The sequence below is a fragment of the Corynebacterium sp. MSK218 genome (assembly GCF_030232655.1).
Lineage (GTDB): Bacteria > Actinomycetota > Actinomycetes > Mycobacteriales > Mycobacteriaceae > Corynebacterium.
The window spans coordinates 98,186-152,755 of the sequence record NZ_JASPGN010000009.1 but is presented as its reverse complement, the minus strand read 5'-3'; the positions used below and the strand labels follow the sequence as shown (position 1 = coordinate 152,755).

Sequence of the window (54,570 nt, the reverse complement as noted above, 5' to 3'; positions counted from 1 at the left end):
GTGAAGAAACTGATTCCTATCGGCCAGGTGTTGGCATGCGCAAAGAAGTCGAAGGACGAGACGGCACCTGCCGCATCGACGGATGTACTGAACCAGCCCACCACACCCAGCTTGACCACCGGCACAACTATGCCGATGGTGGTGCCACTCATCCCAGTAACCTGGCGTGTTTGTGCCAGAAGCATCACAACATGAAAACTGATGGCACTCTTTACTACCTTCTGGACCCCAATAGCGGGGATATTATCTGGCTATTTCAAGACGGCACCTGGTGTATGACCGAGCCAGAAGGTCCATTAGCGCCTAAGCAGAAACGCTGGGCCCAAACCGTTGGCCAACACATCACCACCACCCGCACACGCATAAGAGAAGAAGCCCAAAGACTCAAACAAGCCCTCGACGACTACCACCAACAACAAGAAGAAACCCAAGCAGCAGGAACCGAAGCAACAGAAGCCGCAGCCCAAAGCGGCGAAAACGCCGACACCACCGACGACATCCCCTTCTAAACTCCCAGCCGTCGAATAAAACGACGAAGACACCCCGAGAATCCATTCAATAACTCAGGACACGGAAAAAGACTCGTCGTCCCACACGACGACACAAAGATTTTGAGTATTAGCTCTATGGAGCAAAGCGCAAAATGAGCGCGTCGTTTGAAACGACGAAGGGGAGAGGATGCACGATTCTGGAGGGAGATAGAAAGGAGCCTCCCTAACGGCCAAAAGTCGGCGCAAATTCTTGGGCGGAACTTTTGAGAGTTAGGGAGGTTAGACTGCCGGAGTATGCCCGGCGGGGTGTTAGGCAGAGATGCCTACGTGCTGCTTCTCGTCGTCATTCATGATGCTGGAGACACCGTTTTCGGCAGCGTTCCACGTGGCCTGGTCCTGAATCCCAGCGCGCTTGGCCACAATGGTGGCGCACAGGGATTGCCCGGTGACGTTGACGGCGGTGCGGCCCATATCGATGATGGGCTCGATGGCGAGCAGAAGGCCAACGCCGGCCAGCGGAAGGCCCAGGGTGGAAAGGGTCAGCGTGAGCATCACGGTCGCACCGGTGGTGCCAGCGGTAGCGGCGGAGCCAATGACGGAAACGAAAATGATGAGAAGGTACTGGGTCAGGGAAAGGTCAATGCCGTAGAACTGAGCAATGAAGATTGCCGCGATGGCCGGGTAGACGGAGGCACAGCCATCCATTTTGGTCGTCGCACCCAGCGGGATGGCGAAGGAGGCGTACTCGCGCGGCACGCCCATAGCCTTCTCAGTGAAGCGTTCGGTGACGGGCATAACGCCCATGGAGGAACGGGTGACAAAGCCGAGGGAGAACACCGGCCATACACGTTTGTAGAAGCCCATGACTGGGATGCGGTTATAGATGAGTACCGCTGGGTAGACGACGACGATAACGAGGGCGAGGCCTACGTACATTGCCAGGACAAACTTGCCCAGGGAGCTCATGGCATCCCAGCCGTAGGTGGTCACGGCCTTACCGATGAGGGCCGCGGTGCCGATCGGGGCGAGGCGAATGATCCACCACAGGACCACCTGGATGACCTTGAGGAAGGATTCGGTAAAGCGGAGGAAAGGATCGGCCGCCTTGCCAGCCTTTACAGCGGCGATACCCAGCGCCAGGGAAATGACGAGGAGCTGGAGTGCGCCAAAGCTGAGGGAAACAGAGTCGTCGCTAAAGGACGCGGTGAGTCCGAAGAAGTTGGAGGGGACAAGTTGCTGGAGGAATGCGGTCCAGGAACCGACGTGGGAAGGATCGGCGGCAGTGGAGGCGTCGACAGTCGTGCCCACACCCGGCTTCATCACGAGTGCTACCAGGATGCCGGCGAGAACCGAGAAGAAAGCCGTGATGGCAAACCAGACGAGGGTGGAGATGGCGAGCGAAGCAGCGTTTGCGACCTTGCGCAGGTTCGCCACGGAGGTAACCACGGCGGCGAAGATAAGGGGCGGGACCATGACCTTAAGTAGCTGGACGTAGGCGCCGCCGATGCCGGAGAGGGTATCGGAGAGCCAGGAGGACTCCATACCGGAAGCAATGAATCCGAGGACAAGGCCAATGATGAGGCCGGCGATGACTTGAGCGCCAAAGCCGGTGGCCCATGAGGGCAGAGTGCGGGAGGAAGTATCAGACACGAGAAATTCCTTCTAGACAGTGTTGTATAGAAAAGACCAATTGGTTCGCACATTGCGAACAGATCGGTTCGCTAGAGATATCAACACAGTACGCTGGATGTAAATTCCCACGCAACTTAAGGAATGCGCTTAGTCCAGGCTTCGGTGAGGAATTTGGTGTCGACGAGGTGGTGGGCGTCGGCAAGCGTGGCGTCGGAAAGCTCGGCCTCAACGGCACCATAACGGGTGGCAAACTCCCGCGCCATAGTGTCAATAATCTTCTCGCGCGGCACGCCGGTCTGTCGGCGCAGTGGATCGACGCGCTTCTTTGCGCTGGCCAGGCCCTTGGATGAGACCTTGACCTTGCCGATGCGCAAGACCTCCAGCATCTTGTCTGCATCAATGTCGTAGCTCATTGTGGTGTGGTGCAGCACCGCACCTTGGCGCCGCTTCTGGGCCGCGCCACCAATCTTGCCGCCGTCCGACGTGATGTCATTGATAGGGACATACCACGCATTCACGTCAAGCTTGCTCAGTGCGGCGAGCACCCACTGGTCGAGGTACTCATAGCTGGCCTCGTAAGAATAGCCGGCTACGAGGGACTCCGGCGCGTACAGGGAATATGTCACGCAGTTGCCGCCTTCCATAAACATGGCGCCACCGCCGGAGATGCGGCGCACGGGGATGATGCCGTGCTTGTCGACGCCCTCCTGATCCAGCTCATTGGCATAGGACTGGTACGAACCGAACACGACTGCTTTGTCTTCCCACTCCCAGAAGCGGAGCGTGGGTCCCCGTTTTCCTTCAGCAACTTCATTGAGAAGGACTTCGTCGAGAGCGACATTGACCGGAGTGGGAAGAACGCCGGGTCGCAAGATCTCCCATGAATGGTCGGTGAAATCGGTGCCATCGGACAACGCTCTCTTGACTGTCGTTGCGAGGTGCTGGGTGTCAAAGCCATGGAGAGCCACGGGCGCGTCGATGCGTTCCAAGGCGGCGTCGAGGCGGGATTGGATGTCGGCGGTGCTCGAGGCGGTGGTGAGGCCGACGAGGGCTGGGCTAAGGGCGTCGTAGGCTTCTTCGGGTTCAAGGAAGAAGTCGCCAGAGATTGTGGCGTTGGTAATGGCGTTAGCGGAATCTACGTCGATATCGACGACGAGGAGTTTGCCGCCGGGGACCTTGAGTTCAAAGTGTCTATGTGTGCTCATGATGTTCAGGGTACCTAGAGGGGTAGAAGTGTTCGTTTCCTGGTAGACCATTACGGGTAATTTCTGAGATTTAGGGGTACCGGTCGGGGATTGGAATTTCCTGTGGAGGGGGTAGGGGTTTGCGTGGAAAGTTGGTGTCATCGCCAGTGGGATAGAGGTGCAGGTTGCCTGACTGTCATGCGGGATAGCGATTGTCTGTCGCTTCGCTTTGATCAAAGGGGGTGCGCAAAACGGTCCACTATGGTGCATAAATGATTGCGTTATTCAATCGTTATAGGTTATGTGACCTGCGACAAAGGCGTGAAAACTCATCAAATTGGGTCACCGAGGTGGCGAGTTGTTGATTTGTCCGTATCGTGGAGTCCAGAGCAAACGAAAAAGCAAATCGCCACCCCCTACATCCTTAATATCGGGGGTGGCGCTCGACTGGAAAAGTTTGCCACCGATAGATAGACCAATTGTAGAAAGGTTTAAAGAACAATGGGTAAGAACATCAAGGATCTTTTCGACGCAACCGCATACGACAAGGCCGGCGAGAAGCTCGGCTCCGTCAAGGAGGTCTTCGTTGATGAGCAGACCGGCCAGCCGACCTTCGTTGAGGTCAACCACGGCCTGTTCGGCATGAACTCCAGCCTGGTTCCGCTCCGTGGCCACGACTTCAACGGTGATGAGCTCAAGCTGGCTTTCTCCAAGGACCGTATTGAGGATGCTCCGGACTTCGACTCCGATAAGCCGCTGACCCCGGAGGCTCAGTCCGATATCTTTAAGCACTACAACTTGGAGAACGCTCAGGACGTCACCACCTACCGCGACGAGCGTACTGGTACCACCACCGGCGCTGGTGTTGCCGGTGCAGGTGCTGGTGTTGCAGGCGCTGGCGTTGCCGGTGCTGGCGCAGGTGCACACGCTAAGGACGAGACCGTTACCACTGACCGCGTTGAGACCGACCGCGCCGCTGCTACCGACACCACCGCAGGTGCTACCGCTGGCCACAACATCACCAACAACGACGGTGAGCTCATCCGTTCCGAGGAGCGCCTCGATGTAAACAAGGAGCGCGTTGCTACCGGTGAGGCACGTCTGCGCAAGTACGTCGTGACCGACACCGAGACCGTTGAGGTTCCGGTCGAGCGCGAAGAGGTTCGCGTCGAGCGTACCCCGATCTCTGAGGCTGACGCCGCTAACTTCACCGGCACCATCGGTGACAACACCACCGAAGAGGCTTCCGTCACCCTGCACGAGGAGCGCGTCAACGTCGAGAAGAAGACCGTCCCAGTGGAGAAGGTCAACCTGTCCAAGGAGACCATCCAGGACACTGAGACCCACACCGAGGAGCTGCGCAAGGAGCAGATTGATACCGACGGTATCACTGACACCCGCAAGTAAATCGGGATAAAGAAAAGGGCTTGAAGCTAGATGGCTTCAGGCCCTTTTTGTGATTATCGAGGGCGTCTAGCAAATCGGGGTAGAAGGAAGTAGATTTGAGGGTATGTCTCGATTTAGTCCGCTGAACTGGCCAGTCGTGCGCCAGATCCGCAACAAGGATGCCTTCGGTCGCGACGTGTCGACGCAGTCGGCACAAAGCGAGGATCTTCGCGGCCGCACTGTCGACGCAGACCGTGTGGTGCAATCGGTGTGCCCTTACTGCGCGGTGGGCTGCTCCCAGCGTGTCTACGTTAAGGATGATCGCGTCATCCAGATTGAGGGCGACCCAGATTCCCCGATTTCCCGTGGCCGTTTGTGCCCGAAGGGTTCTGCTTCCGAGCAGCTGATTAACTCTTCTTCGCGCGTCACCACGATTAAGTACCGTGCCCCTTATGCCACCGAGTGGCAAGAGCTCGATGAAGAGACCGCGATGAACATGATTGCGGATCGCTTTGTGGAATCGCGAAAGAGGCATTGGGAGGACGTCGATAAGCAGGGGCGTCCCCTTAACCGCACCATGGGCATCGCCGGACTGGGTGGTGCGACGCTGGACAATGAGGAGAATTACCTCATTAAGAAGTTGTTTACGGCAACCGGCGCGATTCAGGTCGAAAACCAGGCGCGCATATGACACTCCGCCACCGTTCCTAGTCTAGGAACGTCGTTTGGCCGCGGCGGCGCAACCCAACCGCTGCAGGATATGGCGAATGCGGACTGCATCGTCATTGAGGGTTCTAACATGGCTGAGTGCCACCCCGTGGGTTTCCAGTGGGTGGTTGAAGCCAAGAAACGTGGTGCACGCATTATCCACGTGGATCCGCGCTACACGCGCACGTCTGCGTTTGCGAACCGCCACATCGGCATTCGCGGTGGAACGGACGTGGTGCTGCTTGGTGCAATCATCAAGTATGTGCTGGATAATGACCTGTATTTCCACGATTACGTGGTGAATTACACTAATGCGGCGTCCATTATTTCCTCCGATTTCCAGGACACGGAAGACCTGGAGGGGTTGTTCTCTGGCTATGACTCGGAGACCGGCAAGTATGTCACGGATTCGTGGCAGTACGTGCAAAAACCTGAGGGTTCCTCGTGGAATGTTGAGAAGGACCCGACCCTTCAGGACCCGAACTCCGTCTTCCAGATTCTCAAGCGCCATTACTCGCGCTATACCCCGGAGATGGTGGAGGAAACCTGTGGTATTTCGCAGGAGGACTTCTACTACCTGGCTAACTCCATTGCGGAGAATTCCACGCCGGAGCGCACGACCTGTTTTGCTTATGCACTGGGCTTTACCCAGCACACTTTGGGCGCTCAGTTCATCCGCACGGCGGCAATTTTGCAGCTGCTCATGGGAAACGTCGGCCGTCCGGGGTCGGGCATTATGGCACTGCGTGGACACGCCTCGATTCAGGGATCGACGGATATTCCCACGCTGTTCAACTCGTTGCCGGGCTACCTTCCCATGCCGCACGTGGACCAAGCGAACTGGAGCGAGTACCTCGATTCCTTCCGCAAGGACGACCAGAAGGGTTTCTGGCAGATAGGTGAAAACTATGCCGTGTCTTTGATGAAGTCCTACTGGGGTGACGCCGCCACCGAGGAGAACGAGTGGGGCTTTAATTTCATGCCGCGCTTGTCCGGTGCGCATTCGACGTACGAGACGCTTCTTGCCATGCTGCGCAAGGAGGTGGAAGGCTACATCGTCTTCGGCCAGAACCCTGCGGTAGCACAGTCCAACGGCGGTATGCAGCGTCGCGGACTAGCCTCCTTGAAGTGGCTGGTCGTGCGGGATTTCCAGGAGATTGAGACCGCATCCTTCTGGAAGGACTCCCCAGAAATCAAGAATGGCGAGCTCAAGACCGAAGAGATTGGCACTGAGGTCTTCCTCATGCCGGCAGCTACCCACGTAGAGAAGTCCGGCACCTTTACCCAGACTCAGCGCATGGTGCAGTGGCGCTTCCAGGCGACTCCACCGCCGGGCCAAGCACGCAGTGAGGCGTGGTTCTTCTATCACTTGGGTAAGAAGATTAGGGAGCGCCTCGCGGACTCCACTGACCCGCGCGATCTGCCGGTGAAGGCCGTGACGTGGGATTACACGGAGGATGAGCACGGCGACCCGAGCTCGGATGAGATCCTGCGTGAGATCAACGGCTACTACCTCGATGGGCCGAAGAAGGGCCAGCTCTTGCCGGCCTTCACAGAGATGCGTGCCGATGGCTCGACGTCTGGCGGATGCTGGATTTACACCGGCGTGTACAAGGACGGCATCAACCATGCCGCGAAGAAGGTGCCGGGCTCCGAGCAGAACGAGGTTGCACTCGACTGGGGCTGGGTCTGGCCGGCTAATCGCCGTATCCTGTACAACCGTGCCTCCGCGAAGCCGGATGGTTCCCCATGGTCGGAGCGCAAGAAGTACGTGTGGTGGGATGAAGCCCAAGGCAAGTGGGTCGGTGACGACGTACCGGACTTCCCAGCCACGAAGCGCCCAGACTATGTCGCGCCCGTGGATGCAGTGGGCCCGGATGCTCTTAACGGTGATGATCCGTTCATCATGCAGGCAGATGGATTGGGCTGGCTCTTCGCCCCGAAGGGATTGTCCGATGGTCCGCTGCCGACTCACTACGAGCCGCAGGAATCCCCGGTCACCAATGCGCTGTACAAACAGCAGCAATCGCCAACACGCCTGACCATTAGGCGTAAGGACAACCTCTCACGCCCGGAGCCAGGGGAGTATGGCGCAGACGTGTTCCCGTTTGTGTTCTCCACGTACCGTTTGACGGAGATGTACACCTCGGGTGCAATGTCGCGCCGCCTGCCGTTCTTGGCGGAGCTGCAGCCAGGTCTGTTCTGCGAAGTGGATAAGGACTTGGCAGAAAAGCGTGGCCTGGTCAACGGCGAGTGGGCCACCATCGTGTCGCCGCGTGGCGTCATCGAAGCGCAGGTGCTGGTGACTGACCGCATGGAGATGCTCACCATTAATGGTGAGGAGTTCCACCAGATTGGTCTGCCGTATCACTACGGAGAATCGGAGACTACCGATGTGGCTGGTGACGGCGCCAATGATCTGTTGGGCCTGACCCTGGAACCGAACGTGTTCATTCAGAACTCCAAGGTGGGTGCCTGCGATATTCAGCCGGGACGGCGCCCGCGTGGAGAAGCACGCGTCAAGCTGTTGCGGGAGTACCAAGAGCGGGCCAACCTGACGGTGGATTCGGGCAACCAGATACTCGACGTCGGTGATGAATTCACCACCGAAGGACAGGCAGCCGAGGACAACACCGGTAATGATTCCACCGCAGGCAACGTGGCGGATTACGAAGGCAAGGAAGGATAGGCACCGTGGCTAATGCATTAACGGAAAAAGCCGACCAGCACGGCTACGAGTCCTACCAGCGCATGGCCTTCTTTACCGATACCTCCATTTGTATTGGATGTAAGGCCTGCGAGGTGGCGTGTAAAGAGTGGAATCGCAACCCAGTGGAGGGCTATGCGATGACCGGTAACTCTTATGACAACACCGGTTCCTTAGGCGCAAACACGTGGCGACACGTGGCGTTTGTTGAGCAGAACAACGATCGCATTGAACAGGCACGTGAGGAAGGCCGCCAACTCATCTCGCTGGGGATGCCGACGAGTAAAGCACCGACGACGCCACCGGATACCGACGACTTCCGCTGGCTCATGTCGTCCGATGTGTGCAAGCACTGCACCAACGCGGGCTGCCTCGATGTCTGCCCGACGGGAGCGTTGTTCCGTTCGGAGTTCGGAACCGTCGTGGTGCAGGATGACGTGTGCAATGGCTGCGGTACCTGTGTGGCCGGCTGCCCCTTCGGCGTGATTGAGCGCCGCGATGATGGAGGCGTCACGCTCAAAGCAGATAAGACAGCCGCGGTGGACTATGAGGTACCTGATCACGCGGGCGTGAATGTGTTGGCCAAGCTCAAGCAGCTCAAACCGCAGGGTCCGGACCATGTGCCGGGACAGTCCATGCCTATTAAGAATCTTGGCGTCGCCCAAAAATGCACCATGTGTTACGACCGCCTCAAGATTGGTGAGCAGCCCGCCTGCGCGAAGACGTGCCCTACGGATTCCATCCAGTTCGGCCCCTATGAGGAGATGCTTTCCGCAGCGCAGGAACGCGTTCGCGTGTTGCATGAGCAAGGGCTTACTGAGGCACGTCTGTATGGAGCGAATAGTGAGGATGGCGTCGGCGGTACCGGTTCCATTTTCCTGTTGCTTGACTCGCCGGAGGTTTATGGTCTGCCGCCGGATCCTCGCGTGCCCACGGCAGACTTGCCGCAGATGTACAAGACCGCGGTGAAAGCCATCGGAGGAATGGCGCTCGCCGTAGCAGGAGCATTCGCGTTGGGAGGCCGCAAATGAGCGAATTCGACGAGTACCGCCCGCCGCAAGAGCCGCGTCGCTTTCGTGGCAAGAAGAGCGGTAAGAAGCGCAAGCGAGTAGGTGCTGGCGCCCAGGACGGCTCCAAAGAACAGCGCATGGCGGAGGACTTCGAGTTCACTTCCTATTACGGCAAACCCGTGGTCAAGGCTCCGCCGTGGGAGTGGCCGATTGGCGGCTACCTTTTCCTTGGTGGCCTCGCGGGCGGTTCGGCCCTGTTAGCTGCAGGTGCGCAGGCGACTGGTAATAGGGAATTGCAACGTTCGACGAGGCTGACGGCCTTCTCGGCAGCGTCGGTAGGCTCGGTGTTCCTGATTCTGGACTTGGGCCGCCCCGAGCGATTGCTCAACATGTTCCGCGTATTCAAGGTGACCTCACCGATGTCTATCGGCTCGTGGATCCTGGGCAGCTTTGCCTCGGCCGCTGCACTCCCGGCGGTTGTGGAAGCCGATGAGCTAGTTGGGGGAGTGCTTCCCACTCGGCTTCGGGGCCTCCTCGACAAGGCAGCTGGTCCTGCAGGCGCGGTGGCCGGAGTACTTGGTGGCCCGCTGGCCGGATATACCGCCGTCTTGCTGGCGAATACGTCGAACCCAACGTGGAACGATGCGAAGAAGCACCTGCCGTACGTGTTCGTATCCTCGGCATCGGCAGCCGCTTCGGGCGCTGCCATGGTGTTCACCCCGGTAGAGAGTGCTGCGCCCGCACGCGCACTTGGTATGGCCGCTGCTGCCAGTGACCTGGTGGCTACGCGAGTTATGGAAGACAACATGGAGCCCGAGCCCAAGCGCCCGCTGCATGAGGGGATTCCAGGAAAGCTCATGGAGGCCTCCGAGGCATTCATTGCAGCTGGCGGCGTGGGAGCCGCAGTAGCAGCACTGACGAAATCGCGGGCGGTATCGGTAGCTTCGGGCCTGGCCCTGATGGCAGGCTCAGCCTGCACGCGCTTCGGCGTGCTTAATGCCGGCCATGAGGCTGTCAAGGATCCGTCGACGACCATCGGGCCGCAGAAGCGCCGCGCGGAGGCACGCCGCAGGGCAGAGGGCCTAAAGCGCTCGACGGTGACTAGCGGATAGTAATCCCGGAGCCCTCAACGGTCCGGCCGATAACCGGGTAGCCAGGAACCTCGCCGATAACGAGGAGGCCGCCCGAGGTCTGGGCGTCGGCGAGGAAAACCAAGTCCTCCTCGCTTAGATCAGTGTCGAGGTGGGGGCGTACCCAGTCCAGGTTGCGGCGCGAGCCGCCGGGGATAAATCCTTCTGCCAAGGCTTCCTTCGCGCCCTCAATGGCGGGAACGGCGGAAAACTCCAGCTCCGCTCCGATTCCGGAGGCGCGGCACATCTTGTACAGGTGGCCCAAGAGGCCGAAACCGGTGACGTCGGTGGCGGCACGCGCTCCAGCCGCCACCGCGGCAGCGGCCGCCTCACGGTTGAGCGTGGTCATGGAGTCCACCGCGGCCTGCGAGACTTCGCCGGTGGCTTTGTGCTTGTTGTTGAGGATACCCACGCCTATTGGCTTGGTCAGGGTGATGGGAAGGCCGGCCTCGGCGGCGTCGTTGCGCAAAATCTTGTCTGGGTGGACGATGCCCGTGGCTGCCAAACCATAGGTGGGTTCCGGTGCGGTGATGGAGTGACCACCGGTGATGGAGATACCAGCTTGAGATGCCACGTCCATGCCGCCGCGCAGGACCTCGCGCAAGATGTCGAGACCAAGCACCTCGCGCGGCCAACCCACGAGGTTGATGGCGGTAATGGGGGTGCCGCCCATGGCGTAGACGTCGGAAAGCGCATTGGCAGCAGCCACGCGGCCCCAGTCGTAGGGGTCGTTGAGCATCGGTGTGAAGAAATCCGCGGTGGAGATGACCGCCAGGCCGTTGGGGATACGCACGGCGGAGGCATCGTCGCCGTCGTCAAGCCCGACCAGCACGTTGGGGTCTGCGGTGCCCACGAGTCCCTCCACGGCAGACTCGAGTTCGCCCGGGGGAATCTTGCATGCACAGCCGCCACCGGCGGCAAAGGACGTTAGTTTAATGTCAGCCATAAGTACTACTTTAGCCACGTGTAAGGTGAGCAGACGGAGGCGTACGTGTCCTGGTGGGCGCCCCGGTCTTCAAAACCGGTGAGGCCGAGCATCTCGGTCTGGCAGGTTCGATTCCTGTCCGTCTCCGCCATCCGTGCTGCTAGGAGGACCTATGACGACAGACCCCCGCCGCTTCATCCCGAAGATGGATGTGATCCTCCACTATCCGGCAGTGCAGGAAGCCCAAGAGCGCGTGGCACCGCATAGGGTTCGAGCGGTTATTGACGCCGTGCTTGACGACGTCCGCTCCGCCTCCCTCGCGCCCTCCCAGATCGAAGAGGAGCTGGCTGCGCGGCTAGAGGATGTACAGCCCTTTTCTTTGCGCCCGGTTATTAATGCCACGGGCGTTATCGTCCACACGAACCTGGGCCGCGCGCCGTTGCCGCCGGCAGCGGTGGATGCACTCGTGGCGGCGGCGTCCTATACGGACGTGGAGATGGACCTGGACAGTGGGCTGCGCTCCAGAGACAGGGGACGTGCAGCTACTGAGGCTGTACTAGCCGCGTGCCCTGGTGCGGAGGATGCGCTTGTGGTGAACAACGGTGCTTCCGCGTTACTGTTGGCCACGGCGGCGCTGGCGCCCGGCAAGGAAGTTATCATCTCCCGCGGGGAGCTCATTGAGATTGGCGCGGGCTTCCGACTGCCGGAGCTTATCGAATCCACGGCTACGCGTCTGCACGAGGTAGGAGCGACGAACCGTACACACCTTGCAGATTATGAACGCGCCCTGGGGGAGAACACGGGCGCGATTCTCAAAGTGCATCCTTCGAACTTCCTCATTAGTGGCTTTACCTCTTCTGTGTCTGTGGAGCAGCTGCGTCAATTGACGGATCTGCCACTGATTGTGGATATCGGTTCGGGATTGCTCACGCCAGATGAAGTGCTGCCGGAAGAACCGTCTGCCAGCGAGGCCCTGCGCGATGGCGCCGACGTGGTGCTGTTCTCTGGGGACAAGTTGCTCGGCGGTCCGCAGGCAGGCGTGCTCGTGGGCACGAAGGAAGCCATTGCTGCCTGCAAGAAACACCCGCTGGCACGGGCGGTGCGCATTGACAAGCTACGCCTTAATGCTGTGGAGGCGGCTATCTCGACCTCGGCCAACGCGGTGCACGAGGCGCTGCATATCTCTGCTTCTCGCCACAAGGAACGCACTGAGAAGATTGCCTCCGCGGTCGGGGCAGATGTCATCGAACACGACGGACGCGTGGGCGGCGGCGGTGCCCCAGAGGTGCCGCTGCCTGGGTGGGCCGTGGCGTTGCCGGAGGACTTAGCACGTCCGCTGCGTCTGGGGGCCACACCTGTGGTGGCACGCGTGAGCCAAGGGCACTGCCTCGTGGACGTGAGGTGTGTGCCAGAGAGCCAGGATGCTGAGCTTATCGTGGCGATTCAGGCGGTGATGTAGGTGTTTGTCGTTGCTACCGCGGGCCACGTGGATCACGGCAAGTCTAGTTTGGTCAAAGCGCTGACCGGTATGGAGCCGGATCGGTGGGACGAGGAACAGCGTCGCGGGCTCACTATTGATTTAGGATTTGTGTGGACCAGGCTGGATTCTGGCGCGGACGTGGCCTTTGTGGATGTGCCGGGCCACGAGAAATTCCTGGGCAACATGCTAGCTGGGGTGGGGCCGGCCCCCGTGGTGCTGTTCGTCGTCGCTGCCGACGAAGGCTGGCAGGCGCAGTCTACCGACCATCGCGATGCGCTGCGCGCGCTCGGTGTGCAGCATGGCATGGTGGCGCTGACCCGTGCCGATAAGGCGGATGAGACGCGCCGAGCAGAGGTTGTAGCACAGGTCCGGGCAGAGCTGGCTGGCACACGGCTAGCTGATGCCCCCGTGATTGAGGTCTCGGCGAAGACAGGGGAGGGCGTCGATAAGCTACGTGCGTCTTTGGATGCACTCCTTGCAGGCACGCCAGTGCCGGATAAGGATGCCCGGGTGCGGCTGTGGGTAGACCGTGCGTTTAGCGTCAAAGGCGCGGGCACCGTAGTGACGGGAACGCTGGCGGCGGGCACGATAGCGGTGGGCGATGAGCTCATGCTGCGGGACCGAAAGGTCGCGGTCCGAGGACTGCAGAGTGAGAATGCTTCTGCGTCCTCGGTGGGGCCGGTCTCCCGCGTGGCGGTGAACCTCCGCGGGGTAGATGCGGAGGAGATTCACCGTGGCGATGCGCTGCTCAGTCCTGGCGCATGGCGCGTACTTGAGACAGTGGATGTGCGGCGCACGTTTGGTACTGATATGGCGGAGCTGCCTCGAAACCTTGTGGTCCACACTGGCACTGCTGGGGTAGGTGCGCAGCTGCGCCCGCTGGGAGGCGACTTCGCTCGTCTGACTCTTGAAAAGTCGCTGCCGCTTACTCTGCTCGATAGGTTTGTGGTGCGCAGCCCTGGCGGGCGGCACGTGGTGGCCGGAGTAGAGGTCGTGGACGTGCACCCCGTTTCGCTTTCTCGGCGCGGGGACGCGAAGAAACGGGCAGAGCAGTTGGCGCAGGTGATTCCGCAGGATCCGGCTGACTGGCTAAAGCGTAGCGGCTACGACCGCGTGGATAACCTCATCCGCGACGGATTTTCTGTATCGGAACGGCCATCAGGAATCATTGAGTTTCGGGATTGGTGGATTTCTGCTGGCCAGGTGTCTCTCTGGAAGCGGGAGTTGCTGCGCGCGGTGACGGAACATGCAGCGGCGAACCCGCTTGCACCGGGGCTTTCGAGGCCAGCTGCCATGGATGCTTTGCAGCTCACTGAGCCCGCACTTCTGGGACTAGCGGTGGCTGCGGCTAAGGTGGAATCGGTCGACGGCGTGCTCCGCCTGCCTGGTCAGGGCGTGGATTTGGGGCCAGCAGAAAGAGGCGTTGCCGAGCTCGAGCGCCGCTTGCGCGATCAGCCTTTTGCAGCACCGGAGGCTGAGGACCTTAAGGACCTAGGTCTGGGTGTCAAAGAGCTTGCTGCAGCTGAGCGTGCTGGGCGTCTGCTCCGACTGCAGGGAGGAGTGGTGCTGCTGCCTTCCGCGCCCCGTGAGGCACAGGCCGTGATCTCCAAGCTGGAGCAGCCCTTTACGCTTTCGGCTGCGCGCAAAGCCCTTGAGACGACGCGCCGGGTTGCCATCCCGCTGTTGGAACACCTCGATTCGATCGGTGTGACTCGCCTGGTGGACGGGCAGAGGGCGGTGCTCTAGGTGCTGGTGGGTGGCTTCACGCGGGGGAGCAATGGTGCGGTGCTAGGAGCAAAGGAACCAAAGTAGGGGAACCATTTGTGGGGAAGTTTCGGAGAAAGCCCAGGTCGAAGCGTAAGGATAAGTGCATAAGGTACTTGTTAGAAGGTGCCTTTGGTCTGCCACGGCCATGAGGGGATGTGTCCAGAATTGAGTGTGCGGTTTAGGTTTAGGGATCGGTACGATTTAACGAGAGGGAACGTTGAGCATTCGAGTCAATCAACAATGGAGGATTACTTTTCGCTGGACCGAAGCGGGCCCGGCGGATGTGGCAATAGAGGATTATCACTAAGGAGCGGCATGAGTACCAAGTTGTATCCACCTATTCATCCTGGAGAAGTACTCAACGAAGACTTCATTAAGGCATTTGGGATTACCCAACATAAGTTGGCTATGGCCATTGGAGTCCCACCGCGCAGGATTAACGAGATTGTCCACGGCAAGCGCGGAATTACGGCAGACACCGCGCTGCGTTTAGGAAGGTATTTCGGGGTAGAACCGCAGTTCTGGGTGAACTTGCAGGGACGATACGAGCTCGAACTAGCAGAGGATTCAATCGCTGAAGAAGTCAGCAGTATTGAGCCGTTCGAAGTGGCCTGAGTGCGAGATTCAGTAACGCGAACGGTTCGACTGCACGCGGCCGCCGGAGTGTGAGAACCCCGCACTGGCAAAGGGACCAAAGTAGGGGAACCATTTGTGGGGAGGTTTCGGAGAAAGCCCAGGTCGAAGCGTAAGGGTAAGTGCATAAGGTACTTGTTAAAAGGTGCCTTTGCCCCCTTGGTGGTAGGCGAGCGGCGGCGGGGGCTAAGAGTTCGGGGAGATGAAGGTGCGCGGGCCGGTGGGCAGCGGGGACGCAAGAGGGTCAGCCGGGGCGGTGACCTCCCAGTCGGCGGTGAGGTCGAGAGCAGGCGGAATGGCCGGACGATCGGGGGAAAGCGGTAGCGGGGGAATCGCAGGGGAAAAGAGTGCGCTGGTATCGAGGGGCAGGTCGATGGCCAAGCGGCCGGCAGCGGCATACGCGCGGGCGGCGAGAGTTATGTCGGAAGAGGCGGCAGCCGCGAAGGCGGCGGCGAGGGCGGGAGCGTCGCTTAGAGATGTGCACGGGCCTAAGACGAGGTCACCGTGGGTAGCGAGCACGGTGTCGTCGAGGAGGACAAGGGAAACGATGAGCTGTTGGGTGCCCATCTCGCGGAGTTGGTGGGCGGTGAGCTGGCCGGCGGAGACGTCGATAAGCGCGCCGTGCCCGCCGGTGACCAAGGCGGTGCCTTCCGGCTGGTTGTTTGCGGGAATCATCCAGGGATCGAGGCCGAGGGCGACTGCCACGTCGACAGCACCGTCGATAATCTCGACAGTCGCATGCGTCGACGGAGTCAGGCCGGCCGAACGCAGACGAGCCAGTGAGGGATACTCCGCGGACTCCTCGCCATCGAGCGCTCCCAAGAAGCCAAAAGGCGAGCGGATGCGCCAACCGCGGGTGGTGGGGTCGGGGATGAGGGAGACGTCGACAAGCACAGGCTCCGATGCCAACCCCGGGATGCTCAACGCGGTGCCGAGGCTGACGTGGTCGAGGACCGCCACGTGCTCAACACCGAAGTAAGAGGGGGCCAGCGGATACAGCGCCATGGTTGTGCGAAGTCACCTCGTGTTGTTGGGAGAATGGTGGACTTTTTCAATCTTACGCAGAGGGGAGAATCACCTCTGTGGCGGCGTCCACGGACGATGACTCAGAAGCGCTATAGTTTCCCACTATGGAACTAGCCACCGTCGCTTTCGCATTCGGTCTCGTGCTTTTTTCTGGCTTGTCGACGTCCATCGGGGGCGCGTTGGCCGTCGGAAAGCGAGAGCCAGGACCGGGGTTTATGGCGACCGCCTTGGGGCTGTCAGCGGGAGTGATGCTCTACGTGTCCTTTATGGAGATTCTCCCGGAAGGCATTGCCAAACTGGGGGAGGCCTACGGCACTGAAAAGGCTGCCACATGGGCGGGGATTATTGCGTTCTTTGTTGGCATTGCTGTCATCGCCATCATTGACCGCGCCGTGCCGGAGGAAATCAACCCGCACGAGCCGGCGACAACGGAAGAGGAAGCACGCCGCAGGAGACTCATGAAGACGGGAGTCTTTACCGCCTTCGCGCTGGCGCTGCATAACTTCCCTGAGGGGTTTGCCACGTTCCTCTCTGGGCTTGAGGCACCCGAAATTGCGATTCCGATTGCTGTGGCGATTGCTATTCACAATATTCCGGAGGGCATTGCTGTGGCGGTGCCTCTGCGCGCGGCGACGGGTTCGCGAAAGAAAGCCTTCTGGTGGGCCACCATCTCGGGTCTCGCGGAGCCTGTCGGTGCGCTCATTGGCTTTGCTATTCTTATGCCCTTTATTGGGCCGGTGACGATGGGCTTTAGCTTCGCCGCCATCGCCGGCATCATGGTCTTCATCTCCCTCGATGAGCTCTTGCCCACCGCGGAGGAGACCGGCAAGCATCACTTCGCCATTTACGGGCTCATCGCCGGTATGGCCATCATGGCGGTGTCGCTGTTGCTGTTTATGTAGGCGTTACTTCACGCGCTCCGCGGTGGCCTTGACCGCCATGATGACGGTGGCCACGACGGTGCCCAGAATGAGGCCGAAGACCATGGACATGCCGGTATCTGCCAGCCACGTCAGTGCGCCATTGCTGATGTTTTCGGTGACGCTGTGGATGAAGCCGTAGGGCTGCTCCGCACCGAACTCATGCAAGCCCTTAATGACGATGTGGCCACCGACCCACAGCATCGCGGCGGTACCGATGACGCCGATGATGTCGAGGACCACGGGCATGCCCTTGACCAGGGCGGTGCCGAGCGCGGACTCGCCGTTGTTGCGCTCCAGTAGGCCCATGCCGATGTCATCCATCTTCACCAGCACGGCGACCGCGCCATAGACGCCGAGGGTCAGGATGATGCCGACGATGATGAGGGAGGCGAGACGCATCCAGAAAGGCTGGTCAATGACCTCGTTGAGGGAGATGACCATGATTTCCGCAGAGAGAATTAGGTCGGTCGTAATAGCGGAGCGCACCAGGGAATCTTCGGCGTCTGCGCCTTCTTCCCGGACGGGTTTCTTTTCCTCCTCACCGCGGTGGAAGAGGAAGTGGATAATCTTTTCCGCGCCCTCGAAGCAGAGGTACGTACCGCCGCACATGAGAATCGGGGTGAGGGCCCACGGAGCAATCCAGGAGAGGATCAGCGCGATGGGCAAAATGATGATGAGCTTGTTGATGAGCGAGCCCTTGGTGATGCGCCAAATCATGGGCAGCTCGCGCTGCGGTTTTACGCCATCAACGAATTGTGGGGTCACAGCAGCATCGTCGACGACCACACCAACGGATTTCATGGATGTCTTGCCTGCCAGCGCTGCCACGTCATCAACGCTGGAGGCAGCGGAGCGGGCGATGAGGGCGATGTCGTCAAGCAGGGCGAACAGGCCACCGGCCATGGTTTACATCCTTTTGAGGTAGGGAGAAAAGTGCTTTCCCTAGGTTACTCGGCCGGTACGAGTTCCACATTTTCAGCCCACGTGAGCTCCATGCCCAACGTGCGCAGCCAGTTCATGGCGTCATCGCCATAGCGCGTAATACCTTCGACGGCCGTGAGGGTACGCTCCATGGCGCGCTCAGCCTCCTCAGCGCTAATGAGGCCTGTGGAGGTGGCGGCGGCGAGCTCGTCGATATCAAGCACGTCGACCGGTTCGCCGGAGGTGGAGACCAGGTCAACATACAGATCGCGCGTGGTCCACACGTCGCCGTCAATATCAATATCGGCGACATCAAAGTAGAAGTCTTGCTCCACTTCAACGCCTTCGCGGAAGTGGAAGATGCTGGCACGCAGGCCGAGCTCCGGCAGGAGCCACGATTCGAGGTAGCCAAAGCGCGGGTGGTTAGCGCCGCGGGCCATGTAGAGGCCGAAGTCGGTGACGCGGTAGGTGTCTACCTCCCGCAAAAATCCCTTGGGGTCAACGTTAGTGTTGTCCGCCGTATTAAAGGTCTCCTGCTTGACTGGATGAAGATCAGTACTCATTAGTTCACCTCGAGGAAGGCCGCGGTGGGTGGGAAAGAACATGAGGAGTCAGCAGTGTTGACCGAACCAGACAGGATAGCTACGACCGTGCCCTTACCAGTGCTGGCGCGGCCAGAAACCGTGGTGGGACCATCGGCGTTGATGCCGTTGTTGAACAGTGGGGTGGTGCCAAACTGGAGGGTATCCAGGTTGAACCACTGAACGTTCATCGAGCCCTGCTGCTCGGCGGCAGTTGGGGTTCCCAAGGCAGTGAAGAGGAAGACGGTTTCGCCTTCCCCGGCGCCAGGCGCCGGGATATCGGTAGGGCCGGGCACAGCGATGGCCGAACCGACGGAATCGCCCTGCCCGCCGATGCACTGCGCGGAGACCGTAGGCCAGTAGAACTGACGGAAGGCGGGGTTGTTGCCCTCCGGCATGGCCACGCCACCTTCACCGTCTTCACCTGCAGTGAAATTAAGTGCGGTGAGGATGACGCTACGGGCATCCTGGGGGAGCCATGGCTGTGCAGCGAAAGCGCGAACGCGTTCCTGAGTCTCCGGGGTGGGGCGGCCGAGGCCGTCCAGTGGGCTGCTGCTGTGGGCGACAGCGGCCAAGGAGGAGAGATCGGGTGCGTCAGCATGCGCGGGAGTGACGCTGAGCAGGCCCAGCATCACGGCAGCAGTGATTCCGGCAAGGCCGCGGTGGGCGGCGCTGCCGGTGGAGTGCTGTTCGTCGAGAGCCATAGATTTCCTTGTGCATCGAGACGGCACGCGCAAATAACATTAGTCACACGAGCCACAACAGTATCTGCTGACACAATATTCACTTTTTCGGCGTAGTCAACTCGAAACGAGCTCTACTGTGAGGTATGTCGGCACTCAATATGAATTCGTTACACAAGGGGCGCAATGGTGCATCGATGTAGGGGAGCGAGTATATTTGAGGGCCGTTCACACTGCTAACGCATCATGCTTGAAGGAGCACCCCACACGTGAGTAATACTGAGTTCCGTAACGTAGCCATCGTCGCACACGTTGACCACGGTAAAACCACCCTCGTCAACGGCATGCTGGAGCAGTCCGGCGCTTTCGGCGACCATGGCGAACACTCGGATCGTGTCATGGACTCCAACGATCAGGAGCGCGAGCGCGGCATCACCATTCTGGCCAAGAACACTGCTATTCACCGCAAGGGCTTGGGCAAGGATGGCGGAGATCTCATCATCAACGTCATCGATACCCCGGGCCACGCCGACTTCGGTGGCGAGGTTGAGCGCGGTATCTCCATGGTGGACGGCGTCGTGCTGCTCGTCGACGCCTCCGAAGGCCCCCTCCCGCAGACCCGCTTCGTCCTCACCAAGGCACTTGAGGCGAAGCTGCCGGTGATCATCTGCGTCAACAAGACCGACCGCCCTGATGCCCGCATCGATGAGGTTGTCAGTGAGGCTCAGGATCTTCTGTTGGAGATCGCCGCCGGCCTCGAAGATGAGGAAGCCGCTGCGGCCGCTGAGGAGCTGCTGGACCTGCCGGTGCTCTATGCCTCCGGCCGCGAGGGCAAGGCCTCCACCGAGAACCCGGGCGACGGCAACGTTCCGAATGCCGAGGACCTCCAGGCGCTTTTTGACGTCATCTACGACGTCCTCCCCGAGCCCTCCGCCTCCGTCGACGGCCCGCTGCAGGCCCATGTGACCAACCTGGACTCCGATGACTTCCTGGGCCGTATTGCTCTGCTGCGCATCTACTCCGGAACCATCAAGAAGGGCCAGCAGGTGGCCTGGATTCACTACGATGATGAAGGTGAGATGCATACCAAGACCGTCAAGGTGGCAGAGCTTTTGCGCACCGTCGGCTTCCAGCGCCAGCCCGATACCGAGGCTATCGCCGGTGACATCGTTGCGATCTCCGGTATTTCCGACATCATGATTGGTGACACCATCGCCGACGTGGAGGACCCGAAGCCGCTGCCGCGCATCAAGGTTGATGAGCCGGCCATCTCCATGACCATTGGCGTTAACACTTCTCCTATGGCTGGTCAGGGCGGCGGCGACAAGCTCACTGCCCGCATGGTCAAGGCCCGTCTGGACCAGGAGCTCATCGGTAACGTGTCCATCAAGGTGCTGCCGACCGACCGCCCGGATGCCTGGGAGGTTCAGGGCCGCGGCGAGATGGCTCTGTCCGTGCTTATTGAGAACATGCGTCGCGAAGGTTTCGAGTTGACCGTCGGCAAGCCGCAGGTGGTCACCCAGGTTATCGATGGCAAGACCATGGAGCCCTACGAGATGCTCACCATCGATTCCCCCTCCGAGCACCAGGGTGCTATCACCCAGCTGCTGGCTGGCCGCAAGGGCCAGATGCAGTCCATGGACGTGCGCGAGGGCGACTGGGTCCGCATGGTCTTCCGCATCCCTGCCCGTGGCCTGATTGGTTTCCGCACGCAGTTCCTGACCGAGACCCGCGGTGCCGGTATCGCTAACTCCATCTCCGATGGCCTAGACGTCTGGGCTGGCGAAATCAAGGCCCGCCCAACCGGCTCGCTCGTGGCTGACCGCTCCGGCCAGATCACTGCCTACGCTCTGCAGCAGCTGGCTGACCGCGGCGATTTCTTCGTCGAGCCGGGCATGGAGGCCTACGAAGGCATGGTCGTTGGTGCTAACAACCGTGATGAAGATATGGACATCAACATCACAAAGGAAAAGAAGCTCACCAACATGCGCTCCGCCACCGCGGATGCCACCGTCACTTTGGCCAAGGCGAAGACCCTGTCTCTCGATGAGGCGCTTGAGTTCTGTGGCAATGACGAGTGCGTCGAGGTTGGCCCGAAGGTGCTGCGCGTGCGCAAGGTCGAACTCTCCGCGACCGACCGCAAGCGTGCCGCTGCTCGCGCGAAGCAGCTCAACAAGTAAAGCGTTGAAGGTGTGGTGGCGTGGTCCGTTTCTCCCGATTGCTGGCTGCGTGTGTGCTGGTCAGTGGGTTGAGTGCTTGCCAGGCTAATCCTGGACCACCGCCCGTCGTGGAGGCGGACGAGCAGAGTGCGTCGCCCACCGAGTCAACTACGGAAAGCCCCACTCCAGAGGAGGATCCGGAGGAGGATGTGCTGCCTGAGCGCAGCACCGTGGCCATCGGCGTAGACCCACTGCGCGGCGGCCTTAATCCGCACCTCATCGCACATAACTCGGAGTTGGTGAGCCAGATTGCGGAGCTCGTCCTTCCCTCCGCCTTCCACGGCGATGAGATGGATACGGACGTGCTGGAATCGGCAGAGGAGATCGATGCCTCAGGTAACGTCGCCATGCGCGTGCGCTACACCATTGCCGGGCCTGCACAGTGGTCGGACGGCACGCCTATCAGCGGCTCAGATTTCCACTACCTGTGGTCACAGATTACCCGCACACCTGGGGTAAATTCGGCGTCGGGGTATCAGGCGATATCGGCAGTGAGGACGTCGGGAAGCGGCCGCGTTGTAACGGTGGACTTTAAGCAGCGCGTCGAAGACTGGCACAAGCTTTTCGCCCATTTGCTGCCCTCACATTTGCTGGAGGACAAGGAGTTTGCCTCCGTTCTCTCGGAGGGCATTCCGGCGTCGGCTGGGCGCTACATGGTGGCCGGCATGGACCGCAGCCGCGGCGTCATCACGCTGAATCGCAATGACCGCTTCTGGGGTGAGGACCCTGCGACCATTGACGTCATCCAGCTCCGCGCCCTTCGGGATACCACCCAGGCTGTGAATATGCTGCGCTCGCACCAGATTGGGTTTGCGGACTTTACTCCGCAGCAGACCAGTCTGGAGAGCCTGAGCCTGCTCAACAACGTTAACACCGGGGTAGTGACGCGCCCACGCCAGTTGCGCGTGCAGATGTCCACTCTCGAGGAGGCTTTGCCGGAAGAAGCCCAACGCCGCGCTCTGGCGTCTTTGCTCGACACCGAGCAGATCGCGCGTCTGGCCACCGGCCGCTCCTCCAACTTAGAGCCCGGCCACAATCCCTTTAGCGACCCCGTCGAGCTCTTTCCGTTACGCGAGCGCGCTGGCCGCAAGCCACTGCGCATCGCCGTCGATCCGCTCAACCCCACTGCGCTGGCGGCAGCCAACACTATCGCGGATGTGTTGCAGTCGAAGGCCATCGACGTTGAGATTGTCTCCGAACGCCTCAGTACCATTACCACGGAGCTGCTTCCCGCCGGCAAGGTGGACGTGGTCCTGGCCTGGGACGAGAATGGCAAGGATTCGTTGAGCATGGCGGACTATTTCACCTGTGCGACGTCGGGCAGCCCTGCAGGTGAGCTCAGCGGCTTCTGTCCTGAACAGGCAGAGGAGACCGCGGCGGACATTCTCGATGGTTCCCTTGACCCCATGGCTGCCCAGGAGCGGGTGAAGCAGCTTAATGCGGAGCACGTGCTCTTTGTCCCTCTGCTGAATGAGGTGCGAATTCACGCCTTGGGCAAAGGTATCGTGGGGCCCGGACAAAGCATCGAGGACTGGGATTCAGGCCTCGTCAGCGCACCGCAGTGGAGGATAGATGATGACTAAAGATCTCACCGGCTACCGCGTCGTAGCCGTGCATGCACACCCGGATGACGAGGTGCTCTTCACCGGCGGCACCCTAGCGGATATGGCTGCCCGCGGCGCCGACGTCACCGTCATTACCGCGACATTGGGCGAGGAAGGCGAGGTCATCGGCGAGCCCTACCAGTCGCTGGCGGAAAGCGATCGCCTCGGCGGCTTCCGCGCTTGGGAGCTGAAACGTGCTCTTGACGCTTTGGGCGTTCGCGGCATCCAGCTCGGCGGGTTCGGACACTTCCGCGATTCTGGCATGGCGGGTTCACCCGCACACGAGAACCCGCAGGCGCTGGTCAACCGCGTCGATGAGGCCGCATCCCTGCTCAAGGCTCACCTGGAGCGTTTGCAGCCGCATGCCGTGCTTACCTATGGCCCCGATGGCGGCTATGGCCACCCGGACCACATTGCGGTGCACCGCGCGGTTCATGCGGCCGCGGCGCCCGAGCAGCGCATCTGGTGGGCCATTTTCGAGCGCGCTGCCCACTACCGCGCGCTGGAGTCCATCACCCCGCCGGAGGGCTGGAGCCTGCCGGATAAGGCCTACCTGGATAACTTCACCACCGAAGGTTTCGACGTGGCCTATGCGCTTGCCGACGTCCCCCTCGCCTCCAAACGCGCCGCCATGCTTGCCCACGCCACACAAATCTGGCTGGCTGATGGCTCGCTCACCCCCGTCAATCCGCAGGCCGCCCAGGCTGGACTCAGTAACCCCGCTGAAGTACCCGCTGCCTACGCGCTGTCCAACCTGCTCACCATGCCGCTGCTGCGCCACGAGTATTACCAACTAGGTCAGGGGACTGCACAGGATACGTTGCTGGGGGAGAAGTGAACGAGCGCGCCATCCGCACAGATTTCTCTCGCGGCGAGCAAATAGGTGGCCTCGTGTGGCTGGTGTTGGGAGCACTATGCTCGCTGACCCTCGAGGTGGTGTACCTCACCGCACGCGTGCCGTGGTTCGACGGAACCAGCGTTTCTTTCCCCATCACTATCCTCATCGCCTTCTGGTTCAATGGGGTGCTCACGCGCACAGCGCGGCTATGGAGTGAGAATCCCTACATCGCGGGGTTGCCGGGATTCGCTTGGGCGGGCGGATTCTTCGCATTCCTGCTGGGAGGAGCCATCGGTGATGGTTCCTTGCTGGCCAATAATATTCTTAGCCTGCTCCTGTTGACAGCGGGAATCGCGGGTAGCGTTTGGCCATTTTTTAAGCCGGAGTAGCATACTGTTATTCGTAGAAAACCCGTGACACACAGGAGTTTGAACCCCTTATGACTTACACCATCGCGCAGCCTTGCGTCGACGTGATGGACCGCGGCTGCGTTGAAGAGTGCCCGGTCGACTGCATCTACGAGGGCAAGCGCATGCTCTACATCCACCCGGACGAGTGCGTGGACTGTGGCGCCTGCGAGCCTGCTTGCCCGGTCGAAGCCATTTTCTACGAGGACGATGTTCCGGATGAGTGGCTTGATTACAACGACGCCAACGCTGCCTTCTTCGATGATCTTGGTTCCCCGGGCGGCGCGGCTGCGCTGGGACCGCAGGACTTCGACGTCCCGATGATTGCCGCACTCCCGCCCCAGAACCAGGAGTAGACCATGAGCCGCACGCCGCTCGGAGATGCTCTTCCGGATTTCCCCTGGAACTCCTTGGCTGATGCCAAGAAGAAGGCCCAGGCCCACCCGGATGGAATCGTGGACCTCTCTGTAGGCAACCCAGTTGATCCGGTCGCACCCGGTGTGCAGCTAGCTCTTTCTTCTGTAGCGGAAGCTCCTGGCTACCCACAGACGCAGGGCACCCCGGAGCTGCGGGAGGCCATAGCGAAGGCTTTGGAACGCCGCTACCACATGCAGGTGGACGCGGTTCTGCCGGTCATCGGCACCAAGGAAGCCATCGCCTGGCTGCCCACCTTGCTGGGCATGCGCGGCCAGACCGTCGCCTTCCCTACGGTGGCATACCCCACCTACGAGGTCGGTGCCCTTCTGGCTGGCGCCAAGCCCCTTCGTGCGGACGAGGACTTCCAGGACGCCTCGCTCGTGTTCATCAATTCGCCGTCGAATCCGACGGGCCGGGTGTTGGGCGTCGAGAAGCTGCGCGAAATCGTCGCTTGGGCGCGCGCGAAAAATGCCATCGTGGCCTCCGACGAGTGCTACATGAGCCTCGGCTGGGATGACGCGAACCCGCCCGTATCCATCCTGGACCCGCGCGTGACCGACGGTGACAATACCGGGCTCATCGCTATGCATTCGCTGTCCAAGACCGCGAACATGGCGTCCTACCGCGCCGGTTTCTTTGCCGGCGATCCCGAACTCATCGCCGAGCTGCTGGAGCTGCGCAAGCACGCAGGGCTCATCGTTCCGGGCCCCATCCAGGCCGCCATGGTCGCCGCGCTTGACGACGACCCCTCCGAAGCCCTCCAACGCCAGCGCTACGCCACCCGCCGCGCCAAGCTTATGCGCGCGCTGACCGACGCCGGTTTCACCATCGAGCATTCGGAGGCCGGCATGTACCTGTGGGCTACGCGTGGTGAGAATTGCCGGGCGACCGTCGATTGGCTGGCAGAACGTGGCATCCTCGTCGCCCCCGGTGATTTTTATGGTCCCGCCGGCGAACAGTACGTGCGCATTGGCTTGAACGGCACTGATGAGCGCATCGCCGCAGCTGTGGCCCGCTTGGCTGCGTAAATGGCCTTTCGCCCACCAGCGCGCGAAGGTATTAGCCCGCGCAAGGTGATGCTTACTGGCATCGTGCCTGCTTCTCCTACCTACTGGGCAGGGGAGGCGGGCGATTCCGCGTTTTCGTCCGGGACCCGCTTGGAGCCAGGCACTCTACTTCCTGGGCCCACGTTGGCGTGGTATCACCCTTCTATCCCGCGTGAAGAACCCATTCCTTTTGACTACCGGGTGGTATATGAGGACGGGGACCTGATAGTCGTCGATAAGCCGCACTTCTTACCCACGACGTCAAATGGGCGCATCGTGCGTGAAACCCTGCAGACCCGCCTGCGCGTCGATTTCGGGGAGGACGAGATTGTGCCGCTGCACCGTCTGGATAGGCTGACTGCGGGGCTAGTGTTGTGCTCGCGAAATCCCCGCACACGGTCTAGCTACCAGCGTCTTTTTCAGGAGCGCGCGGTGCTGAAGCACTATCAAGCTCGAGTGGCCACTCCCTTTTCTTTTGACGGTACGGTCCGCCTAGGCATGCGGCGTGTGCGCGGTGAGCGTCAAGTGCGCGTGGATCCTTCGGGGACTCTCACGGAGACTCGCGTGCGTGCGCAGGGCACGCTTGTCGACGTCTGGCCCCTCACCGGCCATACCCACCAAATTCGCGTGGTGCTCAATCACCTGGGCCATCCGATTCTGGGCGATGATACCTATCCCGTCGACCGCAGGCTGGCGCTTTACGATTTTTCTTCACCGCTGCAGCTTGCGCACGTCGCGATGAGCTTTCCTGACCCCATCAGTGGCCGTGAGCGTGTGTTTCAGCGTGCGTACGGCGCGCGTTTTTAGTTTGGGCTAGGCGAGGGACTAAACTCGTACGAAGTTTTATTCATCAATATTGAGCATTCTGCATGAAGGGTGGGTCCATGGCGGACTTGAGCTTTGCTCGCTTTGCCTCGAACCTTGGCCAGTTCATCAAGTTCGGACTGGTAGGCGGTTCGGGCACGCTGGTCAACATTGCGACCTCCATCGTGGCCGCGAAGTGCGGCCTGGCATGGTTTGGTGCCACCCCGCATGATGCGATGTTCAACCTCTTTGGCACCCAGTTCCACGTGCGCTGGTTCATGCTCTTTTCCACCATCGCCTTCCTCGTGGCCAATACGTGGAACTACCAGCTCAACCGCATGTGGACCTTCAAGTCCGTGAACAAGGTGTCGTGGTTGCGCGGATTCTTGCCATTCCTCATCACCGGATTTGGCGCCTATTTGGTAACTCTCGCGGTGCAGTACTTGCTCATGAATCCGACCTCGCCGCTGCAGCTTCCGCCTCATATCTTCGATGACACCACCGGCTTCCGCACGATGTACTACTGGGCGAATGCCATTTCCATCGTGGTGGCCATGCCCATCAATTTTGTGTTCAACAAGCTGTGGACTTTCCGCTCCAAGCCTAAACAGCCAGTAGTAGTCCACGAGACTGAGCCCGCATAAGCCTCGTTGCCGCTTCTCGATACGGCTTCACCGCCTCGCGGCCTTTCTGCTGCCTCGCCACCCTTCACCCCTTCTGCTTTTAAGCCTCGCCACCCTTCACGCTCACAGGCGTTCGGATGCGGGGACTTTGTGCTACTCCCGTGAGCGCGAAGGTCGGGGCCTCCACCCATCTCTCCCTTCACGCTCACGGGAAACACTCATTCTGCGAGGATCTTGCATTCGGTGAGCGCCAAGGGCAGGTAGTACAAGAAGAGCAGCCACCACCAGAACAGCAGCCACCACCAGAACAGCAGCCGACACCCTTCGCGCTCACCGGAATGAGAAAACAGCAACACCCGCCGTCCGCGGTGAGCGCGAAGGGCGGGCCGGAAAATGTAAGCGGCTAGTCCTCGAGCTCGGCGTCGAGGCGAGCCTGGTCGCGACGATGCTGGCGACGTCGGATGAAAGGCGTCAGGATTACCACCGTGATGACACCAGCTCCAGCGCCAATGAGGTAGGCAGCGGGCTCAGGTGCATAGGCGTTAAACGCAATACCGGTGAACATAACTGCGAGCGGGATGAGGTACAGGACCATGGCGAGCCAATTGCGGCCAACGAACGGGATGGCGACGCGGCGGCGCAGCCACACCGTGCTGATGATATTTCCGATAACTGAAGGCACGAGGGCAAGGAGGCAAAGCAAACTCATCTTACCTGGGAGCACCCACGCGAGAATCGCAGCGACGACGAGCTCGAGGAACTGGATTAGGGGTGCCGCAATGGTGCAGGTTTTGTAGAAAGTCTCGCGCTCGTATTCGTCGTGTGAGACACGTTCGATTTCTCGAAGAGAGTAGTTGGCAATTGCATTAATCATGTTGATCATCTCCAAAAATTTCCTCGACGGTTTTTCCAAGTTCACGGCAGATGTCTAGGGCAAGATGCACTGAAGGGGAATAGTTGCCGCGTTCAATGTTCGCGATGGTCTGGCGGGAGACGCCTGCTCTTTCGGCGAGTTCAGCCTGTGATAGCTCGAGCCAGCGTCGCCATTTGCGGACCATGTTGGGGTTGTCGGGCATCGAACCTCCTATACGGTATGTCGCGCTTACATGACTTAGTGTAAAGAATAATTGACACTAAGGCAACCGTTGTAGGCATAAATGCCACATCCAATAGGGCTGAGTCACGCACGAGGGCAGTTGTGGCTTTCGGCCTTTGAGCAGCTCAAGCGTCGCTTTAATGAGGTCGAGCGCATCATCGAGATGGTAGCGGATATCGTCGGCAGTAAAGCGCAAAACTGTGTAACCATGAGCGACAGCCGCATTTTGTTTCGACCGATCAGCCTGAAAAACCTCACTGCTTTTGTGGTACTGCCAGCCATCAACTTCGATGATGAGTTTGTCAATGAGAAAATCAAAGCGATACCCCGCGATGAGCACATTGTGTTCCGGGTAAATTCCTTTCGCCCGCAAACTCCGGCTGAGCTCGCGCTCCGACCGGCTATCCGTGCCTATCGGCGTGTTGCGAATCGCTTCCTTTAGCCTTCGGGGCACTCGCCGCATCCTCTGCTGGTCTTTGTCTAAGCGCCCGGGCCCGTCCTTGCCGCGATAATGCTTCTCCAGCAAAGGGCCGCTCGCGCCAGCTATTCGACGCGCCGACCATAACGCCTCGACAACGGGCAAGCCTCCAACCTTGGTTATTGCGCGAAGCCGCGAATGCGTCACGCGAAAAGTCTTCCCCTTAAGAGTTCGCGGCCCCTCGGCTTCCAGCGGAAACGTCAGCTGTCGCCCAAGGAAAATCTCTTGCGCAGTCTTGCCGGTGAAATGAATGTTGCTCAACCCGTGCACCAAAGCCCGCGCGACCGCCAGCGGCGTCCACTCGTCGGTGTAAATCCCTCGATGCACACGGAAGAGCGTGCGCTCACGGAGCCTTTGCCTGATAGCTTCTTTGCTGAGTCCCTGTGCGCGCAATTCTGCGGTTGTCCATGTTCTCATAGCACCGAAAATAAGCAGTGCTTAGCGACGCCCCCATCACCCCAACCTCAGCCTGTGGACAACTAGCCTCCACGAGCGGCCCCCAGGGCTCGATTCGTGTTCTCCTGTGGATAACTTCCCTTCGCGCTCACCGGCGGATGGGGGAGTGTGGTATTGGAGGCTGGTTGTGAGCGCGTAGAGCTGAGGACAGGCCACCGACCCGTCCCCAGCCAACAAACACCGCCCCTCGCGCTCACGGGGAGAGTTGAAGTGGCGCTCTGGTGGTCGCCGGTGAGCGCGAAGGGAGGGAAAGAGGCGCGGGATTAGCTCACAACGCCCTTTGCGCTCACGGGGAGAGTTGAAGTGGCGCTCTGGTGGTCGCCGGTGAGCGCGAAGGGATGGGGAAGGGCGCGGCGTGGTGCGATTTTAGCCCCAAACGCCCTTTGCGCTCACGGGGCGCGTCGAAGCGGCGCTCTGGTGGTCGCCGGTGAGCGCGAAGGGATGGGGAAGGGCGCGGGGCGGTGCGAGAGTAGCCCTAAACGCCCTTTGCGCTCACGGGGCGAGTCGAAGCGGCGCTCTGGTGGTCGCTGGTGAGCGCGAAGGGAGGGTTGGGGGAAGGGAGAATTGGGGAGAGAACGGCAGGGGGAGAGGAGAGATGGGGAGAGAACGGCAGTGAAAGAGATAGTAGTGGAGAGAAGAGAGGAGCTTGAGCTTAGCGCGTTTCTAGCTCAGCAGTGGTAGGCAGCGGGAGGCGAGCCGTTGGGGCGATGCCGCGGGCCTTTGCGTTGATAACGCCGGCGACGGCGAGCACCGCGAACATGGAGGCGGCGGAGAGGAGTTGGATGCGGGCGGAGGCGTCGGTAAGCATGAGCACCGCAATGGCAGCAAAGAGTGCCAGGGCGAACCACGTGAGGTAGGGAAAGGCCCACATGCGCACTGGTAGCGGGTGGATGGCCTCAAGTTGGGGGCGCAACCGCAATTGGCTGACTGCAATGAAGACCCACACGATGAGCAGGGAAGCACCGGCTGCGTTGAGCATGAAGGACAAAAGCCAGCCGGTATCGGCGTAGTTGAGCACGACCATGACCACGGACAGCGCCACGGAGAGAGCAATGGCGGTTGTGGGAACGCCGCGACGATCGGTAGTAGCGAAGAGTTTGGGAGCCTCGCCGCGGGAGGCCAGTGAATGCATCATGCGCGAAGAGGCGTAAATCTGCGCGTTGAAGGCGGAGAGCAGCGCGAGGACGATGACGACCTCCATGATGAGCGCAGCGGCGGGGATGCCGGCGCGGTCGAGCACCATGGTGAAGGGCGATTCGGCAGCGGACTGCGCGGAGCCCAACGAGGAGTAAGGCAGGAGGAAGGTGATGACGAGGACGGACCCGAGGTAGAACACCGAAATGCGCGTAATCGTGGTGCGTACGGCGTTGACGAGGGACTTCTCGGGGTCCTCGGACTCGGCAGCTGCGATGGCGACGACCTCAATGCCGCCGAAGGCGAAGGCTACAGCAAGCAGGCCGGCGGCGACGCCGCCGAGGCCGTTAGGCATGAAGCCGTCTTCGAGGAAGACCGACGTGCCGATGAATGGGTGGCCGGGCAGGAGACCAAAGACAAGGAGCGCGCCGATGATAAGGAAGAGGACAATGACGGCGACCTTGATGAAGGCGAACCAGTACTCGAACTCGCCAAACATGCGCACACGCAGCAGGTTAATGAGGCCGAAGAGCGCGACACAGATGGCAGCAGGGATCCACGGCGGGCAGTCGAACCAGGCGCCGATGAATCCAGCGGCACCGGTGATTTCGGCGCCAAGAACAGCGACGGTGGCCAGCCAATAAATCCAGCCTTGAGTAAAACCAGCCCAACGACCAATGCCGTGCTCCGCGTATTCGGAGAAAGAGCCGGAGGCGGGGATGACCGTGCCCATTTCACCAAGCATCTGCATGACGAGGATGGCAAGGAAACCAGCGATGAGATAGGCCAAAAGGACAGCCGGGCCGGCGGCAGAAATGCCCACGCCGGTACCCAAGAAAAGGCCCGCGCCAATGGTGGAACCGAGTCCCATCATGGTGAGATGGCGAACCTTGAGGCCGCTGCCGAGCGAGCGAGTAGAAGAATCGTTTTGAGCAGTCACCTTTAGCATTCTAGGCAGCTGCCAAGGCGTTTGGGCATAAAGGGGCGATTTTATAGCGCTTGTGCACAAAGCGGAGGGCTCAAGTCCACGATCGCGAAAGGCCCCCGCAGAAACGGGGGCCTCAAGTAACAGCGCTTAGTTCTTGTGCAGGTCCTCGTTGAGGGCCACGGCATCGGACTTCCAGTCCACTGCCTCCACAGAGCCGGACACGGAGTTGCGGCGCAGCAGCACGCCCGAGACACCAGAGAGCTGGGCGCCCTTAACGGTGTCGCCCTCAGCAACATCGAGCGCCTGCGCGATCTTGCCAAAGACGGCAATCTTGGTGCCGGCGGTGACGTAGAGGCCGGCTTCGACAACGGAGTCGTCGCCAAGCGAAATACCAATGCCGGAGTTAGCGCCGAGCAGGCAGCGCTCACCGATGGAGATGACCTCCTTGCCGCCGCCGGACAGAGTACCCATGATGGAGGCACCGCCGCCGATATCGGAGCCATCGCCCACGACGACGCCCGCAGAGATTCGGCCCTCGACCATGGAAGCGCCCAGGGTGCCAGCGTTGAAGTTCACGAAGCCCTCGTGCATCACAGTGGTGCCCTCAGCCAAGTGAGCGCCCAGGCGAACGCGGTCGGCGTCACCAATGCGCACGCCGGACGGAACAACGTAGTCCACCATGCGCGGGAACTTATCCACGGAGTAGACCACAACCGGGCCGCGGGAGGCGAGGCGGCCGCGGACCATCTGGAAATCGGCAACGGCGCAGGGGCCGTAGTTGGTCCACACCACGTTGGCAAGCTTGCCGAAGATGCCATCGACATTCAGGCCGTGAGGCTTGACTGCGCGGTGAGAGAGCAAGTGAAGGCGCAGGTAAGCGTCGTACGTATCGGCCGGGGCTTCGTCCAGATCCTTGATGGTGGTTTCCACAGCGATGCGGGCCACGCCGCGCTCTTCATCCGGACCAACGAGTTCGGCGAACTGCTGCGGAGTCTCCTCCAAGCGCTTGGTGCCGCTGGCATCTACAGGGGTATCGAGGTGGACTGCTGGGAACCAGACGTCCAAGACGGTGCCGTCGTGGGTAATGGTTGCCAGGCCACGTGCGGAAGCAGTAGTCATAGCGTCACACCCTAGCAGCTACGCGTCTGAGTGTCGCTTCTTCCTACCCGGGAGTAGGTAGAAGATCACAATGAGCCCGGCGGTCAGGATGAGAACGGCAATGACTTGGTTGCGGGCGGAGGCGTCGAAGAGCATGAGCAGAGTCAGGCCCACCAGGGCCAGCACGGTCAGCCACGGCAGCCACGGGTAGCCCGGAACGCGCAGCGTGGAGAGTTCACCATTGGCCTGGAGCTGAGGATGCAGCTTGATGTAGGAGGCCACGATGAAGCACCAGATCACCAAGAGGCAACCGCCCACCGCGTTAAAGAGGAAGGCCAGCAGCCCCGGCGGATTCCAATACTGCAGCACCACTGATGCGAAGGCGAAGATAATGGACAGCAGCACCGCGAAGACGGGGGAGCCGGAGGTATTGGTCTTTAAGAAGACGTGGTGCGCGCTGTGGTCCTTGGCCATGTCGAAGACCAAACGGGAGGTGGCGTAAATCTGCGCGTTGAAGGCAGAGAGCAGCGCGAGGGCGATAATGGCTTCCATAAAGCCGGCAGCGAAGGGAATCTGCGCTGCGGCCAAAACGAGAGTGAAGGGCGAATCAGCGGCGACGTCAGCATCCTGGATGGAGCTAAAAGGCAGCGCCATTGTGATGACAAGGATGGAGCCGATGTAGAAGACCATGATGCGCACGATGATGGCGCGGACCGCCGTAGCCACGTTGTGGGCGGGGTCCTCGGATTCGGCCGCGGCAATCGTCACCAACTCGATACCGCCGAAAGCAAAGGCCACGGCCAAAAGGCCGGCAGCAAATCCCGGCCCGCCGTTGGGTAGGAAGTTTTCCGTGAAGTTGTGACCGGCCACGGAGAGATCCATACCGGGCAAAATTCCTAGAGCCATGAGTACACCGACGCCAAGAAAGGCCACGATAGTGGCCACCTTGATAATGGCGAACCAGAATTCAAACTCGCCAAAACCACCTACGGCCGCAAAGTTGACCACCGCAACGAAAATCACGGCCACCAAGGCGGGAATCCACGGATCCACGCCAAACCAGTTGGAGACGATGGCCGCGGCACCGGTGATTTCAGCTCCCATAACCATGACGAGCATGAACCAATAAATCCAGCCCAGAGTAAAACGCGCCCAGGGCCCGAAAGCCTGGCCCGCATAGGTAGAGAAAGCTCCCAGGGAAGGTCGGGCAGAGGTCATTTCGCCGAGCATCCACATCACCAAGGCGATGAGGACGCCAGCTACTACATAGGAGACGAGGATAGACGTGCCGGAGACCTGGATTCCTAGTCCTACGCCGAGGAAGAGACCCGCGCCTACCGCTGAGCCGAGGCCCATCATGGTGAGGTGTCGGGTTTTGAGTTGTGTGGCCGCAGCCATGTGAGATCACCTTTAACAACGTTGATTTTTTGCAACGGGAAGTACTTTACGCAATGCACTAACTGACGGGGAACGCTAGCATGGCGGGTTGTGACTTTAAATCTCTTCGCCGACCCCATTGAGCTCACCAAGGCACTGGTGGATATCCCCAGTCCCTCTCACCACGAGGAGGCTATTGCCGCTGCCGTCGAAGAGGCTCTGCGCGGCTTGGACCAGAGCAAGGTCGAGGTTGAGCGTTACGGCAATACTGTCTGTGCCCGCACCAATCGCGGTCTGAAGACTCGCGTCGTGCTCGCGGGCCACATCGATACCGTGCCGCTGGCCGATAACGTGCCTCACACCATGTCGGAAGACGGCACCACCATGTATGGCTGCGGCACCGTGGACATGAAGTCCGGCATGGCCGTCTACCTCAATGCCTTTGCGCAGCTCTATGACTCAGAGGAGCTCAAGCACGATCTCACCGTCATCGCCTATGAGGGCGAGGAGGTGGCCACCGAGTTCAACGGCTTGGGCCATCTGCAGAAGGATCACCCGGAGTGGTTGCAGGGAGACCTCGCGCTGCTGGGCGAACCGTCCGGCGCCATGATTGAGGCCGGCTGCCAGGGCACCATCCGCCTGCGCGTGACAGCACATGGCACCCGCGCGCACTCGGCCCGCGCCTGGTTGGGCTCCAATGCCGCGCACACCTTGGCCCCGGTGATGATGAACGTGGCCAACTACCAGCCGCGTGACGTGGAGATTGACGGCTGTACCTACAAGGAAGGCCTCAATATCGTGCACCTGGAATCCGGCGTGGCCACCAATACCATTCCGGATGAAGCCTGGATGTTCGTCAACTTCCGCTTCGCGCCCGACCGCACCGCGGAGGAGGCGTTGGCGCACATGAAGGAGGTCATCGGCGAGCATGAAAATGTCAGCATTGAGATTGATGACATCGCCAGTGCCGCCATGCCAGGCCTGGGCCAGCCGGCGGCGCGTGCGCTTGTCGACGCCGTCGGGGGCAACGTCCGCGCCAAGTACGGCTGGACCGACGTCGCCCGCTTCTCCGAGATGGGAACCCCAGCCGTCAACTTTGGCTCCGGCGATCCAGGCTTTGCTCACAAGAAGGACGAACAAGTCCCCGTCGAGCAGATTACCGAGGTCTCTCACGCTCTCTTGAACTACCTGAAGGGATAATCCACCATGACCCCCGAGCAAATCCGCACTCTCCGCGGCCCATTGCTCGTCCGCACCGCCGGCGAGCAATCCTCAACCTTTGACCAGCGCCTCCTGCAGTCCGGCGCGGATCACGAGTGGCAGCATGCAGATCCCTGGCGCGTCTTGCGCATCCAGGGCGAGTTTGTCGATGGTTTCGACGCCCTGGCTAAGCTCCCGAAAGCTGTCACCGTCTTTGGATCGGCGCGTTCGCGCGAGGAAGATCCGATCTACCAACTTGGTGTTAGCGTCGGCAAGCGCCTAGCAGAGGCCCAGTACGCCGTCATCACCGGCGGTGGCCCCGGCATCATGGAAGCGGCCAACCGCGGCGCCCACGAAGCTGGTGGGCTTTCGGTGGGCTTGGGCATCGAGTTGCCCCACGAGCAGGGCCTGAACCCGTACGTCGACTTGGGCTTGAACTTCCGCTACTTCTTCGCGCGCAAGACCATGTTCCTCAAATACTCCCAGGCCTTCATCTGCCTGCCCGGCGGGATGGGCACGATGGATGAATTCTTCGAGGTCATGTGCATGGTGCAGACCGGCAAGGTGACCAACTATCCCATTGTGCTTATGGGCACCGACTACTGGTCCGGCCTGGTGGAGTGGATGAAGAACACGCTGGCGGATGGAGGTTTCATCAGTCCGGAGGACCTCGACCTATTCCTCGTGACCGACGATCCGGATGAGGCGCTGGCCCACATCGTGGCGGCACACAAGGTGATGTCGGATAAGCGCATCCGGGAGCAGGAGGGCAAGTGAGCCCCCACCATGGTCTGGCCCAGGTCATGGCAATTGTGAACCGCACGCCGGATTCCTTCTATGACAAGGGCGCTACCTTTGAGCTGGACCCCGCAGTGGAGCGAGGGGAGCAGGCGCTTGCCGACGGCGCCTCCATCATCGACATCGGCGGCGTCAAGGCCGGGCCGGGTGAACATGTCGACGCCACCGAGGAAATCGAGCGCGTCGTGCCTACCATCGCGGAGTTGCATCGCCGCCACCCGGAGGCGCTGATTTCGGTAGACACGTGGCGCGCAGAGGTGGCCGAAGCCGCGATTGCGGCCGGAGCTGGTCTGGTCAACGACACGTGGGCTGGGTGGGACCCGGAGCTCATCGAGGTCGCCGGGGAGAAGAAGGTGGGCTACGTGTGCTCGCATACTGGTGGTGTGACACCGCGTACCCGCCCGCACCGCGTGCACTTCGATGATGTCGTAGCGGACGTTATCTCAGAAACCACGCGCCTGGCCGAGCGCGCCGCAGACCTCGGGTGCCCCGAGGAGCTGACCTTCATCGACCCCACGCATGACTTTGGCAAGAACACCTTTCACGGACTGGAGCTGCTGCGCCGCATCGACGAGCTCGTAGCAACCGGATGGCCAGTGCTCATGGCCTTGTCCAACAAGGACTTTGTAGGGGAGACCCTTAACCGCGCCGTGAACCAACGAGTGGCGGGCACGCTGGCGGCGACGGCCTGGTCGGCCGCGCGTGGTGTGGCGGCTTTCCGCGTACACGAAGTGGCGCCGACTCTCGACGTCATCCGCATGACTGCTGCCATCCAGGGCGAGATGCAGCCCCTGGCGACAACCCGCGGGTTGGCATGAAGGTTTCCGTCGTTATCCCCGCGCTCAACGAGGAGCGCACCGTGGCGCACGTCGTGCGCGCGTGCCGGGCAGATGAACCCCACGAGGTGCTCGTCATCGACGCAGACTCGAGCGATGACACTGCGGCTGAGGCTAGGGCTGCGGGTGCACAGGTGCTCAACTGGCGGGAAATCCTGTCTGAGGAGCCCCGACCAGGCAAGGGCGAATCCCTCTGGCGCGGCGTGGCGGCAGCGGAGGGCGACATTGTCGTGTTTATCGATGCCGACCTCGAGTCCGCTGCTCCCGGTATGGTTTCTGCGCTTACCGAGCCATTCATCGATCCGCACATCCAGATGGTCAAGGCACGCTATCAGCGCAGCTTTGAGGGAAAGCCCACTGGCGGCGGGCGCGTGACCGAGCTAACCGCCAAGCCGCTGCTGCGGCAGTTCTTCCCAGAGCTCGCACACATTGACCAACCACTCGGCGGCGAATACGCCTTAAGGCGCGCGGCCGCCATGGAGCTGCCGTTCGTGGAAGGGTACGGGGTGGAAGCGGGGCTGCTGGTGGACGTCGCCAAGCGCTATGGCCCCTATGCCCTCGCCGAGGTGGACCTGGGCACTCGCGCGCACCGCAACCGTCCGCTGGGGGAGCTGGCGCCCATGGCGGATGTGGTGGCGCGCACAATCCTTTCGCGCGACGGTGTCATTGGGCCGGTGCCGCAGCGTCCGCCACTGGTGGGTAGGATTTAGCGCATGATGTCCTGGATCTTGCTCATCGTTGTCCTCATTGCGCTCATCATCATCGGTTCGTGGGCGTGGGGCAGCATTGTCGGCCGCGGCACCGTTATGGATACTCCAGACGAAGCCGTCGATGTTGACGCCGAAAATCTTCGCGCCCTGGAGGAGGGCCGCTTCGATGACCTGCGCTTTGACGTGGTTCCGCGTGGCTACCGCCAAGACCAGGTGGACGCGCTCCTTGCTGCTGTGGAACGTCGTCTGACTACTCCGGAAGGCTCGTCTGCTGTGCCGGCTGGCGCGACCGCGCCGCGTGAGCCTGAAAAAGGGCTAGACTAGAAGGACGTTATAACAATAGTCGAAGGAGACTCACTATGGCAGCGATGAAGCCACGTACTACTGGTGGAGAGATGGAAGCAGTAGAGGAGTCCCGCAAGATCGTCATGCGCATTCCTTCTGACGGGGGTGGACGTATCGTCATCGAGCTCAGCAAAGAGGAAGCAGCGCAGCTGGGTTCACTCCTCGTCGCAGTTTCTAGCTAGTCTAGGAACATGCTTTCACATATCGTCGATATTCTGGCCGATCCCGCCGATGGCAGCGCCCTGCAGTGCGCGGATGATTGTTCCCGCCTCGTCTCGGAGACCGGCCATTCCTATGATGTGGCCAAGCAGGGCTATGTCACGCTGGCGGCCGGTGCTGGACTGAAGCACCAGGGTGATGATGCCTCCATGGTGACAGCGCGTGAAACCTACCTAGCCATGGGTCACTTTGCGCCCTTCGTGGAGGCAGTAACCGGCGCTGTGCAGGATTCCCTGGAGACCCAGGACGAGGCCAACCATGCCGCGGGTCTGGACGAACATACCGCTCCCACTCTCCTCGAGGTGGGTGCCGGAACTGGTTACTATCTAGCCCATACCCTGGACTCCATTGAAGGCGCACGGGGAGTCGGGCTCGACATTTCCACGCATGCTGCCAAGCATTTGGCCAAGTCCCATGAGCGCGTCGGCGCCGTGGTAGCGGATGTGTGGGAGCGCCTGCCTATTCGCGATCACTCGATTCACGCCATCTCCGTGGTCTTTGCCCCGCGTAACCCGGCGGAATTCCAGCGAGTCCTAGCTCCCGGCGGCGAGGTTATCGTGCTGACCCCGCAGGCAGGCCACCTGGATGAGCTGCGCGAGCCGCTTGGCATCCTAGGCGTGGAAGAGGGAAAGGTGGAGCGCCTCTACGCCCAGGCAGAGGGCTTCCTTGAGCAGGCCGCTGAGCCCGTGGATATTTCTTTCCCTATTATCTTGGACAAGGCGTCCATTGCAGCCCAGGTGGGCATGAGCCCGTCGGCGCGCCACATTAGTCCGGAGGAGCTGGCAGAGCGCATGGCCGCCCTGCCGCAGTCCCTGACCGTGACGGCGCATGCGCGCCTGGACCGGCTGCGTTCGGCGTCCTAGACGCCGAGCGAGCGAATCACATTAAGAGCGCTTGGAACCCTTGCGGTTCCAGGACTGCTCAATAACGGCCTCACCGTCCGTGTCTACTTCGATGGCGGAGCAGCCGCCCTCGAAGTAGACGCGGGAGCTCATGGCAACGAGGCCACCGTCGACGAAGACCTCCACGCTCGCACCATCCTGAATGATAGTGAGCGTGTCGGAGTCTCCCTCCGCCAGCGGGGCCACGGCAGGAGCGGAATCCTTGAAGTAGTGATCGAAGGCCTTGGACATCGAGCGGTCCAGGCTGATCTCATCCCCAGTGTGGCGAATAACGGCGGCTGGGTCACCGGAGCCATCACGCAGCGTCACAGTAACGCTGGAATTCTCCGGAACCTCAAGCACGCCGGTCCAGGACTGTGCATAGTCAGACAGCTTCACCGCATCTGGCAAGCCCTGCGCAGGGGTCTGGTAGAGCACACCGCCCTGCAGAGTCACCGCGCGCGGCAGCGAGAGGCTGTTTGCCCAGCCTTCAGCCTCCCACGTTGGGTGCTTGGAGGCATCATCACCGCGGCCATTGCCGTTGAGCAGTCCCAGAATGACCGCGCGGTCGTAGCGGCATTCCTGGGCAATCGTGCCCGTAGTGGTGTTGGTATTGCGCGGACGGGAGAAATCGTGGCCGAAGTCCACGCGCTGGAATCCCTTGGCCACGGTGAACTCGGTGCCATCGAGGCGGCCAACGATGTAGCCGGACACGTCACGGCCGGCGCGCTCCAAGGTGACGAAGAGGACGTCGTAGATCTCTCCGTCGACTTCATCGCGCAGGCGAACCAGGCGTGGCGAGACCACCGGCGGGATGGGGGAGGTTGCCGGAACCTCGCCCTCATTAAACCCTGGGTCACCGTTGAAACTCAGCTTGCCCAGAACCGACCATGACTCACCATTAGGGCTCTCGAGGATAACCGGGACTGGGGCATCAGCATCACCGGTCAGGGCCAGCATGAGCCAACCATCGTGGCCCTCCTCGCGGTCCTCTTTGGCCCAGTCCGGTACCACCGACGGCGAGCGGAAGCGGTCGAAGTCAGTGTGTGCTCCTACCGCCTCGCCGAAGCGGACCACGTCCGGGTCCAAGGCAGTCGGGGCGTCAGAGACGATGCATTCGTCGGCGTAGTCGGTATAGCGCGCCAAACGCACGCTGGTGCCCACTGACGTTACGGACGTGAAGTACAGGTTGAGAGCATCCTGACCTTCCGCCACGGAGCCGGCGCGCAGGGACAGCTCGCCGCCGACGGGGGCTAGGACATCATCGCAGTCCAGCCACGCAAACGGCGTTTCCTCGGAGAAGGTGTGCCCCCAGCGGGCCGGCTGGCCAGGCTCGGGGCGGTATTGGTGGAACAAGTGCCACGTATCGCCATCGCGAACAATGCCCGCAGGGGCATCGAGGATACCGCTATCGGGGACGAAATGAATTTCTGGTCGGTGTTGTTGTTGGGGTTGCGTCACGGCAGTCCTTCCTACATCAACGAGCGGTAAATGTCCACGGTCTGCTGCGCGATGGTGGCCCAAGAGAACTCACGAATAGCGCGCTCGCGGCCCGCGGTTCCAAAGCGTTGTGCCAGCTCAGCGTCCGCAGCCACGCGGTTGACCGCAGCCGCAATATCGGCCTCAAACGCGGCTTCATCGGCAGCGTCAAAGTGCACGAGTACACCGGTCTCGCCGTCGACGACGACCTCCGGGATGCCGCCAACATCAGAAGCCACGACGGCCGTGCCGCAGGCCATAGCCTCGAGGTTGACAATGCCCAGCGGCTCATAAATGGAGGGACACACGAACACATCTGCACCGGAGTAGACCTGCTTGATCTCTTCGCGGGAGAGCATCTCCTTGACCCAGAACACACCATCGCGCTGTGCACGTAGCTCTTCGACGAGCGCCTCGGTCTCTGCGGCAATCTCCGGGGTATCCGGGGCGCCTGCACACAGCACGAGCTGGATATCCTCATCGAAACTCTGCGCGGCCTTAAGGAGGTGTTTTACGCCCTTCTGTCGGGTGATGCGGCCCACGAAGGCGGCGATGGGGCGCTGCTTATCGACGCCCAACTTGTCCAGCACCGGCGCCTCACCCGGCTGCCAGATGTCAGTGTCGATGCCGTTGAGGACGACGTGGACCTTGTCGGCGGCAATACGCGGGTAGACCTCCAGGATGGAATCTTTCATTCCGGCTGAAACCGCGATGACCGCATCGGCGTATTCCATGGCATTCTTCTCTGACCAAGAGGAGATTTCATAGCCTCCGCCGAGCTGTTCGCGCTTCCACGGGCGGTGCGGCTCCAAGGAGTGTGCGGTGACAACGTGCGGGATGCCATACAGGCGGCCGGCGAGGTGGCCACCTAAGCTGGTGTACCACGTGTGGGAATGGGCGACGTCAATGTCGGAAGCAGCGTTAGCCATGCGCAGTCCCGTGGACAGGGTCTGAAGCGCAGCGTTTGCCTCAGTGTCCTTCAGCTCGGGGTCGACTCCATGCACAAAGACGTCCTCTTCATCGCGTGGGGACCCCATGCAGTGAACAGAAACGTCAATGATGTCACGCATAAATCGGGTCAGCTCCGCAACGTGAACACCCGCTCCGCCGTAGATTTCCGGCGGGTACTCCTTAGAAAAAATTCCGGCTCTCATACCTGCCCAGAATACGGATCTTCCCCCGCGCGCGCAGAAGGTCAGCGGAAGGGCAGTAGTAGGGCAGACGTGAGTCTGCGCGGCCCCGATGTCGGGGGTGAAAACCTGCATCTTTTCCCTGCAGAATGTGGAAAAACTCGTTAGATTGGGTGACGTGAGAAGCCTTCCTAACGTCCTTGCCATTGTCCTCGCCGGCGGCGAGGGAAAGCGCCTCTTCCCCCTGACTGAAGACCGCGCTAAGCCCGCCGTTCCGTTTGGCGGTTCCTACCGCCTCATTGACTTCGTGTTGTCTAACCTCGTCAACGCCGGTTTCTTGAAGATTGCTGTGCTGACTCAGTACAAGTCCCACTCCCTGGACCGCCATATCTCCCAGGCGTGGAACTTGTCGGGTCCGACACCGCAGTTCATCGCCTCCGTCCCCGCGCAGCAGCGCCGTGGTAAGCGCTGGTACAACGGTTCGGCCGATGCCATCGTGCAGTCATTGAACCTCATCTATGACGAGAAGCCCGATTACGTCATTGTCTTCGGTGCAGACCACGTCTACCGCATGGACCCGGCACAGATGGTGGAGGAGCACATCGCTACGGGTCTGGACTGCTCTGTTGCAGGTATTCGCGTTCCACGTTCGGAAGCTACCGCCTTCGGCTGCATCCAGGCAGACGGCATGGGCACCATCACGTCCTTCGTAGAAAAGCCAGCCGATCCGCCGGCTACTCCGGATGACCCGAACATGACTTATGCGTCGATGGGCAACTACGTCTTCACCACTGGGGCTCTCATTGAGGCTCTCCTGCAGGATGAGAAGAATGAGGAATCGGCCCACGATATGGGTGGTGACATCATCCCGTACTTCGTGGAGCGCCAGCAGGCTCACGTCTATGACTTCATGTCCAATGAGGTCCCCGGCTCCACGGAGCGCGACCATGGTTACTGGCGTGATGTCGGTACCATCGATTCCTTCTATGAGGCGCACATGGACATGATTTCCGTGCACCCCATTTTCAATCTGTACAACCGCTCGTGGCCTATTCACTCCACGGATGATTCCAACTTCCCGCCGGCCAAGTTCGTGCAGAACGGTATTGCCCAGTCCTCGATGGTGGCCCCTGGCTGCATCGTCTCCGGCGGTACTGTGCGCAACTCGGTGCTGGCTTCCGACGTTCACGTGGCCGACGGCGCAACGGTCGAAGGTTCCGTCATTCTCCCCGGCGTCCGCATCGGCCGCGGTGCCGTGGTACGCCGCGCCATCTTGGACAAGAACGTCGTTGTGAGCGACGGCGCCATTATCGGTGTGGACCGTGAGCGCGATGAGCAGCGCTTCAAGGTCTCCGATGGCGGCGTGGTCGTCGTGGGCAAGAACGAGAAGGTTTAAGTCAGTCCACACCACGGCCCCAGATCGGAGCCAGCCCCCCGACTAAGGCTAGAGGGAGGGCGCAAGGACAACAATCCCGGCCTCTTCACCCCACGCAAGGGGGAGGAGAGCCGGGATATTTATTCGCCTGGGTGAACTAGAGCTTGGTCACGAGGGTGAGCCCCGCACCATAAGGAAGGCGCGTGACGGCCGCGCCTTCGAGGGAACGCGCAATTTCGTCGGCCTCACGGGCAGCGGCGGTGTCGCGGTCAGTGCGCGAGCTATCAGCCACTGTGCCATCCAGCAGCGAGTTCGCGAGCACCAACGTGCCGTGCTGGTGTAGGAGCGGCCAGGCGGCCTTCACCAGTGCGGGCATATCGAGGGCAGGGACCTCGGCGTAGATGACCTGGTAGGTGTCGTTGGCCAAACGCCCCATGATGTCGAGCGGACGTGAGGGCAGGAAGCGCCCGCGGCTGGAGGAGTAACCGGCATCGCGGAAGGTCTGCTTTGCACTCGCTTGGTGCTCAGCCTCTGGATCAATGCAGGTGAGAATGCCGTTGCTCGACATTCCGGCGAGAAGGTAGAGGCCCACCACCGAGGCCGCCGGGGTAATCGCTACCGCCTGGGGGCGCGACGTCGTTCCAGAGGAGACTGCCGCCAGGGTGCTCAGTAGCTGTCCGGTGGATTCATCCGGAACCGGCAGTCCGTACTCCTCTGCGTGGGCGCGGGCGCTGGTGAGCGCTTCCGATACCTCGCTGGTGGATTCGATGAAAGATCGCAGTGCGTCGTAAGCCGTAGTAGTCACAGTGAAAACCATAGTGAAAGGACCGGGGCTGTGGGACAAGAATCGCGCAGGATGCAGTGCCTTATGTGACGCGAGTAGCGCATGAAACCCGTGGTATGGATTCACAGGGTGCTCACAGTACTGTGGCTGGAGTTTCCGTGCTGTCTATAGAAAGATGATCGTCATGACGAAAAAGCAGCGCGAGAACGTACCCTCTCTCAGCTCCGACGAACAGGTCAGCAACCTCGAAGAACATGCCGCTGACACTGAAGAGCTCACGGGTACTGCCGCGTTTGATGCCGGTAAGGCTGACATGCCCTCGTGGGGCGAGCTGGTGGCCGAGCATGCTGATGGTGTCTACCGCTTGGCGTACCGCCTCTCCGGTAACCAGCACGATGCCGAGGACCTCACGCAGGAAACCTTCATGCGCGTCTTCCGCTCTCTGGACAAGTATCAGGCCGGTACGTTCCAGGGCTGGTTGCACCGCATCACCACCAACCTCTTCCTCGATATGGTGCGCCACCGCTCCAAGATTCGCATGGAGGCCCTGCCGGAGGATTACGAACGAGTGCCTGGTACCGACATGACCCCGGAGCAGGCTTACTCGGTAGCCAACTTGGACCCGGCGCTGCAGTCGGCCTTGGATAACCTGGCTCCGGACTTCCGTGTTGCCGTGGTTCTCTGTGATGTCGTGGGCATGAGCTACGACGAGATTGCCGAAACCCTTGGCGTCAAGATGGGTACTGTGCGCTCCCGTATCCACCGTGGTCGTTCTCAGCTGCGTGCCGCACTGGAGAAGGAGGCACAGACCAACGCGGACACCCGCAGCCTCCTGCGTACGCGCTAAAGCTAGATTGGGCCAACAACTAGCCCCCTCGGTAGAGGGAGCGGCCCGAGGATTGAGAACGAAAGGAGAACGTTTCGTGGAGTCGTTAAATGGCAAGTCCCACGAGCGTTCCCGTTCCTTGCCTGGCATCTTTACGGAGGCACAGGCTAAGGTCCGTGACAAAGCAAAGGCCCGCGCGCAGCGCGCAGACACCATCGGGCATTTGGGCCCGGAAGCCATCGTGGCCTTCGTGGATGGGGAAATGCCCGCCAAGTATGCGCACCGCGTCCGCGTCCACCTCGTGCACTGCGCCGAGTGCCGCGCCGAAATTCACCATCAGCGCAACGCCTCCGAGTGGGTACGCGAATGCAGCGTGGAATCGCACGTGAAAGCACCGGAATCCCTCATGGCCAAACTGGCAGGTATTGCTCACCAGGGAGCAGGTCCGGGACCTGATGCTGAGGAACCTGCCTGCCAACCACGCCAGGATTTCCTGGACAAGGTGGAGATGGTGATGCGCGCCATTAAACACAATCAGCGCGGCTGAGCTGCGGGAGTGCTCCTACTCTGCGAGCGCGGCATGCTCGTCCCAGATCCTGCCGGCAAAGTGGTTAAGATAGTTTCGTGTTTTCCTCAATCGGTTGGCTGGAGATCATCACCATTGTTCTCCTCGGCCTCGTCATCATTGGCCCGGAGCGCCTTCCCGGCGTGATTATGGACGTGCGTGCGGCCATCTACGCAGCGCGCAAGGCCATTAACAATGCCAAAGCGGAGCTCAATGGTGAGATGAACGGATTGGGTGCGGAATTCGATGACCTCCGAGTGCCACTCGGGCAGGCGATGGAATGGACGCGCCTGGGCCCGCGTGGCGTTATCACAAAGGCGCTTTTCGACGGCGACGATTCCGCCTGGGATGATTTCAACCCCAAGAAGATGGCTGAGGACATCAAACACAGCACGGACCCCGCTCAAAGGGACATGCCGTCCCCTGCGGCCCAGACCGGACAGGCGCCACAGCAGACCGGTGGGCCACAGCAGACCGGTGGGCCACAGCCGGCGGCACAGCCTCGGCAGGAGCAGCAGGCACCGCAGCCAGGCCGGCCGACGTTCGATTATTCCCAGGTGTACGCCGACCCCAACGCCAGCTCCCCTGAGAAAGAGCAACCCCCGCGCGGCGGGAATGCATCCACCGGCGGGGGCAGCGTCTCCTGGGAAGACGTCACGTAAGCGTGACGTACTAGTTTTTACGGGTTACACCGAGGCCAAGCTTCTTACCCACGAGGGAATCCGAGCGCACGGCGATGGAGTCTGCCACCGAGTTGATGGCCTGGGTGGCGGGGGACTGTGGCGCCGTGATAACGATGGGCGTTCCCTCGTCGCCAGCAGCACGTAGGGCGGGGTCCAGTGGGATGGAGGCCATGAGCGAAACCTCGTGGCCCAATAGGACGCTGAGGCGCTCGGCGACGACCTGCCCGCCGCCCTCACCGAAAATGTCCATGGTGGAGCCATCCGGCATGACCATCGCACCCATGTTCTCAATGACGCCAGCTACGCGCTGGCGCGTCTGCTGGGAAATGGAACCGGCACGCTCGGCAACCTCAGCGGCTGCGGCTTGCGGGGTAGTGACGATGAGTAGCTCGGCATTCGGAATGAGCTGCGCTACCGACAGGGCCACGTCACCGGTGCCCGGCGGGAGGTCGAGGAGGAGCACATCTAGGTCGCCCCAGAAGACATCCGCGAGGAACTGCTGGAGTGCGCGGTGCAGCATGGGGCCGCGCCAGACGACGGGAGCATTACCCTCCACGAACTGACCAATGGAAATGTGCTTGATGCCGTGGGAGATGGGGGGAAGCAGCATTTCGTCGTCAAGCACGGTGGGGCCCGCAGTGGAGCCGAGCAGGCTGGGCACAGAGTGGCCATAAATATCTGCGTCCACGATGCCGACCTTGAGGCCCTTCTCCACGAGAGCAGCTGCCAGATTCACCGTGACGGAGGACTTGCCCACACCGCCCTTGCCGGATGCTACGGCGAATACGCGCGTGGTGGACTCCGGTTTGGCGAAAGGAATCTCCGGCTCGGCCTGCCCACCGCGTAGCTTCTGCTTGAGCTCCTTGCGTTGCTCATCGCTCATCGGCGTCATGGAGATGGAAATCTCGCCCACGCCATCGAGTTCCGCCACGGCGGCGCGGGTGTTGGATTCGATGGTGCTCTTCATCGGGCAGCCGGCGATGGTGAGATACAGCTCGATGTCCACATCCGCCCCGTTGACAGTCACGGACTTCACCATGCCGAGCTCAGTGATGGGACGGCCGATTTCAGGGTCGTCGACGCGCTCAAGCGCGGAACGAACAGCAGATTCAGTAATTGCGCTAGTCATAACTCGCACCAGTCTAGTCATCCTCCATTGAGGAGAGCCACACCGCATGAGGGCTACGGGGTGTGTAAGATTCAGCCAGACGCTGCAGCTAAGCGCTGTGGCCCGTTAGTTGTGACATGTTGTGCTTGATGCCCTGCGCCTTGTCCGGTCAAGAAGAAAGAATGCGCCAGATTTTGATGTCCCGCCTTGCTGCACCTTCCCGAACCTTCTCCCGCGTTGTTGGGGTGGCCATGGTGGGGATCGTGGGGGCGTCGATAAGCGCGTGCTCCGAGTATGAACCCAAACCGGACCCGCAACCTTTTGCGTCCTCGCCCATCACCATCATGATTGACCCGACGTCCCACAAGCAGCGCGTGCTAGCGGAAATCTACCGCCAGACCCTGCTCGACGAAGGACGTGCAGTCACCGTGTCCCAGGACCCTATGGTGGTGCGGCGCGGCACTGGACACACAGGTGGGGTGAGCCGCACCGGCAACTTCTTTGTTGGCTGCACGGGTGAGTTTTTGAACGCCTTCAACCCAGCGGAGGCCCGCGCGATATCAAAGGATTACGTGGCCGCCCAGGATGAGGGCACAAAAGACGTAGATTTCTTGGAGCGTGCACACATCGCGCTCATGGCGTCGATGCCGCCGGAGCTGTCCGTGGTAGAACCCGCCGGTGCACAAGGCTGCCCGAACGCCAAGCCGGAGCTGCCGCAGAATTACGTCGTGGTCTACCAAGATGGCCTGTTCAACCGCGACGAGAAGCTCGAAGTCGCCTCCTTCACCAAGTTCCTTACCGCGCAGGACCTCGACGAGGTAGTGCAGGACGTGAAGGACTCCGACGACTTTGAGGCAGTCGTGCGTGCCTGGATGGAGGCCAACCTCCAGCAGAACCTCAACGAGGAAGGGGACTCCAACTCTTCCGGCGGTTCCGATTTGGTCCACGAGGAATCCTAGAAGAGACAGGCATAAGGGGTGAAGCTCCAGGCATCTGAGCGATGTCCCAGGACTGTATAAAACGCCGATGGGCACGCCCTGCTTGGCGACGTCTCACCGAACCGCCCGTTCCTTCAGTGCAGAAACGGATCAGTTTCTCACAGGGTGGGTGGTTCAGGAAAATTTATAATTCCCATGAGGTAGGTAGTTTTTCTTAGAAATCCCAGATAAAAGCCTGTTTTCCTTGAGATTTTCTGTGACGGCGGGTAATATCCAAGGTGATCATCTGGCTTTTTCCTGTCTATTCTCAAGAGGATTTGTGAAGCAATGTCTTGATAAGTCACAGCGACTATCGGGTTGCCCAATGTTGGGTGAGGCAGGGTACTGCATTTGAAAGGACCTAAGGAATGAATGCACCACGAAGTGGCTCCGCCCGTCGGCGCTCTTCCCGTAAAGGGGTAGCAGCTCTTTCTGCTATTACGCTCGCACTGAGCGGCCTCAGTATCACCTCTTTTAATACGGTGGTCCCTGACGCTACTGCCGCGGAGTTCTCTGGGGGTATCCGCGACAAGTCGGGAGCGGTGGAGCAGGATGCCCAGAAAGCCTCCGACCTGCCGGCCGGTTCGTGTGTTGTCTCGGAGAACGCTCCGCAGGGTAGCCAGGCTGGTTTCAGCTGGAAAACCTTGGAGCCGAGCGCGAGCAGCCCCGACAAAACCCGGTGGGGTTTGAGCGTCGCCTTTGATAATTCGAAGGACCGCACGTTCGCTGATTGGAGCTTTACCAGCGGAGGTAGGATGGGCACGTACCTCGATGCAGCTCAAATTCCCGCCACGGATGCTGGTCAAACCTTTGTTGACAAGGTAGTTACCCACAAGGCCGACGAAATCCTCGGTATTACTGCTTCTGGCCCACAGCGAAACCTGAACCTCTATGCGGAACTGACCGATGCGAAAGTCAAGCAGTTCGCTGAGGCCACTGCCGCTAACCCGGTTCGTTACGCCTGGCAGGGCAACTATAAGCAGGAGAATCCCGACCCAAAGGTTAGGGCCACCCAGGGAGGCAACGCAAACTTTACAGCCGTCGTAAACCCGTGGCCGAGCGAGAACATCGAATGTAATCCGATCTCGGTATCGTGGGAGAACCGAGAAAAGCTGGTGATCAGGCCGGGCGAAGAGCTCAAGGTCGGCAAGATTAACGTTCCAGCGATTAAAGACGGGGGCGTGGATGATTCCCTGTCCCGCATGGTTGTGGAGGCCTACGACGCCCAGGGTAGCTTCATCGGAACGAGCGACACCGCTGCTTCCGGTGGCGGCACGTCGAGCCTGCGTATCGATCAGACTACCGGCGATATCTTCTACACCATGCCGGAGTACAAGGGCACGAAGCTGAGTCAACAGCAGGGCATGCGGTTTAGCGTATTAGCAAAGCCGCGTTCTGTGGAGCAGCTTCAAGCTGCCGCTGAGAAGAATAACGGCGAAGGCAGTGCTTTTGATAGCTCTAATTCGCTTTCTCGCTACAATAAGGCCAACGTAGTGAGCAACTATCAGTGGAGCTTCGATGACACCCAGTTCCACGATCCGGAGTATTCTCCGGTCCAGCAATCAGTGACCTCTGGCGTTGATAAGACTTCGAATACAGTTGTCACTGGGCCCCAAACTCTTACCTATAAGCAAGTTGGTGACAAGATTGCTGACCTAGTGAGAAGACGTGAGGACGGCGGCGTCGAAGCCGAGGTGAAGCTTGATAAGCGCTACGTTTATAGGGGTTGGGACGCCGAGCTAGATCCAAACACCTATGACGTCACGGTCACGACCCCAGCCAATCCGATGCCGGGCACGTTCGCTCAGCCCCGTATTATCGTCACCTATTCCAATGGCTCGCAAGATATTATTCCGCTGCTCGCTGTCATCGACCCGAACGATACTCAGGTTACGGAATTAGCTGTCAGGGGAACGGTTGAGGGCCCAGCAGGTAAGGAACTTGTTTCCGAGCTTGATTTAAAGCCCAGCTTTGAGGGATACGACCCAGTCTGGCCCAAGTCTTTTGATGTTGACCCTACGTCCGTTCCGGAAGGATGGAAAGTAACGGTCGATGATGACGGAACTGTGAAGGTCAAGGCGACGTCGCCGGAAGCTGCTGCGAACAACACCAAGATTTTGCCGAGGGTTATCGCTACCTACCCAGATGGGACGACCGATACCGTTGAAGTTCCCTTCCAGATCGTCAATGCGATCAAGGTTCCGGACTACACCGCGGAATCCGGCCACGTAAATGAAACGGTTACGCTTCAGCCAACCTTGCCGGAGATTGGCTTGGGCGGTCGCGCCGATGACGAGAAGCCCAATCGCTATACCTTCCCCGACGGTAATTTGGAGTACAAGTATGGTGACTGGACAGTCACTATTGACGAAAAGACTGGTGAGCTGACGTCGACGATTCCGGAAACAGCTATACCTGGCGCGCGACTAACCATCCCAGTGAAGGCTTACTACGCTACGGGCGCTACCCCACAGGTGGTGACCGGCACCATCAACGTTATTGGTGATGGCACCGGCAAGGACTTCGCTTTCTACCCTGCGCAGGTGACTAAGGCAGGGGAGAAGGTGACTTCGGATATCGATACGATGTTGTCCGATCCGAAGCTCGCTAAGTACAAGTTGCCTGATAACTTGCCGCAGGACTGGAAATTCGACATTGATGAGAAGGGTACGGTTACCGCAACCCCGGATGTGACTGTGCAGAACGGAACGACTGTCACCGTTCCGGTAGAAGTAACCTACCCAGACGGTTCCACCGCTACCGTTCCGGCAGAGTTTACGGTCATCGATGCCTACGCGCGTACGAATGATCCCTTGTATCCGACAGTTACGGGCCGACCAGGCGACTTGGCGGTCAGCCAGGTTGACCGCACTAACATGCACGAAGCTTCTGAACCGAAATTCTCCATCATTACGGATCCGAATGATCCGGACTATATTGCGCCTCCGCGTAATTTGAAGTGGGAAGACGTAAAGATTGACCCGGATACGGGTGTGATCTCTACCCCGATTAGCAAGCGAGCGCTTCCTGGTAGTTCCGCGGATATTCCTGTTCGTGTCACCTATAAGGACGGCTCGTCTGATAAGACCATCGCCACCGTCGTCGTTGTGGCAGAGATGCGTCAGGTTTACGAGGCACAGTACATGCTGCAGACCACGACGCCGGGTGGCGTGATTACGTCTGACATCACGGACGAATCAAAGATTCCCGAGCGCGACCTAGCTAAAGATCCGTCGCAGCGCTACAAGGTGCCTTCCGACGTCGATGGTTGGAAGGTCAGCGTCGACGAAAACGGTGTCGTCACCGCTACCGCACCGAAGGACGCTCGACCTGGTGACGGTGTGAATGTCCCTGTTACCGTCAAGTACCTCGACGGTTCCACCGACACGGTCTATGCACCGTTTAATGTCAAGGGGAACCAGAAGGACATCAACAAGCCTACTTACCCGGTCGAATCCACCAAGCCGGGCACCGAGGTGAAGCGTCCTGTCACGCGTGACGGTGCACCGGAAGGCACGACCTTCTCCTTTGGTATGGACGGCGACAAGCCGAAAACTGAGGACACCGTTGATGGATGGACCTACAAGATCAATCCGGAAACCGGTGAAGTTTCCGTAACCCCGCCTGCTGACTCTAAGCCGGGTGACAAGCACGTACACAACGTCACGGTGACGTACCCCGATGGTTCGACCGACGAGACTCCAGTTACCACTGTGGTGAACTTGACTCAGAACTTCGAGGTTGATCCGACCTATCCACCAGAGACTACGTTCCCAGGCGAGACGGTTACTTCTCCGCTCACTATTGAGCTGCCTGAAGGTATTACCGTGGCGGAGGATCAGCCATACAAGATCACTCCGGCTGATGGCTACACTGCAACCGGGGATAAAAACGAGTTTGGTAATCCGACGTACACGGTCGCGACGGCCAACGGCAATTGGCTGGTCGGTCTGGATGACAAGGGCAACGTAATTGCTACTGCACCTAAGACCGCGAAGCCGGGTGACTCTATCAAGGTTCCGGTCACGGTTACCTACTCCGATGGTTCCACCGATCGGATTTATGCACCGATCAACATCCAGGATGCCCCGACGCGCGAGGTGCCGTTTGATGTTGAGTACAAGTTCGATGACACCGTCCCGCAGGGTACCTACAAGGTCGAAACCGAAGGTGTTCCAGGCACAGAGGTACAGGACCGAAAGGGCAAGTGGTCGCAGACCAAGGCTCCGGTCAATGAGGTCGTCGTCATTGGTACCAAGCCCGCAAAGGCTACCGATGAAATGACCTGGACCATGGCTACTGGTTTCGATACCATCATGCGTCCGAACCCGGCACTCAAGCCAGGCGAGGTGAAGGTTGTTCAGGAGGGCGAAGCTGGTGAACGCACCATCACTGCGAAGTTCGACGCTACCCTGGAACCGGGCGGTGTCCCGACGGTGAAGACCACGTCTGATACCGTGACCAAGGACCCGAAGCCCCGCATCGTGGAGTACGGCCCGCGCCTTGCGGATCAGGAACTGACTTTCATCGAGAAGAACCGCGTTCCGTTCGAGACTGAGGTTAAGTACGACCCGAACCTGGAGGCTGGCAAGCAGGTCATTGACAAGAAGGGCGAAGAAGGCGAAGAGACCGTTACGACTAAGCAGAAGCTTGTCGACGGAATGCCTTCCGGTGAAGCAGAAGTCACCAAGGAGCAGACTAAGGCTCCGGTCAAGCAGATCATTCGCGTTGGCGGCAAGACCACTGGTACGAACACCGAGACCTTCAAGACGGAAGCCCCGTTCAAGGTCGTCGTCAAGTATGACCCGAACATGCCTGCTGGTGAGTCCAAGGTGACGACGCCAGGTGTTCCGGGTGAGAAGACGGTGACGATCAAGCGCAACATCACCAACTCGAACCCAGATGGGGAGCCGACGGTCTCTGAAAAGATTACGAAGCAGCCTGTCGACGAGGTCATCACCGTTGGTACCAAGCAGGCCACTGCGACCGATACGGTCGAGTGGAAGGAGCCGATTCCATTCGGCACGACTCTGCGTCCGAACCCTGACCTCGCTCCGGGTGAGACTAGGGTGGTTCAGGAAGGCAAGAACGGCGAGGCTTCCTATGCTGCAGTCTTTACCGGCACCAACGGTGAAGCACAGGTTAAGGAAGTCAAGGCCCGCACTGAACCTGTCGAGCGCATCGTCGAGTATGGTCCGAAGTCTGCGGACACCTCTGTCGTGACGAAGACTGAGAAGTCGGTGCCGTTCGAGACGAAGATTACCGCGGACCCGAACTTGGAGGCAGGCAAGCAGGTCGTCGACAAGCAGGGCGAACTCGGTACCGAGGTTGTGACCTCGACTCAGAAGATCAAGGACGGCAAGCCGGATGGCGATCCGACCGTGACCACTGAGCGCACCAAGGAGCCGGTTGCAGCTGAAATTCGTGTGGGCACTAAGACTGAGGGCACGTACACCACCGAGTCCGAGGTTGCCGTTCCTTTCGAGACCGATATTCAATTCGACGGCACGCTGCCGGCAGGTACCCAGAAGACCGTCCAAGAGGGCAAGCCGGGTAAGGACAAGGTCACGACGACGCAGACCATCGTGAACTCGAACGTTGTCGGTACCAAGACTGAAACTGAGCGCATTGCAGAGCCGGTCAAGAAGATCATCAAGGTCGGCACCAAGGGTGATACCACCTCCAAGACCGTGGAGTGGACCGAGAGCACCCCATTCGAGGTCGAGGTTCGCGAGAACCCGGATCTCAAGGCTGGTGAGACCAAGGTTGTTCAGGAAGGCAAGCCGGGCGAGGTCAAGCACACCGTTACGGTGACCTCCGATAATGGCGAGATTTCCACCAAGGATGACACCGAGGAGATCAGCAAGCCGACCAAGCAGATCATCGAGGTCGGTACTGCGCCGACTCAGACCGAGCTGACGGATAAGCACACCGAGCAGACTCCGTATGAGACCCTCATTGAGACTGACCCGAACCTTGAGGCCGGAAAGGTTGTAGAGGACCAGGCCGGTTCCTTCGGTGAGAAGGAAGTCACCAAGGTTTGGAAGCTCAAGGACGGCAAGGTCGTCGGTGACCCAGAAACCACTGAGGACGTCACCAAGGAGCCGACCCCGCGCAAGCTGCGCATCGGTACCAAGGCCGTCACGGAGACCTCTAAGGTCACCACGACGGAGAAGGTTACCGAGACCAGCAACACCACCACGACGGTGACGGAGAAGGAGCCGGCTCCGGAGATTGAACGCTCCTTCTACGGTGTTGAGCTGGTTAAGCCAGGCCAGTCTGAGTCGCAGGACGTGAAGAAGCACACGGATGGCAACACCTATGAGGTGCGGTCGGACGTGGATGGCTGGACCGTCTCCGTTGATGAGAACGGCCGAGTGACGGCAACCGCACCGTCGACGGCGAAGTCTGGCGACTACATCGAGGTTCCGGTAACGGTGACCCCGAAGGGCGGCAAGCCGTACGAGACGAACGCTGTCTTCATCGTGAAGGAAGACGAGCCGATCGCTCCGGAGCCGAATGACCCGGAGATCATTCAGGCACCGACCTACAACCCGGATGTCATCAAGGCTGGTGACACCAAGACGGTTGGCATCAACTACGGCCACGCCGAGGGCAACACGTACGAGTTGGGTGAGGTGCCGGATGGCTGGACCGTAACCATTGATGAAACCACAGGTGAGCTGACGGTTATTCCGCCGGCTTATACCCCGAGCGGCACCATCAAGGAGATACCGGTCAAGGTCACCACGAAGGACGGCGACGTCTTTAACGTGAAGACCGTCATCGGCGTTATCAGCGACAACTGTGGTTGCGAGCCGGTTGAGCCAAATGAGCCAACCGACGAGCCGGAGCAACCGAAGCCGTCTGACGACCCGAAGGATCCGGAGCCACAGCCGTCGGAAACTGAGGATCCGTCTAAGCCGAGCCCGACCGATGAGA

47 protein-coding genes and 1 tRNA gene are annotated in these 54,570 nt (G+C 60.3%); 31 read left to right on the top strand and 17 right to left on the bottom strand.

Translation table 11 applies throughout. The annotated features are described in order from the left end of the window. The coding region (locus QP922_RS09075; protein WP_284809046.1) for an HNH endonuclease signature motif containing protein at positions 1-509 on the top strand (509 nt) is incomplete at its 5' end. 291 nt (positions 510-800) lie between these two features. On the opposite strand, the gene QP922_RS09070 is transcribed toward QP922_RS09075, so the two are convergent. Further along, entirely contained in the window at positions 801-2,141 is a 1,341-nt protein-coding gene (locus QP922_RS09070; RefSeq protein ID WP_284809044.1) for a dicarboxylate/amino acid:cation symporter, read from the bottom strand. 116 nt (positions 2,142-2,257) lie between these two features. Further along, positions 2,258-3,328, bottom strand: a complete 1,071-nt coding sequence (locus tag QP922_RS09065) for a lipoate--protein ligase family protein (protein ID WP_284809043.1) — start codon at positions 3,326-3,328, stop codon at positions 2,258-2,260. A gap of 480 nt (positions 3,329-3,808) precedes the next feature. On the opposite strand from QP922_RS09065, the gene QP922_RS09060 reads away from it, so the two are divergent. The 4 genes from QP922_RS09060 to nrfD all read left to right on the top strand — a co-directional run bounded on the left by QP922_RS09060 (position 3,809) and on the right by nrfD (position 10,230). Further along, on the top strand, positions 3,809-4,714 hold the full coding sequence (locus QP922_RS09060; protein ID WP_284809041.1) for a PRC and DUF2382 domain-containing protein: 906 nt from the start codon (positions 3,809-3,811) through the stop codon (positions 4,712-4,714). A 103-nt stretch (positions 4,715-4,817) separates the two neighbouring features. After that, on the top strand, positions 4,818-8,090 hold the full coding sequence (gene fdnG, locus QP922_RS09055; RefSeq protein ID WP_284809039.1) for a formate dehydrogenase-N subunit alpha: 3,273 nt from the start codon (positions 4,818-4,820) through the stop codon (positions 8,088-8,090). Between the two features lie 5 nt (positions 8,091-8,095). Next, entirely contained in the window at positions 8,096-9,139 is a 1,044-nt protein-coding gene (locus QP922_RS09050; RefSeq protein ID WP_284809037.1) for a 4Fe-4S dicluster domain-containing protein, read from the top strand. Then, complete coding sequence (gene nrfD, locus QP922_RS09045; protein ID WP_284809035.1) at positions 9,136-10,230, top strand: NrfD/PsrC family molybdoenzyme membrane anchor subunit; 1,095 nt, start codon at positions 9,136-9,138, stop codon at positions 10,228-10,230. The genes QP922_RS09050 and nrfD overlap by 4 nt, the downstream gene beginning before the upstream one ends. Here the strand turns inward: nrfD and selD are convergent. Beyond that, the gene (selD, locus tag QP922_RS09040; RefSeq protein WP_284809033.1) at positions 10,220-11,194 is read right to left on the bottom strand and encodes a selenide, water dikinase SelD; all 975 of its coding nucleotides are present in this window, start codon (positions 11,192-11,194) and stop codon (positions 10,220-10,222) included. The genes nrfD and selD overlap by 11 nt on opposite strands. A 35-nt stretch (positions 11,195-11,229) precedes the next feature. Here selD and QP922_RS09035 point away from each other — a divergent pair. The 4 genes from QP922_RS09035 (at position 11,230) to QP922_RS09020 (ending at position 15,035) form a co-directional block, all read left to right on the top strand. Next, positions 11,230-11,324 (top strand) — tRNA-Sec (locus tag QP922_RS09035). A gap of 21 nt (positions 11,325-11,345) precedes the next feature. Continuing rightward, positions 11,346-12,632 (top strand): L-seryl-tRNA(Sec) selenium transferase, encoded by a 1,287-nt coding sequence (gene selA / locus QP922_RS09030; RefSeq protein WP_284809032.1) that lies wholly within the window; start codon positions 11,346-11,348, stop codon positions 12,630-12,632. Next, on the top strand, positions 12,633-14,399 hold the full coding sequence (gene selB / locus QP922_RS09025; protein WP_284809031.1) for a selenocysteine-specific translation elongation factor: 1,767 nt from the start codon (positions 12,633-12,635) through the stop codon (positions 14,397-14,399). It abuts the gene before it with no gap. A 336-nt stretch (positions 14,400-14,735) separates the two neighbouring features. Continuing rightward, on the top strand, positions 14,736-15,035 hold the full coding sequence (locus tag QP922_RS09020; RefSeq protein WP_284809030.1) for a HigA family addiction module antitoxin: 300 nt from the start codon (positions 14,736-14,738) through the stop codon (positions 15,033-15,035). Between the two features lie 204 nt (positions 15,036-15,239). Here the strand turns inward: QP922_RS09020 and QP922_RS09015 are convergent, their stop codons facing one another. Beyond that, on the bottom strand, positions 15,240-16,058 hold the full coding sequence (locus QP922_RS09015; protein WP_284809028.1) for a hypothetical protein: 819 nt from the start codon (positions 16,056-16,058) through the stop codon (positions 15,240-15,242). A gap of 125 nt (positions 16,059-16,183) precedes the next feature. Between QP922_RS09015 and zupT the strand changes: the two genes are divergently transcribed. Continuing rightward, positions 16,184-16,981, top strand: coding sequence for a zinc transporter ZupT (zupT, locus tag QP922_RS09010; RefSeq protein ID WP_070671876.1), 798 nt, complete (start codon positions 16,184-16,186; stop codon positions 16,979-16,981). 3 nt (positions 16,982-16,984) lie between these two features. Here zupT and QP922_RS09005 read toward each other — a convergent pair whose 3' ends face one another. From QP922_RS09005 to QP922_RS08995, 3 genes are read right to left on the bottom strand one after another with little or no spacing between them, the layout of a single operon-like run. After that, the gene (locus tag QP922_RS09005; protein ID WP_070671874.1) at positions 16,985-17,905 is read right to left on the bottom strand and encodes a DUF808 domain-containing protein; all 921 of its coding nucleotides are present in this window, start codon (positions 17,903-17,905) and stop codon (positions 16,985-16,987) included. 44 nt (positions 17,906-17,949) lie between these two features. Beyond that, a complete protein-coding gene (locus QP922_RS09000) occupies positions 17,950-18,486 on the bottom strand; it encodes a ribonuclease FAU-1 family protein (RefSeq protein ID WP_039674795.1) in 537 nt (178 codons plus the stop codon). After that, on the bottom strand, positions 18,486-19,208 hold the full coding sequence (locus QP922_RS08995; RefSeq protein WP_284809022.1) for an Rv1157c family protein: 723 nt from the start codon (positions 19,206-19,208) through the stop codon (positions 18,486-18,488). The genes QP922_RS09000 and QP922_RS08995 overlap by 1 nt, the downstream gene beginning before the upstream one ends. A gap of 248 nt (positions 19,209-19,456) precedes the next feature. Between QP922_RS08995 and typA the strand changes: the two genes are divergently transcribed. The 8 genes from typA (at position 19,457) to QP922_RS08955 (ending at position 27,166) form a co-directional block, all read left to right on the top strand. Beyond that, positions 19,457-21,367 carry a translational GTPase TypA gene (typA, locus tag QP922_RS08990; RefSeq protein ID WP_070671867.1) on the top strand — a complete coding sequence of 637 codons (1,911 nt, stop codon included), beginning with the start codon at positions 19,457-19,459 and terminating at the stop codon, positions 21,365-21,367. A 20-nt stretch (positions 21,368-21,387) separates the two neighbouring features. After that, complete coding sequence (locus QP922_RS08985; RefSeq protein ID WP_284809019.1) at positions 21,388-22,989, top strand: ABC transporter family substrate-binding protein; 1,602 nt, start codon at positions 21,388-21,390, stop codon at positions 22,987-22,989. Beyond that, positions 22,979-23,848, top strand: a complete 870-nt coding sequence (locus QP922_RS08980) for a PIG-L family deacetylase (RefSeq protein WP_284809018.1) — start codon at positions 22,979-22,981, stop codon at positions 23,846-23,848. The genes QP922_RS08985 and QP922_RS08980 overlap by 11 nt, the downstream gene beginning before the upstream one ends. Then, positions 23,845-24,237 carry a hypothetical protein gene (locus QP922_RS08975; RefSeq protein ID WP_284809017.1) on the top strand — a complete coding sequence of 131 codons (393 nt, stop codon included), beginning with the start codon at positions 23,845-23,847 and terminating at the stop codon, positions 24,235-24,237. Before QP922_RS08980 ends, QP922_RS08975 begins: the two co-directional genes overlap by 4 nt. 50 nt (positions 24,238-24,287) lie before the next feature. Further along, complete coding sequence (fdxA, locus tag QP922_RS08970) at positions 24,288-24,611, top strand: ferredoxin (RefSeq protein ID WP_005327491.1); 324 nt, start codon at positions 24,288-24,290, stop codon at positions 24,609-24,611. Positions 24,612-24,614: 3 nt separating this feature from the next. Then, positions 24,615-25,700, top strand: coding sequence for a succinyldiaminopimelate transaminase (gene dapC, locus QP922_RS08965; RefSeq protein ID WP_284809016.1), 1,086 nt, complete (start codon positions 24,615-24,617; stop codon positions 25,698-25,700). After that, positions 25,701-26,525, top strand: coding sequence for a pseudouridine synthase (locus QP922_RS08960; protein WP_284809015.1), 825 nt, complete (start codon positions 25,701-25,703; stop codon positions 26,523-26,525). Positions 26,526-26,602: 77 nt separating this feature from the next. Beyond that, entirely contained in the window at positions 26,603-27,166 is a 564-nt protein-coding gene (locus QP922_RS08955; RefSeq protein WP_070671856.1) for a GtrA family protein, read from the top strand. 382 nt (positions 27,167-27,548) lie between these two features. On the opposite strand, the gene QP922_RS08950 is transcribed toward QP922_RS08955, so the two are convergent. The 6 genes from QP922_RS08950 to QP922_RS08925 all read right to left on the bottom strand — a co-directional run bounded on the left by QP922_RS08950 (position 27,549) and on the right by QP922_RS08925 (position 33,733). Then, positions 27,549-28,019, bottom strand: a complete 471-nt coding sequence (locus QP922_RS08950) for a transcriptional regulator (RefSeq protein ID WP_284809013.1) — start codon at positions 28,017-28,019, stop codon at positions 27,549-27,551. Beyond that, positions 28,012-28,221, bottom strand: a complete 210-nt coding sequence (locus tag QP922_RS08945; RefSeq protein ID WP_039674807.1) for a helix-turn-helix transcriptional regulator — start codon at positions 28,219-28,221, stop codon at positions 28,012-28,014. Before QP922_RS08945 ends, QP922_RS08950 begins: the two co-directional genes overlap by 8 nt. Before the next feature lie 57 nt (positions 28,222-28,278). Further along, positions 28,279-29,136 (bottom strand): DUF559 domain-containing protein, encoded by an 858-nt coding sequence (locus tag QP922_RS08940; RefSeq protein WP_070671852.1) that lies wholly within the window; start codon positions 29,134-29,136, stop codon positions 28,279-28,281. Between the two features lie 691 nt (positions 29,137-29,827). Beyond that, positions 29,828-31,258 (bottom strand): amino acid permease, encoded by a 1,431-nt coding sequence (locus tag QP922_RS08935; protein WP_284809012.1) that lies wholly within the window; start codon positions 31,256-31,258, stop codon positions 29,828-29,830. Positions 31,259-31,384: 126 nt separating this feature from the next. Next, positions 31,385-32,356 (bottom strand): 2,3,4,5-tetrahydropyridine-2,6-dicarboxylate N-succinyltransferase, encoded by a 972-nt coding sequence (dapD, locus tag QP922_RS08930; RefSeq protein ID WP_284809011.1) that lies wholly within the window; start codon positions 32,354-32,356, stop codon positions 31,385-31,387. A gap of 18 nt (positions 32,357-32,374) precedes the next feature. After that, complete coding sequence (locus QP922_RS08925) at positions 32,375-33,733, bottom strand: amino acid permease (RefSeq protein WP_284809010.1); 1,359 nt, start codon at positions 33,731-33,733, stop codon at positions 32,375-32,377. Positions 33,734-33,823: 90 nt separating this feature from the next. Between QP922_RS08925 and dapE the strand changes: the two genes are divergently transcribed. Genes dapE through QP922_RS08890 form a run of 7 tightly spaced genes read left to right on the top strand, consistent with a single transcriptional unit; the run spans position 33,824 to position 38,683 of the window. After that, positions 33,824-34,912: a succinyl-diaminopimelate desuccinylase gene (dapE, locus tag QP922_RS08920; protein WP_284809008.1), complete on the top strand. Its 1,089-nt coding sequence runs from the start codon at positions 33,824-33,826 to the stop codon at positions 34,910-34,912. A 6-nt stretch (positions 34,913-34,918) separates the two neighbouring features. Continuing rightward, entirely contained in the window at positions 34,919-35,689 is a 771-nt protein-coding gene (locus tag QP922_RS08915) for an LOG family protein (protein WP_284809007.1), read from the top strand. Between the two features lie 26 nt (positions 35,690-35,715). Continuing rightward, positions 35,716-36,528, top strand: coding sequence for a dihydropteroate synthase (gene folP / locus QP922_RS08910; protein WP_284809050.1), 813 nt, complete (start codon positions 35,716-35,718; stop codon positions 36,526-36,528). After that, positions 36,525-37,256 carry a glucosyl-3-phosphoglycerate synthase gene (locus QP922_RS08905; RefSeq protein ID WP_284809006.1) on the top strand — a complete coding sequence of 244 codons (732 nt, stop codon included), beginning with the start codon at positions 36,525-36,527 and terminating at the stop codon, positions 37,254-37,256. Before folP ends, QP922_RS08905 begins: the two co-directional genes overlap by 4 nt. Before the next feature lie 3 nt (positions 37,257-37,259). After that, complete coding sequence (locus QP922_RS08900) at positions 37,260-37,580, top strand: DivIVA domain-containing protein (protein WP_284809004.1); 321 nt, start codon at positions 37,260-37,262, stop codon at positions 37,578-37,580. 35 nt (positions 37,581-37,615) lie between these two features. Further along, positions 37,616-37,783: a DUF3117 domain-containing protein gene (locus QP922_RS08895; protein WP_070671838.1), complete on the top strand. Its 168-nt coding sequence runs from the start codon at positions 37,616-37,618 to the stop codon at positions 37,781-37,783. Between the two features lie 9 nt (positions 37,784-37,792). Beyond that, positions 37,793-38,683 carry a methyltransferase domain-containing protein gene (locus QP922_RS08890; protein WP_284809002.1) on the top strand — a complete coding sequence of 297 codons (891 nt, stop codon included), beginning with the start codon at positions 37,793-37,795 and terminating at the stop codon, positions 38,681-38,683. A 21-nt stretch (positions 38,684-38,704) separates the two neighbouring features. On the opposite strand, the gene QP922_RS08885 is transcribed toward QP922_RS08890, so the two are convergent. Both QP922_RS08885 and glgA read right to left on the bottom strand, forming a co-directional pair. Then, the gene (locus QP922_RS08885; RefSeq protein ID WP_284809000.1) at positions 38,705-40,162 is read right to left on the bottom strand and encodes a GH32 C-terminal domain-containing protein; all 1,458 of its coding nucleotides are present in this window, start codon (positions 40,160-40,162) and stop codon (positions 38,705-38,707) included. 11 nt (positions 40,163-40,173) lie between these two features. Beyond that, a complete protein-coding gene (gene glgA, locus QP922_RS08880) occupies positions 40,174-41,334 on the bottom strand; it encodes a glycogen synthase (RefSeq protein WP_284808999.1) in 1,161 nt (386 codons plus the stop codon). A 154-nt stretch (positions 41,335-41,488) separates the two neighbouring features. On the opposite strand from glgA, the gene glgC reads away from it, so the two are divergent. Beyond that, positions 41,489-42,706, top strand: coding sequence for a glucose-1-phosphate adenylyltransferase (gene glgC, locus QP922_RS08875; protein ID WP_284808998.1), 1,218 nt, complete (start codon positions 41,489-41,491; stop codon positions 42,704-42,706). 136 nt (positions 42,707-42,842) lie between these two features. Here the strand turns inward: glgC and QP922_RS08870 are convergent, their stop codons facing one another. After that, a complete protein-coding gene (locus tag QP922_RS08870) occupies positions 42,843-43,490 on the bottom strand; it encodes an O-methyltransferase (protein WP_502869598.1) in 648 nt (215 codons plus the stop codon). A 163-nt stretch (positions 43,491-43,653) separates the two neighbouring features. On the opposite strand from QP922_RS08870, the gene sigE reads away from it, so the two are divergent. The 3 genes from sigE to QP922_RS08855 all read left to right on the top strand — a co-directional run bounded on the left by sigE (position 43,654) and on the right by QP922_RS08855 (position 45,522). Beyond that, positions 43,654-44,316, top strand: coding sequence for an RNA polymerase sigma factor SigE (gene sigE / locus QP922_RS08865; protein ID WP_284808995.1), 663 nt, complete (start codon positions 43,654-43,656; stop codon positions 44,314-44,316). 76 nt (positions 44,317-44,392) lie between these two features. After that, positions 44,393-44,842: an anti-sigma factor family protein gene (locus QP922_RS08860; RefSeq protein ID WP_284808992.1), complete on the top strand. Its 450-nt coding sequence runs from the start codon at positions 44,393-44,395 to the stop codon at positions 44,840-44,842. Between the two features lie 77 nt (positions 44,843-44,919). Continuing rightward, entirely contained in the window at positions 44,920-45,522 is a 603-nt protein-coding gene (locus QP922_RS08855) for a twin-arginine translocase TatA/TatE family subunit (protein ID WP_284808990.1), read from the top strand. Between the two features lie 10 nt (positions 45,523-45,532). Here the strand turns inward: QP922_RS08855 and QP922_RS08850 are convergent, their stop codons facing one another. Beyond that, positions 45,533-46,672 (bottom strand): Mrp/NBP35 family ATP-binding protein, encoded by a 1,140-nt coding sequence (locus QP922_RS08850; RefSeq protein WP_284808988.1) that lies wholly within the window; start codon positions 46,670-46,672, stop codon positions 45,533-45,535. Between the two features lie 161 nt (positions 46,673-46,833). On the opposite strand from QP922_RS08850, the gene QP922_RS08845 reads away from it, so the two are divergent. Together QP922_RS08845 and QP922_RS08840 are read left to right on the top strand one after the other, a co-directional pair. Continuing rightward, on the top strand, positions 46,834-47,610 hold the full coding sequence (locus QP922_RS08845) for a hypothetical protein (protein ID WP_284808987.1): 777 nt from the start codon (positions 46,834-46,836) through the stop codon (positions 47,608-47,610). Positions 47,611-47,996: 386 nt separating this feature from the next. Continuing rightward, the coding region (locus QP922_RS08840) for a G5 domain-containing protein (protein WP_284808985.1) at positions 47,997-54,570 on the top strand (6,574 nt) is incomplete at its 3' end.

Coding starts and splice junctions, on each gene's coding strand:
- QP922_RS09065 (WP_284809043.1), bottom strand. CDS start 3,328: ATGAGCACACATAGACACTTTGAACTCAAGGTCCCCGGCGGCAAACTC.
- QP922_RS09060 (WP_284809041.1), top strand. CDS start 3,809: ATGGGTAAGAACATCAAGGATCTTTTCGACGCAACCGCATACGACAAG.
- nrfD (WP_284809035.1), top strand. CDS start 9,136: ATGAGCGAATTCGACGAGTACCGCCCGCCGCAAGAGCCGCGTCGCTTT.
- selD (WP_284809033.1), bottom strand. CDS start 11,194: ATGGCTGACATTAAACTAACGTCCTTTGCCGCCGGTGGCGGCTGTGCA.
- selA (WP_284809032.1), top strand. CDS start 11,346: ATGACGACAGACCCCCGCCGCTTCATCCCGAAGATGGATGTGATCCTC.
- QP922_RS09020 (WP_284809030.1), top strand. CDS start 14,736: ATGAGTACCAAGTTGTATCCACCTATTCATCCTGGAGAAGTACTCAAC.
- QP922_RS09015 (WP_284809028.1), bottom strand. CDS start 16,058: ATGGCGCTGTATCCGCTGGCCCCCTCTTACTTCGGTGTTGAGCACGTG.
- zupT (WP_070671876.1), top strand. CDS start 16,184: ATGGAACTAGCCACCGTCGCTTTCGCATTCGGTCTCGTGCTTTTTTCT.
- QP922_RS09005 (WP_070671874.1), bottom strand. CDS start 17,905: ATGGCCGGTGGCCTGTTCGCCCTGCTTGACGACATCGCCCTCATCGCC.
- QP922_RS09000 (WP_039674795.1), bottom strand. CDS start 18,486: ATGAGTACTGATCTTCATCCAGTCAAGCAGGAGACCTTTAATACGGCG.
- QP922_RS08995 (WP_284809022.1), bottom strand. CDS start 19,208: ATGGCTCTCGACGAACAGCACTCCACCGGCAGCGCCGCCCACCGCGGC.
- QP922_RS08980 (WP_284809018.1), top strand. CDS start 22,979: ATGATGACTAAAGATCTCACCGGCTACCGCGTCGTAGCCGTGCATGCA.
- fdxA (WP_005327491.1), top strand. CDS start 24,288: ATGACTTACACCATCGCGCAGCCTTGCGTCGACGTGATGGACCGCGGC.
- dapC (WP_284809016.1), top strand. CDS start 24,615: ATGAGCCGCACGCCGCTCGGAGATGCTCTTCCGGATTTCCCCTGGAAC.
- QP922_RS08960 (WP_284809015.1), top strand. CDS start 25,701: ATGGCCTTTCGCCCACCAGCGCGCGAAGGTATTAGCCCGCGCAAGGTG.
- QP922_RS08955 (WP_070671856.1), top strand. CDS start 26,603: ATGGCGGACTTGAGCTTTGCTCGCTTTGCCTCGAACCTTGGCCAGTTC.
- QP922_RS08950 (WP_284809013.1), bottom strand. CDS start 28,019: ATGATTAATGCAATTGCCAACTACTCTCTTCGAGAAATCGAACGTGTC.
- QP922_RS08945 (WP_039674807.1), bottom strand. CDS start 28,221: ATGCCCGACAACCCCAACATGGTCCGCAAATGGCGACGCTGGCTCGAG.
- QP922_RS08940 (WP_070671852.1), bottom strand. CDS start 29,136: ATGAGAACATGGACAACCGCAGAATTGCGCGCACAGGGACTCAGCAAA.
- QP922_RS08935 (WP_284809012.1), bottom strand. CDS start 31,258: ATGCTAAAGGTGACTGCTCAAAACGATTCTTCTACTCGCTCGCTCGGC.
- dapD (WP_284809011.1), bottom strand. CDS start 32,356: ATGACTACTGCTTCCGCACGTGGCCTGGCAACCATTACCCACGACGGC.
- QP922_RS08925 (WP_284809010.1), bottom strand. CDS start 33,733: ATGGCTGCGGCCACACAACTCAAAACCCGACACCTCACCATGATGGGC.
- QP922_RS08915 (WP_284809007.1), top strand. CDS start 34,919: ATGACCCCCGAGCAAATCCGCACTCTCCGCGGCCCATTGCTCGTCCGC.
- folP (WP_284809050.1), top strand. CDS start 35,716: ATGGCAATTGTGAACCGCACGCCGGATTCCTTCTATGACAAGGGCGCT.
- QP922_RS08905 (WP_284809006.1), top strand. CDS start 36,525: ATGAAGGTTTCCGTCGTTATCCCCGCGCTCAACGAGGAGCGCACCGTG.
- QP922_RS08900 (WP_284809004.1), top strand. CDS start 37,260: ATGATGTCCTGGATCTTGCTCATCGTTGTCCTCATTGCGCTCATCATC.
- QP922_RS08895 (WP_070671838.1), top strand. CDS start 37,616: ATGGCAGCGATGAAGCCACGTACTACTGGTGGAGAGATGGAAGCAGTA.
- QP922_RS08890 (WP_284809002.1), top strand. CDS start 37,793: ATGCTTTCACATATCGTCGATATTCTGGCCGATCCCGCCGATGGCAGC.
- glgA (WP_284808999.1), bottom strand. CDS start 41,334: ATGAGAGCCGGAATTTTTTCTAAGGAGTACCCGCCGGAAATCTACGGC.
- sigE (WP_284808995.1), top strand. CDS start 43,654: ATGACGAAAAAGCAGCGCGAGAACGTACCCTCTCTCAGCTCCGACGAA.
- QP922_RS08850 (WP_284808988.1), bottom strand. CDS start 46,672: ATGACTAGCGCAATTACTGAATCTGCTGTTCGTTCCGCGCTTGAGCGC.
- QP922_RS08845 (WP_284808987.1), top strand. CDS start 46,834: ATGCGCCAGATTTTGATGTCCCGCCTTGCTGCACCTTCCCGAACCTTC.